At 42.6% G+C, this 55,317-nt stretch carries 59 protein-coding genes and 2 tRNA genes; 60 read left to right on the top strand and 1 reads right to left on the bottom strand.

The features are described from left to right. Positions 1 to 190 precede the first annotated feature (190 nt). The 13 genes from csfB (at position 191) to rsmI (ending at position 9,468) form a co-directional block, all read left to right on the top strand. The gene (gene csfB / locus MOF34_RS06435; protein WP_003218290.1) at positions 191 to 385 is read left to right on the top strand and encodes an anti-sigma-G factor; all 195 of its coding nucleotides are present in this window, start codon (positions 191 to 193) and stop codon (positions 383 to 385) included. A gap of 132 nt (positions 386 to 517) precedes the next feature. Then, a complete protein-coding gene (locus tag MOF34_RS06430) occupies positions 518 to 1,132 on the top strand; it encodes a 5-bromo-4-chloroindolyl phosphate hydrolysis family protein (RefSeq protein WP_268399241.1) in 615 nt (204 codons plus the stop codon). 18 nt (positions 1,133 to 1,150) lie between these two features. Continuing rightward, positions 1,151 to 2,308 carry a toxic anion resistance protein gene (locus MOF34_RS06425; RefSeq protein WP_268399240.1) on the top strand — a complete coding sequence of 386 codons (1,158 nt, stop codon included), beginning with the start codon at positions 1,151 to 1,153 and terminating at the stop codon, positions 2,306 to 2,308. Positions 2,309 to 2,389: 81 nt separating this feature from the next. Then, positions 2,390 to 3,829 (top strand): aminotransferase class I/II-fold pyridoxal phosphate-dependent enzyme, encoded by a 1,440-nt coding sequence (locus MOF34_RS06420; protein ID WP_268399238.1) that lies wholly within the window; start codon positions 2,390 to 2,392, stop codon positions 3,827 to 3,829. Then, positions 3,826 to 4,464, top strand: a complete 639-nt coding sequence (gene tmk, locus MOF34_RS06415; protein ID WP_268399236.1) for a dTMP kinase — start codon at positions 3,826 to 3,828, stop codon at positions 4,462 to 4,464. The genes MOF34_RS06420 and tmk overlap by 4 nt, the downstream gene beginning before the upstream one ends. Positions 4,465 to 4,538: 74 nt before the next feature. Next, positions 4,539 to 4,868: a cyclic di-AMP receptor DarA gene (darA, locus tag MOF34_RS06410; RefSeq protein WP_019712995.1), complete on the top strand. Its 330-nt coding sequence runs from the start codon at positions 4,539 to 4,541 to the stop codon at positions 4,866 to 4,868. Between the two features lie 12 nt (positions 4,869 to 4,880). Further along, complete coding sequence (locus tag MOF34_RS06405; RefSeq protein WP_268399234.1) at positions 4,881 to 5,321, top strand: YaaR family protein; 441 nt, start codon at positions 4,881 to 4,883, stop codon at positions 5,319 to 5,321. A gap of 11 nt (positions 5,322 to 5,332) precedes the next feature. After that, the gene (holB, locus tag MOF34_RS06400; RefSeq protein WP_019712997.1) at positions 5,333 to 6,322 is read left to right on the top strand and encodes a DNA polymerase III subunit delta'; all 990 of its coding nucleotides are present in this window, start codon (positions 5,333 to 5,335) and stop codon (positions 6,320 to 6,322) included. A gap of 2 nt (positions 6,323 to 6,324) precedes the next feature. After that, positions 6,325 to 7,152: a competence/sporulation regulator complex protein RicT gene (gene ricT, locus MOF34_RS06395; protein ID WP_019712998.1), complete on the top strand. Its 828-nt coding sequence runs from the start codon at positions 6,325 to 6,327 to the stop codon at positions 7,150 to 7,152. 14 nt (positions 7,153 to 7,166) lie between these two features. Then, positions 7,167 to 7,526, top strand: coding sequence for a replication initiation-control protein YabA (yabA, locus tag MOF34_RS06390; RefSeq protein WP_003218308.1), 360 nt, complete (start codon positions 7,167 to 7,169; stop codon positions 7,524 to 7,526). A gap of 59 nt (positions 7,527 to 7,585) precedes the next feature. After that, on the top strand, positions 7,586 to 8,329 hold the full coding sequence (locus tag MOF34_RS06385; RefSeq protein WP_268399232.1) for a tRNA1(Val) (adenine(37)-N6)-methyltransferase: 744 nt from the start codon (positions 7,586 to 7,588) through the stop codon (positions 8,327 to 8,329). Next, positions 8,316 to 8,615, top strand: coding sequence for a GIY-YIG nuclease family protein (locus tag MOF34_RS06380; RefSeq protein ID WP_268399231.1), 300 nt, complete (start codon positions 8,316 to 8,318; stop codon positions 8,613 to 8,615). Before MOF34_RS06385 ends, MOF34_RS06380 begins: the two co-directional genes overlap by 14 nt. Next, complete coding sequence (gene rsmI / locus MOF34_RS06375) at positions 8,590 to 9,468, top strand: 16S rRNA (cytidine(1402)-2'-O)-methyltransferase (protein ID WP_268399228.1); 879 nt, start codon at positions 8,590 to 8,592, stop codon at positions 9,466 to 9,468. The genes MOF34_RS06380 and rsmI overlap by 26 nt, the downstream gene beginning before the upstream one ends. A gap of 48 nt (positions 9,469 to 9,516) precedes the next feature. Here rsmI and abrB read toward each other — a convergent pair whose 3' ends face one another. Then, positions 9,517 to 9,801, bottom strand: a complete 285-nt coding sequence (gene abrB, locus MOF34_RS06370; RefSeq protein ID WP_268399224.1) for a transition state genes transcriptional regulator AbrB — start codon at positions 9,799 to 9,801, stop codon at positions 9,517 to 9,519. Positions 9,802 to 10,301: 500 nt separating this feature from the next. Here abrB and metG point away from each other — a divergent pair, with 500 nt between their 5' ends. From metG to lysS, 47 genes are all read left to right on the top strand, one after another. Then, complete coding sequence (metG, locus tag MOF34_RS06365; RefSeq protein WP_019713002.1) at positions 10,302 to 12,296, top strand: methionine--tRNA ligase; 1,995 nt, start codon at positions 10,302 to 10,304, stop codon at positions 12,294 to 12,296. A 78-nt stretch (positions 12,297 to 12,374) separates the two neighbouring features. Beyond that, entirely contained in the window at positions 12,375 to 13,142 is a 768-nt protein-coding gene (locus MOF34_RS06360) for a TatD family hydrolase (protein ID WP_268399221.1), read from the top strand. A 245-nt stretch (positions 13,143 to 13,387) separates the two neighbouring features. Then, entirely contained in the window at positions 13,388 to 14,611 is a 1,224-nt protein-coding gene (locus MOF34_RS06355) for a G5 and 3D domain-containing protein (RefSeq protein ID WP_268399220.1), read from the top strand. A gap of 144 nt (positions 14,612 to 14,755) precedes the next feature. Beyond that, positions 14,756 to 15,316: a ribonuclease M5 gene (gene rnmV / locus MOF34_RS06350; RefSeq protein ID WP_019713005.1), complete on the top strand. Its 561-nt coding sequence runs from the start codon at positions 14,756 to 14,758 to the stop codon at positions 15,314 to 15,316. Continuing rightward, positions 15,309 to 16,187, top strand: a complete 879-nt coding sequence (rsmA, locus tag MOF34_RS06345) for a 16S rRNA (adenine(1518)-N(6)/adenine(1519)-N(6))-dimethyltransferase RsmA (RefSeq protein ID WP_019713006.1) — start codon at positions 15,309 to 15,311, stop codon at positions 16,185 to 16,187. The genes rnmV and rsmA overlap by 8 nt, the downstream gene beginning before the upstream one ends. A gap of 160 nt (positions 16,188 to 16,347) precedes the next feature. Then, positions 16,348 to 17,220: a sporulation-specific protease PrtG gene (gene prtG / locus MOF34_RS06340; protein ID WP_019713007.1), complete on the top strand. Its 873-nt coding sequence runs from the start codon at positions 16,348 to 16,350 to the stop codon at positions 17,218 to 17,220. 210 nt (positions 17,221 to 17,430) lie between these two features. Further along, on the top strand, positions 17,431 to 17,691 hold the full coding sequence (veg, locus tag MOF34_RS06335; protein ID WP_003218330.1) for a biofilm formation stimulator Veg: 261 nt from the start codon (positions 17,431 to 17,433) through the stop codon (positions 17,689 to 17,691). 160 nt (positions 17,692 to 17,851) lie between these two features. Then, complete coding sequence (locus MOF34_RS06330; protein ID WP_003218333.1) at positions 17,852 to 18,037, top strand: small, acid-soluble spore protein, alpha/beta type; 186 nt, start codon at positions 17,852 to 17,854, stop codon at positions 18,035 to 18,037. Between the two features lie 146 nt (positions 18,038 to 18,183). Continuing rightward, positions 18,184 to 19,053 carry a 4-(cytidine 5'-diphospho)-2-C-methyl-D-erythritol kinase gene (ispE, locus tag MOF34_RS06325; protein ID WP_268399245.1) on the top strand — a complete coding sequence of 290 codons (870 nt, stop codon included), beginning with the start codon at positions 18,184 to 18,186 and terminating at the stop codon, positions 19,051 to 19,053. 55 nt (positions 19,054 to 19,108) lie between these two features. Further along, entirely contained in the window at positions 19,109 to 19,966 is an 858-nt protein-coding gene (gene purR, locus MOF34_RS06320) for a pur operon repressor (RefSeq protein WP_268399218.1), read from the top strand. Continuing rightward, positions 19,963 to 20,340, top strand: a complete 378-nt coding sequence (gene ridA / locus MOF34_RS06315) for a 2-iminobutanoate/2-iminopropanoate deaminase (protein WP_019713010.1) — start codon at positions 19,963 to 19,965, stop codon at positions 20,338 to 20,340. The genes purR and ridA overlap by 4 nt, the downstream gene beginning before the upstream one ends. A gap of 196 nt (positions 20,341 to 20,536) precedes the next feature. Next, complete coding sequence (gene spoVG, locus MOF34_RS06310) at positions 20,537 to 20,830, top strand: septation regulator SpoVG (RefSeq protein WP_003218346.1); 294 nt, start codon at positions 20,537 to 20,539, stop codon at positions 20,828 to 20,830. 192 nt (positions 20,831 to 21,022) lie between these two features. Then, a complete protein-coding gene (gene glmU / locus MOF34_RS06305) occupies positions 21,023 to 22,393 on the top strand; it encodes a bifunctional UDP-N-acetylglucosamine diphosphorylase/glucosamine-1-phosphate N-acetyltransferase GlmU (protein ID WP_268399216.1) in 1,371 nt (456 codons plus the stop codon). 23 nt (positions 22,394 to 22,416) lie between these two features. After that, positions 22,417 to 23,370 carry a ribose-phosphate diphosphokinase gene (locus tag MOF34_RS06300; RefSeq protein ID WP_003218353.1) on the top strand — a complete coding sequence of 318 codons (954 nt, stop codon included), beginning with the start codon at positions 22,417 to 22,419 and terminating at the stop codon, positions 23,368 to 23,370. 84 nt (positions 23,371 to 23,454) lie between these two features. Then, on the top strand, positions 23,455 to 24,072 hold the full coding sequence (locus MOF34_RS06295; protein WP_268399215.1) for a 50S ribosomal protein L25/general stress protein Ctc: 618 nt from the start codon (positions 23,455 to 23,457) through the stop codon (positions 24,070 to 24,072). Positions 24,073 to 24,179: 107 nt separating this feature from the next. Next, positions 24,180 to 24,746, top strand: coding sequence for an aminoacyl-tRNA hydrolase (gene pth, locus MOF34_RS06290; RefSeq protein WP_268399213.1), 567 nt, complete (start codon positions 24,180 to 24,182; stop codon positions 24,744 to 24,746). 59 nt (positions 24,747 to 24,805) lie between these two features. Further along, positions 24,806 to 25,036: an anti-sigma-F factor Fin gene (fin, locus tag MOF34_RS06285; protein WP_268399212.1), complete on the top strand. Its 231-nt coding sequence runs from the start codon at positions 24,806 to 24,808 to the stop codon at positions 25,034 to 25,036. A 69-nt stretch (positions 25,037 to 25,105) separates the two neighbouring features. Beyond that, positions 25,106 to 28,639: a transcription-repair coupling factor gene (mfd, locus tag MOF34_RS06280; RefSeq protein ID WP_268399209.1), complete on the top strand. Its 3,534-nt coding sequence runs from the start codon at positions 25,106 to 25,108 to the stop codon at positions 28,637 to 28,639. A 135-nt stretch (positions 28,640 to 28,774) separates the two neighbouring features. Then, complete coding sequence (gene spoVT, locus MOF34_RS06275) at positions 28,775 to 29,311, top strand: stage V sporulation protein T (protein WP_268399207.1); 537 nt, start codon at positions 28,775 to 28,777, stop codon at positions 29,309 to 29,311. Positions 29,312 to 29,491: 180 nt separating this feature from the next. Further along, entirely contained in the window at positions 29,492 to 31,090 is a 1,599-nt protein-coding gene (locus tag MOF34_RS06270; protein ID WP_268399206.1) for a polysaccharide biosynthesis protein, read from the top strand. Further along, on the top strand, positions 31,080 to 32,549 hold the full coding sequence (mazG, locus tag MOF34_RS06265) for a nucleoside triphosphate pyrophosphohydrolase (protein WP_268399205.1): 1,470 nt from the start codon (positions 31,080 to 31,082) through the stop codon (positions 32,547 to 32,549). Before MOF34_RS06270 ends, mazG begins: the two co-directional genes overlap by 11 nt. A 2-nt stretch (positions 32,550 to 32,551) precedes the next feature. Next, positions 32,552 to 32,812 carry an RNA-binding S4 domain-containing protein gene (locus MOF34_RS06260; RefSeq protein ID WP_003218370.1) on the top strand — a complete coding sequence of 87 codons (261 nt, stop codon included), beginning with the start codon at positions 32,552 to 32,554 and terminating at the stop codon, positions 32,810 to 32,812. Positions 32,813 to 32,890: 78 nt separating this feature from the next. Further along, positions 32,891 to 33,193: a sporulation protein YabP gene (gene yabP / locus MOF34_RS06255; protein ID WP_268399203.1), complete on the top strand. Its 303-nt coding sequence runs from the start codon at positions 32,891 to 32,893 to the stop codon at positions 33,191 to 33,193. After that, positions 33,190 to 33,825: a spore cortex biosynthesis protein YabQ gene (yabQ, locus tag MOF34_RS06250; protein ID WP_268399202.1), complete on the top strand. Its 636-nt coding sequence runs from the start codon at positions 33,190 to 33,192 to the stop codon at positions 33,823 to 33,825. Before yabP ends, yabQ begins: the two co-directional genes overlap by 4 nt. A gap of 17 nt (positions 33,826 to 33,842) precedes the next feature. Further along, entirely contained in the window at positions 33,843 to 34,220 is a 378-nt protein-coding gene (gene divIC / locus MOF34_RS06245) for a cell division protein DivIC (protein ID WP_268399201.1), read from the top strand. 80 nt (positions 34,221 to 34,300) lie between these two features. Beyond that, positions 34,301 to 34,687, top strand: coding sequence for a S1 domain-containing RNA-binding protein (locus MOF34_RS06240; protein ID WP_003218379.1), 387 nt, complete (start codon positions 34,301 to 34,303; stop codon positions 34,685 to 34,687). Between the two features lie 170 nt (positions 34,688 to 34,857). Beyond that, a tRNA-Met gene (locus tag MOF34_RS06235) sits at positions 34,858 to 34,934 on the top strand. A gap of 9 nt (positions 34,935 to 34,943) precedes the next feature. Beyond that, positions 34,944 to 35,015, top strand: a tRNA-Glu gene (locus MOF34_RS06230). Positions 35,016 to 35,214: 199 nt separating this feature from the next. Then, positions 35,215 to 37,698 (top strand): stage II sporulation protein E, encoded by a 2,484-nt coding sequence (gene spoIIE, locus MOF34_RS06225; protein ID WP_268399199.1) that lies wholly within the window; start codon positions 35,215 to 35,217, stop codon positions 37,696 to 37,698. An 84-nt stretch (positions 37,699 to 37,782) separates the two neighbouring features. Next, a complete protein-coding gene (locus tag MOF34_RS06220; protein ID WP_268399197.1) occupies positions 37,783 to 38,520 on the top strand; it encodes a vWA domain-containing protein in 738 nt (245 codons plus the stop codon). Continuing rightward, positions 38,486 to 39,502 (top strand): serine/threonine protein kinase PrkT, encoded by a 1,017-nt coding sequence (prkT, locus tag MOF34_RS06215; RefSeq protein ID WP_019713023.1) that lies wholly within the window; start codon positions 38,486 to 38,488, stop codon positions 39,500 to 39,502. Before MOF34_RS06220 ends, prkT begins: the two co-directional genes overlap by 35 nt. 103 nt (positions 39,503 to 39,605) lie before the next feature. Beyond that, entirely contained in the window at positions 39,606 to 41,024 is a 1,419-nt protein-coding gene (tilS, locus tag MOF34_RS06210; RefSeq protein WP_019713024.1) for a tRNA lysidine(34) synthetase TilS, read from the top strand. After that, complete coding sequence (hpt, locus tag MOF34_RS06205; RefSeq protein ID WP_019713025.1) at positions 41,021 to 41,563, top strand: hypoxanthine phosphoribosyltransferase; 543 nt, start codon at positions 41,021 to 41,023, stop codon at positions 41,561 to 41,563. The genes tilS and hpt overlap by 4 nt, the downstream gene beginning before the upstream one ends. A gap of 97 nt (positions 41,564 to 41,660) precedes the next feature. Further along, on the top strand, positions 41,661 to 43,574 hold the full coding sequence (gene ftsH, locus MOF34_RS06200) for an ATP-dependent zinc metalloprotease FtsH (RefSeq protein WP_019713026.1): 1,914 nt from the start codon (positions 41,661 to 41,663) through the stop codon (positions 43,572 to 43,574). Between the two features lie 192 nt (positions 43,575 to 43,766). Next, a complete protein-coding gene (locus MOF34_RS06195; RefSeq protein ID WP_019713027.1) occupies positions 43,767 to 44,543 on the top strand; it encodes a type III pantothenate kinase in 777 nt (258 codons plus the stop codon). Positions 44,544 to 44,554: 11 nt separating this feature from the next. Next, entirely contained in the window at positions 44,555 to 45,430 is an 876-nt protein-coding gene (gene hslO, locus MOF34_RS06190; RefSeq protein ID WP_268399195.1) for a redox-regulated molecular chaperone HslO, read from the top strand. A 48-nt stretch (positions 45,431 to 45,478) separates the two neighbouring features. Then, positions 45,479 to 46,372 carry a peptidyl-prolyl cis-trans isomerase gene (locus MOF34_RS06185; RefSeq protein WP_268399194.1) on the top strand — a complete coding sequence of 298 codons (894 nt, stop codon included), beginning with the start codon at positions 45,479 to 45,481 and terminating at the stop codon, positions 46,370 to 46,372. 75 nt (positions 46,373 to 46,447) lie between these two features. Then, on the top strand, positions 46,448 to 47,374 hold the full coding sequence (gene cysK / locus MOF34_RS06180; RefSeq protein WP_019713030.1) for a cysteine synthase A: 927 nt from the start codon (positions 46,448 to 46,450) through the stop codon (positions 47,372 to 47,374). 160 nt (positions 47,375 to 47,534) lie between these two features. Next, positions 47,535 to 48,944 carry an anthranilate synthase component I family protein gene (locus tag MOF34_RS06175; protein ID WP_019713031.1) on the top strand — a complete coding sequence of 470 codons (1,410 nt, stop codon included), beginning with the start codon at positions 47,535 to 47,537 and terminating at the stop codon, positions 48,942 to 48,944. Positions 48,945 to 48,957: 13 nt separating this feature from the next. Beyond that, positions 48,958 to 49,542, top strand: a complete 585-nt coding sequence (gene pabA / locus MOF34_RS06170; protein WP_268399192.1) for an aminodeoxychorismate/anthranilate synthase component II — start codon at positions 48,958 to 48,960, stop codon at positions 49,540 to 49,542. After that, positions 49,542 to 50,432 carry an aminodeoxychorismate lyase gene (gene pabC / locus MOF34_RS06165; protein WP_268399243.1) on the top strand — a complete coding sequence of 297 codons (891 nt, stop codon included), beginning with the start codon at positions 49,542 to 49,544 and terminating at the stop codon, positions 50,430 to 50,432. Before pabA ends, pabC begins: the two co-directional genes overlap by 1 nt. Next, positions 50,414 to 51,271, top strand: a complete 858-nt coding sequence (gene folP, locus MOF34_RS06160) for a dihydropteroate synthase (RefSeq protein ID WP_019713034.1) — start codon at positions 50,414 to 50,416, stop codon at positions 51,269 to 51,271. Before pabC ends, folP begins: the two co-directional genes overlap by 19 nt. Continuing rightward, complete coding sequence (gene folB / locus MOF34_RS06155; protein WP_166854513.1) at positions 51,264 to 51,626, top strand: dihydroneopterin aldolase; 363 nt, start codon at positions 51,264 to 51,266, stop codon at positions 51,624 to 51,626. Before folP ends, folB begins: the two co-directional genes overlap by 8 nt. Next, positions 51,623 to 52,126 carry a 2-amino-4-hydroxy-6-hydroxymethyldihydropteridine diphosphokinase gene (gene folK / locus MOF34_RS06150; RefSeq protein WP_268399189.1) on the top strand — a complete coding sequence of 168 codons (504 nt, stop codon included), beginning with the start codon at positions 51,623 to 51,625 and terminating at the stop codon, positions 52,124 to 52,126. The genes folB and folK overlap by 4 nt, the downstream gene beginning before the upstream one ends. Further along, positions 52,078 to 52,296, top strand: a complete 219-nt coding sequence (locus MOF34_RS06145; RefSeq protein ID WP_003218406.1) for a helix-turn-helix domain-containing protein — start codon at positions 52,078 to 52,080, stop codon at positions 52,294 to 52,296. The genes folK and MOF34_RS06145 overlap by 49 nt, the downstream gene beginning before the upstream one ends. Before the next feature lie 13 nt (positions 52,297 to 52,309). Continuing rightward, positions 52,310 to 53,311 (top strand): tRNA dihydrouridine synthase DusB, encoded by a 1,002-nt coding sequence (dusB, locus tag MOF34_RS06140; RefSeq protein WP_268399187.1) that lies wholly within the window; start codon positions 52,310 to 52,312, stop codon positions 53,309 to 53,311. 91 nt (positions 53,312 to 53,402) lie between these two features. Beyond that, the gene (lysS, locus tag MOF34_RS06135) at positions 53,403 to 54,902 is read left to right on the top strand and encodes a lysine--tRNA ligase (protein ID WP_019713039.1); all 1,500 of its coding nucleotides are present in this window, start codon (positions 53,403 to 53,405) and stop codon (positions 54,900 to 54,902) included. Positions 54,903 to 55,317: the final 415 nt, after the last annotated feature.

Raw genomic sequence — 55,317 nt, 5'->3', positions numbered from 1 at the left:
ACGCCGCCAAGCAAGGTTAAACTCAGCTCATTGAGCTGGGTTTTTTGTTTATTTAAGGTCAATAAAATCAAACAAATACAAACACCGACAGCTTATATAGGCCATATACTGATTTCAAGTTTCAAAAAGATCTAAATAGTGTATACAATATCCGGTTTAAGGGAAGGCTAATTGTACGGAGGTGGGGACGATGGATGAAACTGTTAAACCTAATCATACATGTGTGATTTGTGATCAAGAGAAGAATAGAGGTATTCATCTTTATTCGAAATTCATATGCTTAGATTGTGAGAGAAAAGTAATTTCTACATCAACTTCCGATCCTGACTATGCCTTTTACGTAAAAAAATTAAAGAGCATTCATACACCGCCATTATATTCTTAGACCTGAAAAGGTCTTTTTTTATACTCTTTTATAAAGAATGGGTTCATATAAAGAAGATGAAACTTGTTTAGGTATAGAACGTAGTAGATAATAATATTAAAACTGAGTATAAACACAGGAGTCGATGATCTCATGCAGAGATTTCTTCACTTTTTAATATGGAGTTTAACAGGCAGTGCGACTTTTGTTTTCATAGGGGTATTATGCTTTTTCGGTTTAAATCAGTCGCTTTTCCTATCTTTTGTTTATGGGATCGCTTCGGGAGCATTCGTATATACAGCTGGCATTTGGAATGCGAGACGCCTATTTCTGAAAAAACACGCACTGACAGGAAGAGAATATGCCTACATTAAGAAAAACCTCCAGGAAGCAAGGCAGAAGATCATACGTCTTCGGAAAGCCTTGTTTCAAGCAAAAAGCATTCAAATATTTAAACAAAATGCAGAAATCCTGAGACTTGTCAGAAGAATTTACATTATCACTAAAAAAGAGCCAAAGCGGTTTTATCAGGCTGAGCGCTTTTTTTACCAAACTCTCGATTCGGTTGTTGAATTGACAGAGAAACATGCTTTTCTGTCATCTCATCCGAAAAAAAGCAAAGAACTGTCGATGTCGTTAAGTGAGACTCGTATCACTCTTGCTGAATTGACCAACCGTTTAGAAGAAGATTTAACTCAAGTAATGGGTGATGAAATTGATGAACTGCATTTTGAATTGGATGCAGCAAAGCATTCATTAAAGAAATAATGGAAGAGGGTAAGGGCAATGAACCGAGATCAAAGCGACCTTCATATAGATGAATTATTGGCAGATCCTTTTGGTGATATAGAGATACCTAAGGCGGAGACTGTAGAAGCAGAGAAAAAGCAAGTACGCCTTGTTGATGTTCTTCCCGAGGAAAATAAGAAAAAAGCAATTCAGCTCGCTGGGCAAATCGATCATAAAAATATGCAAAGTATTGTCTTATACGGTTCACAAGCTCAGTCTAAACTGTTGAATTTTTCTCATACCATGATTGATCATGTTCAAAAAAAGGACGTCGGAGAGATCGGTGAAATTCTTGGAGAGCTGATGAAAAAGCTGGATCAAGTAAATCCAGATGATCTTCAGTCTAAGAAAAAGGGTTTTTTAGCACGCATAGTAGGAAGAGTATCGAATTCTCTTCAGGAGGTGCTGTCTAAATATCAAAAGACCAGCGTACAGATAGACAGAATCAGCTTGAAACTGGCGCACTCTAAAAATGCTTTAATCAGTGACAATAAGCTGTTAGAGCAGTTATATGAAAAAAACAAAGAGTATTTCACAGCGCTGAATGTTTATATTGCTGCGGGGGAACTGAAGCTGGAAGAATTAAAAACAAAAACCATTCCTGCACTGAAGCAACAGGCCGAATCAAGTGAACATAACCAAATGGCTGTTCAGGAAGTGAACGATTTGATTCAATTTGCTGACCGGTTAGATAAAAGGGTGCACGATCTGCTGCTGAGCAGGCAAATCACAATTCAAAGTGCTCCGCAAATCAGGCTGATTCAGAACACAAACCAAGCATTAGCTGAAAAAATCCAGTCATCCATTGTGACAGCAATTCCACTTTGGAAAAATCAAGTAGCAATTGCGCTGACGCTTTTACGGCAGCGTAATGCAGTGGACACGCAACAGAAAGTATCTGACACAACCAACGAGCTTTTGCTGAAAAACGCGGAGCTTTTGAAAACCAATATAATTGAAACCGTTCGGGCAAATGAACGAGGTCTTGTTGATATTGATACTTTAAAGAAGGTGCAGGAAAGCTTAATCAGCACGCTTGAAGAAACGCTGACCATACAAGAAGAAGGACGAATCAAACGCCGTCAGGCAGAAGAAGAGCTTATGATGATGGAAGGCGATCTGAAGCAAAAACTGCTTTCAATAAAGGAAAGGTAGTTACCAGTAAGTCTAGCTTTAAGTTCTGTCAGAGGCACGATATAATAAAGTGTAAGAAGACATAATCAAAGGATTGTTTTAATGAACACACCTTTATATAAAGCATTGATTCAACATGCGAGAAGAAATTCTCATTCATTTCATGTTCCGGGACATCACAATGGAGATGTCTTTTTTGATGACGCTAAGTCGATATTCGATCCGCTTCTCACCATTGATGTAACAGAGCTGGCAGGACTGGACGATCTCCATCATCCTTCTGGGGTGATTAAAGAGGCTCAAGAGCTTGTCAGTCAATTATATGGATCGGCGGAAAGTTTTTTCCTGGTGAATGGTACGACTGTTGGGAATTTAGCGATGATTTTATCTGTTTGTGAACCGGGTGAAACAATTCTGGTTCAAAGAAACTGTCATAAGTCTGTATTTCATGCTGTTGATTTGGCTGGTGCTGAGCCGGTTTATCTCGCACCTGACATTGATGAAGCGATGCATGTCCCTACGCATGTTCCGCTTGATACAATTAAAAAAGCCTTGGCAGCATATCCAGATGCAAAAGGTTTGGTGATGACCAATCCGACATATTACGGGCATAGTGCTGATTTGACCGAAGTCATTTCAGAGGCGCATCATTATGGGATTCCTGTTTTGGTGGATGAAGCGCATGGTGCACATTTTGTTTTGGGGGAGCCTTTTCCAATCTCAGCTTTGAAAATGGGAGCAGATATCGTTGTTCAATCGGCTCATAAAACGCTGCCTGCCATGACGATGGGTTCTTATTTGCACCTCAACAGCAGCAGAATCGATCGGAATCGGGTTGCAGAGTATCTAGTCCGTTTACAAAGCAGCAGCCCGTCTTATCCGATCATGGCTTCATTAGACATTGCCCGCGCTTATGTGCAGCATATTATAGAAGAACGAAAGCTTTCTGACATTCTGCATCAAATACAATCACTTAAACAAACGTTTGATTTACTTACTAATGCAGAATCTGTAGAACCGGCTGATTCGCGGATGATAACAGATCCACTAAAGCTCACCATTCGTTCAAAACGGGGCCATTCGGGGTATACGCTGCAAAACATATTAGAGCGTGCCAACATATTCACTGAGCTTGCTGATGAAAATCAAGTACTGCTCGTTCTTCCATTGGGAGGAAAGCGCAGAATAAACGCTGAAACGATTAAAAGCATTGATGAAGAGATTGAAAAAACGCCTCTGGATCAGATGTTTGTTTCTGCAGAATGGGTAGCTCAGCCAGTTACTGTCTTGCCTTATCAAAAAAAGGTCTTACGAACGTTCAAGAAAGAATATGTGGACTTTGATGAAGCAGCAGGCCGGCTGAATGCAGAGGATATCATCCCTTATCCTCCGGGTATCCCGATGATCATGGCGGGAGAAAGAATTACAAAAGAAAGCGTGGAAAAGCTCAGCCGCTTGATCAGCATGAAAACGCATGTTCAAGGGAATATGAAAATCAAAGAGAAACAACTACTTGTTTATATAGAAGAGGGGAAATCATGAGCGGTTTATTTATTACATTCGAAGGTCCTGAAGGTGCGGGGAAAACGACTGTTCTGCGCGAAATCAAAAATATACTGATAGCAGAGGGCCTTCAGGTCACAGCAACTCGAGAGCCAGGCGGCATAGATATTGCAGAACAAATTCGAGAGGTTATTCTGAATGAAAACAACACATTAATGGATCCAAGAACAGAAGCTCTCTTATATGCGGCTGCAAGACGCCAGCATTTAGTTGAAAAAGTAAGACCTGCTTTAGAACAGGGGCATGTTGTTCTTTGTGACAGATTCATAGACAGTTCGCTCGCGTACCAGGGATATGCAAGAGGGCTTGGGATTGATGAGGTTCTGTCAATTAATGAGTTTGCCATCGGAGATATGATGCCCAATGTAACGGTGTATTTTTCAATTGATCCGGAAGAAGGCCTGAAACGTATTCACGCAAACGGCTCGCGGGAGAAAAACAGGCTCGATTTAGAAAAATTAAGCTTCCATACAAAGGTACGGGAAGGTTACCAAGAGCTGATGAAGCGATTCCCGAAAAGGTTTCACTCAGTTGATGCCAGCCAATCCAAAGACCTAGTCGTTCAGGACGCCCTAAAAGTGGTTAATGAAGCGTTGAAAAAAATTCAATTGTGACCTGTTTCCCAATAGTTGATATAATAATGTAAACGAGATCATTGTTGTTTCCAATCTAAAGGAGGCCTTCACATATGAAATTGATAGTGGCAGTTGTACAAGATCAGGACAGCAACCGACTTTTGAAAACCTTAACGGATCACAACTTTAGAGTTACAAAGCTTGCGACGACAGGAGGATTTCTTAAATCAGGCAACACAACGTTTATGATTGGTGTCGAGGATATACGAGTCGATAAAGCATTGAATCTCATTAAAGAAAACGGACAGAAACGTGACCAGATGATTGCTCCTGTATCTCCAATGGGCGGAAATGCTGATTCATATGTCCCTTATCCAGTAGAAGTTGAAGTTGGCGGAGCGACAGTATTTGTCCTTCCAGTCGATGAATTTCATCAATTTTAAGGATTTGAAACTGTGAAAATTAATAAAGATATACGTACATTTTTAGATAATAAACAGCTTCCTTCTGTGAAAACATCTGAGATCACAGCGTCGTTTAAAACATCGATGGAAAACCAAAGCAGCAAATTGAAATTCGATCAGCTTACCAGGCTGCTATCGGATATAGAAGCGTTTGGAAAAAGACTGACGAAATCCCGAAATTTTAAAGACTTAGCGAGATTTAAAGGACTTGTGAAGCGTTTTGTCAAAGAAGCTGTAGACAGCGGCCTTTCACATGAAACGTCGAAAAGCTTTGACCTGTATGGAAACAGCAAAACGCTGGGGCTTGTGAAGGAAATAGATGACAAATTGGTACAGCTTACAGAAGAGATGATGGATCAGGAAAAACCGGCAATTGATTTACTGGATTGTATTGGCGAAATAAAAGGTTTATTGATTAACCTTTACACATAGAGAGTGATACAATGGCAATATCTTGGAAGGAAATGAACGAGCTTCAGCCCAGAGTGATGAAGCTTTTATATAATAGTATTGAGAAAGACAGACTATCACACGCTTATTTGTTTGAGGGGAAAAAAGGAACAGGCAAGCTTGATGCCGCGTTGCTTCTTGCGAAAAGCTTTTTTTGCCTCGAGGACGGCGCGGAGCCTTGCGAGAACTGCCGAAACTGTAAACGGATAGAGTCAGGGAACCATCCTGATCTTCATCTTGTTCAGCCAGATGGTTTATCGATCAAAAAGGCGCAAATTCAAGCGTTGCAAGAAGAGTTTTCTAAGACAGGGCTTGAATCTCATAAAAAGCTGTATATTATTTCGCACGCAGATCAAATGACAGCAAATGCGGCAAACAGCCTGTTGAAATTTTTAGAAGAACCGAATAAAGATACAATGGCCATCCTCATCACTGAGCAGCCCCAAAGGTTATTGGACACTATCATTTCAAGATGCCAAACCCTTCCTTTTCAGCCTTTGCAGCCGAAAGCAATTGAAGAAAGACTGATGGAACAGGACGTTTTGCCTCATATGGCAAGACTTCTGGCCAACATGACCAACAATGTAGCAGAAGCAGTCGAATTAAGTCGAAATGATGAGTTTGCAGAGTCTAGAGCGAAAGTGATAAAATTGTATGAAGTCCTACACCAGCGAAAAGGACATGCTTTTTTCTTTATTCAAGATCAATGGATGCCCTTTTTCAAAGAAAAAACCCATCAAGAAATGGGTCTTGATATGCTCTTATTGATATATCGGGATGTGTTGTCCATCCAAATAGGAAATGAAGATAAATTGATTTATCAAGACTTATTCCAATCAATAAAACAGCATGCGCTACAATCAACACAACAAAGCGTTACGAATCAGATACTTGCTGTTTTAGAAGCAAAGAAACGGCTTCATTCCAATGTGAATGTACAAGGATTAATGGAGCACTTGGTGTTAATGTTGCAGGAGGGATAAGCTTGTACAATGTAATTGGTGTCCGCTTTAAGAAAGCGGGTAAAATATATTATTTTGATCCGAATGGATTTCATATAGAAAAGGACAGCTGCGTAATTGTAGAAACTGTCAGAGGCGTTGAATATGGCCAGGTCGTGATTGCAAATAAACAGGTGGATGAGCATGATGTCGTGCTGCCCCTTCGAAAAGTGATACGAGTGGCTGATGAACGCGACCTTCTTATCGTAGAAGAAAATAAACAGGAAGCTTTATCAGCTTTTGACATCTGCCAAAAGAAAGTGACTGAACATGGCTTAGATATGAAGCTGGTCGATGTTGAATTCACGTTTGATCGCAATAAAGTTATTTTTTACTTCACTGCTGACGGCCGAGTAGACTTTAGAGAGCTTGTAAAAGATTTGGCTTCTATCTTTAAAACAAGAATTGAACTTCGCCAAATCGGAGTAAGGGATGAGGCGAAAATGCTCGGAGGAATCGGTCCTTGCGGAAGAATGCTTTGCTGTTCTACGTTCCTTGGTGATTTTGAACCCGTTTCCATTAAAATGGCCAAGGATCAGAACTTGTCTTTAAATCCTACGAAGATTTCAGGTCTTTGCGGCCGCTTGATGTGCTGTCTAAAATATGAGAATGATGAGTATGAGACGGCAAAAGAACAGCTTCCGGATATAGGAGAAATGATTACGACAGCAAACGGCCCCGCAAAGGTCGTTGGACTTAATATTCTGGAACGGGTGCTTCAGGTGGAACTGATAAACCGTGAAAAAGTGATAGAATATACTTGGGAAGAGCTCTTGGAAGAGGGCGTCGTATCCGCACAAACCACAGATTAACGAGGTGTGGAACCTTGGATAAAAAAGAGTTATTTGATACAGTCATTAACTTAGAAGAACAAATTGGCTCACTGTACCGGCAGCTGGGGGATTTGAAGCAGCATATCGGTGAGATGATTGAGGAAAATCATCATTTACAGCTTGAAAATAAGCATTTGCGCAAAAGGCTGGACGATACGACGCAGCAGATTGAGAAGTTCAAAGCTGATAAAAAAGAATCAAAAACACAGAAAACAGAGCAAACTGATATAGGGGAAGGATATGATAATCTGGCACGGCTGTATCAAGAAGGATTTCATATCTGCAATGTTCACTATGGAAGTGTTCGAAAAGAAGATTGTCTTTTCTGTCTGTCATTCTTAAATAAAAAATAAGGACAAGGCTTCCGCATAAGACGGGAGCCTTTTTCAAAGGTACTTGAAAGGATAAGAAGATGGTTTCATTACGTGATGATGAAAGATTAGATTATTTGCTGGCAGAGGACATGAAAATCATACAAAGTCCAACGGTGTTTGCATTTTCATTGGATGCTGTGCTTCTGTCCAAATTTGCCTACGTTCCGATTCAAAAAGGAAAAATCGTTGATCTATGCACCGGCAATGGCATTGTGCCGCTGCTGCTCAGTACAAGATCAAAAGCAGACATACTTGGAGTTGAAATTCAAGAAAGACTCCATGATATGGCTGTTCGCAGTGTTGAGTATAATAAGCTGCAGGAGCAGATTGAGATCATACATGATGATCTGAAAAATATGCCGGAGCAGTTGGGACATAATCGATATGATGTTGTCACCTGCAATCCCCCGTATTTTAAAACGCCGAAACAAACTGAACAAAACATGAATGAGCATCTTAGAATCGCAAGACATGAAATTCACTGTACACTGGAAGATGTCATTTCAGTCAGCAGCAAGCTGCTCAAGCAAGGAGGAAAGGCAGCCCTTGTTCACAGGCCGGGACGGCTTCTGGAGATTTTTGAACTGATGAAAGCTTACCAAATTGAGCCGAAGCGTGTGCAATTTGTTTATCCGAAGCAAGGGAAAGAAGCCAATACCATTTTGGTTGAAGGCATTAAAGGCGGGCGTCCGGATTTGAAAGTTCTTCCCCCTTTATTCGTTTATGACGAACAAAATGAATATACGAAAGAAATCAGAACCATTTTATATGGAGACAAATAACCATTTCTTCTACGTCGTGCAGTGCAGGGACAATAGCTGGTATGCCGGGTATACCAACGATCTGCAGAAACGGGTAAAAACACACAATGACGGAAAGGGCGCAAAATATACAAAAGCAAGGCGTCCGGTTGAATTGATTTTTGCCGAAGTTTTCACAACAAAGCGGGAAGCCATGCAGGCGGAATATTATTTCAAAAAACTAACTCGAAAGAAAAAAGAGCTATATATAGAAGAAAAGCGGAACAGCAAGGAGGCTGTATATGTTAAGGCGCCAAATGAGCTTTAATGGAAAGTCGGACATGGGGATTCTTTATTTGGTCCCAACCCCAATTGGAAATTTAGAAGATATGACATTTCGGGCGATCGACACACTGAAATCAGTGGATGCGATTGCTGCGGAAGATACAAGACAAACGAAGAAACTTTGTCATGTATATGAAATTGAAACACCGCTCGTTAGTTATCACGAACATAATAAAGAGAGCAGCGGCCATAAAATTATAGAATGGCTGAAGTCGGGAAAAAACATTGCTCTTGTCAGTGATGCCGGGCTGCCGACGATTTCTGATCCGGGGGCGGAAATCGTGAAGGATTTTACAGAGATAGGCGGTTATGTTGTTCCGCTGCCGGGAGCCAATGCTGCATTAACGGCTCTAATCGCTTCAGGTATTGTACCGCAGCCTTTCTTCTTTTACGGTTTTCTCAACAGACAGAAAAAAGAAAAGAAGAAGGAGCTGGATGGTCTTAAAAAACGGAAGGAAACGATTATCTTTTATGAAGCACCCCATAGATTGAAGGAAACTTTGTCAGTGATGGCAGAGATATTAGGTGATCGGGAAATTGCTGTTACGCGCGAACTCACAAAGAAATATGAAGAGTTTATCAGAGGCACGATAACCGAGGTCATTGAATGGGCAAACGAGGATCAGATACGCGGTGAGTTTTGTCTCGTCGTAGAAGGCAGTAAAAATGAAGAATCAGATGAGGAAACACAATGGTGGGAAGACCTCACGACGAAAGAACATGTCGAACATTACATCTCGAAAGGCGCTACTTCTAAAGAAGCTATTAAAAAAGCAGCAGTCGATCGCAATGTTCCAAAGCGTGAAGTGTATGATGCTTATCATATTCAGCAATAAAAAAACGTTCTTGTGTCATAACAAGAACGTTTTTTGTATGAGAAATGTTTATTTAAGGTTTTGAAGATGGTTTTGGATTTCGCTGATGATTTGCTCAGCGCCTTCTTTACTAAGGACCAATTTACCGCCTGCAAGTTTAAGGTTATCATCAGAAACTTCACCAGTTACTTGGCAAGTCATGTTTGGTTTATATTTTTTAAGGATGATTTTTTCGTCATCAACATAAATTTCAAGAGCATCTTTTTCTGCAATTCCAAGAGTACGACGCAATTCGATAGGAATAACTACACGTCCTAGCTCATCAACTTTACGTACAATACCAGTAGATTTCATAAACTTTCTCCTCCCAAGAGATGATTATTTGTTTAAATTATATTTTTCTTCGTCATTATTCGACAAAATCCTTACCTTCATAGCATAACAAGGTTTCCAATAATCGTCAATCATTTTGTTTGCTATTGATTGTAAGATTTAGTTCTTATAGTCAGTAATGTATCAGAAACTACTGAAATAACAGCTTTTTATAAACTTCTAATAAAGCTATTATCCTACTAAAAATCCTTTTAAATCAAGACTTTCGAACCAAGGTTTATTATTTCATTTGATTATATACGACAAAATTCGACATGGACAGACTTTTTTTACTTTCATTAAAGATTTTTAATTTTAATTATTCTTTTTCAGGGCATACGTATATATTCTTGATCTTAAAGGCTAAGATGGTATCATAGATAAAGGATAAATATAAATAATATTCATATATGATTTGCACTTATCGCCGCTCTCGTCCTTTGGGCGGGAGCTTTTTGACATTCTGATTGGGAGGTTTCAAGATGCCGCAAGAAAACAATACATTTTACATTACAACACCGATTTATTATCCGAGCGGGAAATTACATATCGGCCATGCATATACGACAGTCGCGGGAGATGCGATGGCACGCTACAAAAGATTAAAAGGATTCGATGTTCGCTATTTAACAGGAACGGACGAGCATGGACAAAAAATTCAGCAAAAAGCTGAACAGGAAAACATTACACCTCAGGAGTATGTGGATCGTGCAGCGGCAGATATTCAGAAACTGTGGAAGCAGCTTGAAATCTCAAATGACGACTTTATCCGTACGACAGAAAAACGGCATAAAGTTGTGATTGAAAAGGTGTTTCAAAAGCTTCTTGATAACGGAGACATCTATCTTGATGAATATGAAGGCTGGTACAGTATCCCGGATGAAACATTCTACACGGAAACGCAGCTGGTTGATATTGAGCGAAATGAAAAGGGAGAGGTCATCGGTGGTAAAAGCCCTGACAGCGGACACCCAGTTGAATTAATCAAAGAGGAATCTTATTTCTTCCGTATGGGTAAATATGCGGATCGTCTTTTGAAATTCTATGAAGAAAACCCGACATTCATTCAGCCGGAATCACGCAAAAACGAAATGATTAACAACTTTATCAAGCCTGGACTTGAGGATTTGGCTGTATCACGTACCACTTTTGACTGGGGTGTAAAGGTGCCGGAAAATCCAAAACACGTTGTATATGTCTGGATTGACGCGCTATTTAACTATTTAACAGCACTCGGTTATGATACAGAAAATGATGAGCTTTATCAAAAATATTGGCCTGCCGATGTTCATTTAGTCGGTAAGGAAATTGTTCGATTCCATACCATTTACTGGCCAATTATGCTGATGGCCCTGGATCTGCCGCTGCCGAAGCAAGTATTTGCGCATGGCTGGCTTTTGATGAAAGACGGAAAAATGTCGAAATCAAAAGGGAACGTTGTAGATCCAGTTACATTAATTGAACGCTACGGTTTGGATGAGCTTCGTTATTATCTGCTTCGCGAAGTGCCATTCGGATCAGATGGTGTATTCACGCCGGAGGGTTTTGTTGAGCGGATTAACTATGATTTAGCGAATGATTTAGGAAACCTTTTAAATCGTACGGTTGCGATGATCAATAAGTATTTTGACGGACAAATCGGTTCTTACAAGGGTGCCGTGACGGAATTTGACCAAACGCTCACTTCTGTCGCTGAAGAAACAGTGAAGACTTACGAGAAAGCAATGGAAAACATGGAATTCTCGGTAGCTCTTTCGACATTATGGCAGCTAATCAGCCGCACAAATAAATACATTGATGAGACAGCTCCATGGGTGCTTGCCAAAGATCCGGCAAAAAAAGAAGAACTGCACTCAGTTATGTATCACCTTGCTGAATCATTGCGTATTTCAGCAGTGCTGCTTCAGCCGTTCTTAACGAAGACACCAGAAAAAATGTTCGAGCAGCTTGGCATTACTGATGAAGCTTTAAAAGCTTGGGATAGCATTACAGCTTTCGGCCAGCTGAAAGATACAAATGTACAAAAAGGCGAGCCGTTGTTCCCGCGTTTAGAGGCAGAAGAAGAAATTGCTTACATCAAAGGGAAAATGCAGGGCTCGGCGCCAGCTAAGGAAGAAGCAAAAGAAGAAGAGCCGCAAGAGGTTGATTGTTTACCTGAAATTACGATTGATCAATTTATGGATGTAGAACTTCGCGTGGCTGAGGTCATTCAGGCAGAGCCGGTGAAAAAAGCGGACCGTTTATTGAAGCTGCAGCTGGATCTTGGCTTTGAAAAACGCCAAGTTGTTTCCGGCATTGCAAAGCACTATAAGCCTGAAGAGCTTATTGGGAAAAAACTTGTTTGTGTAACAAATTTAAAACCGGTTAAACTGAGAGGAGAGCTCTCTCAAGGTATGATCCTTGCAGGCGAAGCAGACGGCGTATTAAAAGTCGTGTCTATCGATCAGTCGTTACCAAAAGGCACAAGAATTAAATAATGATAAACAAAAGGTGTTTCACGTGTAACAATTCGTCGAACACCTTTTGTGTTTCGACAAGAAAGGAGTTTTTGACTTATGTTATTTGACACACACGCGCATTTAAATGCAGAACAATATGATACTGATTTGGAAGAGGTGATTGAACGGGCAAAAGCTGAAAAAGTGGAACGAATTGTTGTAGTTGGTTTTGACCGTCCGACTATTAGCCGTGCGATGGAAATGATTGAGCAATATGATTTTATGTATGCAGCCATCGGCTGGCATCCGGTTGACGCAATTGATATGACAGAGGAAGATTTAGAGTGGATAAGAGAGCTTTCTGCTCATGAGAAAGTGGTAGCAATAGGTGAAATGGGACTGGATTATCATTGGGATAAATCTCCTAAAGATGTTCAAAAAGAGGTGTTCAGAAAACAAATCGCCTTAGCAAAAGAGGTCAACCTTCCTATTATCATTCACAACCGTGATGCAACGGAGGATGTCGTGACAATTTTGAAAGAGGAAGGCGCAGAAGCTGTGGGCGGGATTATGCACTGCTTTACAGGAAGTGCGGAAGTGGCGAGAGAATGCATGAAAATGAATTTTTATTTATCATTTGGAGGACCGGTGACATTCAAAAATGCGAAGAAGCCGAAGGAAGTTGTGAAGGAAATCCCGAATGACCGGTTGCTGATTGAAACTGACTGCCCGTTTCTCACACCTCATCCTTTTCGCGGAAAAAGAAATGAGCCAAGCTATGTGAAATATGTGGCAGAGCAAATCGCTGAATTAAAAGGAATGACCTTTGAAGAAATTGCATCAGTTACGACGGAAAATGCAAAAAGACTTTTTCGTATAAACTGACAAAAAACGCTAGCGGGTTTTGTAAGAGCTTGTCCCTTACAGCGTTTTTCTATAAAAGTTCTACATGCTTTCTTCTCCTCATAGGATAGGTTTGTCGACAAGTCTTTCTTCCGTTTCTCAGTGTAATTCAGGATAATGAAGAAGACACTGAGCTTTTTGGAGAAAGAGAGGGGAGGGTTGACAGCCTTTTATATACTCTATATAATCTCTCCGAGGAGAAGGAGGCGTTTTTCATCACACAAAAAATGAAAAAGCTGTTTTCCGTAAAGCTTAGCAAAAGCAAAGTCATTCTGGTTGCTGCTTGTTTCCTTTTGGCAGGAAGCGGGACTGCGTATGCGGCTCATGAGCTGACAAAACAATCAGTCTCAGTTTCTATCAATGGCAAAAAGAAACTTATACGCACACATGCAAAAACAGTCGGTGATCTTTTAGAGACGCTTGATATAGAGACCAGAGACGAAGACAAGATCACACCTGCTAAACAGACAAAGATAACAGCAGATATGGACGTTGTGTATGAGGCTGCAAAACCTGTGAAGCTTACAATAAACGGGGAAGAAAAGACATTATGGTCAACAGCAAAAACGGTCGGTGCATTACTGGACGAACAAGATGTTGAAGTGAAAGAACAAGATCAAATTGATCCCGCAATAGATACAGATGTTTCGAAAGACATGAAGATTAACATAGAACCCGCGTTCCAGGTTACTGTGAATGATGCAGGTAAACAAAAGAAGATCTGGACGATTTCGACTACGGTCGCTGACTTTTTAAAACAGCAAAAGATGAACATAAAAGACGAAGATAAAATCAAGCCTGCGTTAGATGCAAAACTGACGAAAGGAAAGGCTGATATTATAATTACTCGTATCGAAAAGGTCACCGATGTAGTTGAAGAGAAAATCGCGTTTGATGTGAAAAAGCAAGAAGACGCTTCTCTTGAAAAAGGGGAAGAAAAGGTCGTCCAAAAAGGAAAAGAAGGCAAGCTTAAAAAACATTTCGAAGTCGTTAAAGAAAACGGCAAAGAAGTGTCCAGAGAGCTTGTAAAAGAAGAAACAGCTGAACAAAGCAAAGATAAGGTAATTGCTGTCGGAACAAAGCAAAGCAGTCCAAAGATTGAAAAGGTCAGTACTTCCGGCGATTCAAAAACAGTTGTGTCCCGCAGCAATGAATCAACAGGCAAAGTTATGACTGTATCATCTACGGCTTATACGGCTAGCTGCAGCGGTTGTTCAGGACATACAGCTACAGGCGTCAATTTGAAAAAAAATCCAAATGCCAAAGTGATCGCTGTAGATCCAAATGTCATTCCGTTAGGCTCGAAAGTTCATGTTGAGGGCTATGGATATGCCATTGCTGCAGATACTGGTTCAGCGATTAAAGGGAACAAAATAGACGTCTTTTTCCCAGAGAAATCATCGGCGTACCGATGGGGAAATAAAACAGTCAAAATTAAAATCTTAAATTAATATATACTTATCTATTCAGAGGGTTTTGCGCCCTCTGTTTTTTTCGTTATAATAGACAAAGTGTATTTTCTGCTTATTAGACGCTCGACATAAGAAAAAGTTTCATAAATATACAAAAGTTTTTATTTTGTTTTGGAGGAAATAATGAAAATTAAAGAGATCATTGTGGTCGAGGGGCGTGACGATACGGCCCGCATCAAATTGGCTGTTGATGCAGACACAATTGAAACAAATGGTTCAGCCATTGATGATAAAGTGATTGACCGAATTCGTTTAGCCCAGAAGACGAGAGGCGTCATTATTTTAACGGATCCGGACTTCCCGGGAGAGAAGATTCGCAAAACCATTTCAGAGGCTGTACCCGGCTGTAAGCATGCATTTTTACCCAAGCATCTTGCTAAACCTAAAAACAAGCGAGGAATTGGTGTGGAGCACGCATCGATTGAAAGCATTAGGGCATGTTTAGAAAACGTGCACGAAGAGATGGAAGCGCAGCCGAGTGATATTTCAGCTGAGGATTTGATTCATGCTGGACTGATTGGCGGATCTGCGGCCAAACGCCGACGCGAACGACTGGGTGATCTGTTGAAAATCGGTTATACAAATGGCAAACAACTTCAAAAACGGCTGCAAATGTTTCAAATTAAAAGAAGTGATTTTATGAGTGCGCTCGATACCGTTAAGCGGGAGGAACAGAATGAATAAAGATATTGCGACACCAATTAGAACGAAAGAGATACTGAAAAAATACGGTTTTTCTTTTAAAAAGAGCTTAGGACAAAATTTCTTAATTGATACGAACATTTTAGACAGAATTGTCGATCACGCGGAAGTGACGGAGAAAACTGGTGTCATAGAAATCGGCCCGGGAATCGGGGCTTTGACCGAACAGATTGCCAAGCGGGCGAAAAAGGTCGTGGCATTCGAGATTGACCAGCGATTATTGCCTATCCTGAAGGATACACTGTCTCCTTATGACAATGTCACTGTCATTCATCAGGACGTATTAAAGGCGGATGTCAAATCGGTGATTGAAGAACAATTTCAAGACTGTGATGAGATTATGGTTGTAGCCAACCTTCCTTATTACGTGACAACGCCGATTATCATGAAACTGCTGGAAGAACATCTTCCGCTGAAAGGGATTGTGGTCATGCTGCAAAAAGAAGTGGCAGAGCGCATGGCGGCAGACCCTTCATCTAAGGAGTACGGCTCGCTTTCAATTGCGGTGCAATTTTATACAGAAGCCAAAACGGTGATGACAGTTCCGAAAACTGTGTTTGTTCCTCAGCCAAACGTTGATTCCGCAGTCATTCGGCTGATTCTCCGCGACGGCCCGGCAGTGGACGTGGAGAACGAAGCCTTTTTCTTTCAATTAATCAAGGCAAGCTTTGCTCAGCGCCGTAAAACGCTGCTTAATAACTTAGTCAACAATTTGCCTGAAGGAAAAGCACAAAAATCAACGATTGAGCAAGTGCTGGAAGAAACAAATATTGATGGCAAGCGCCGAGGCGAATCTCTGTCTATTGAGGAGTTCGCCGCGCTGTCTAACGGATTGTATAAAGCCCTTTTCTAAAAGGGCTTTTTGTTTTGCGCACCACATGGACTGCCGCTACATAGGCTAGAGAAGGACCTTTCATTCAATGATAAGAAAAACTTGGACTCAGCGAAAAAAGGCGCTTTCTCAAGGCTCTTTCTTTCATGATGAGGCTTAGTCTATGTGTGGAGTGAGGAACGTGCAATTTCAAATAGGGGATATGGTAGCCAGAAAATCCTATCAAATGGATGTTTTGTTTCGCATTATAGGGATAGAGCAAACAAGCAAAGGAAATTCCATTGCTATTTTGCATGGTGATGAAGTCAGGCTGATTGCTGATTCGGATTTTTCTGATCTGGTAGCAGTGAAAAAAGATGAGCAGATGATGCGGAAAAAGAAAGATGAGAGCAGAATGAATGAATCGCTCGAATTGCTCCGCCAGGATTATAAGCTGCTCAGAGAAAAGCAGGAGTACTACGCGACAAGCCAATATCAGCATGAGGAGCATTATTTTCATATGCCGGGCAAGGTGCTTCATCTGGATGGTGATGAAGCATATCTCAAAAAATGCTTGAATGTCTATAAAAAAATTGGAGTGCCGGTCTACGGCATCCACTGCCATGAAAAGAAAATGTCTGCTTCTATTGGAGAATTGCTCGACAAATATCGACCTGACATCCTGGTGATAACAGGGCATGATGCATACTCGAAGCAAAAGGGCAGCATTGATGATTTGAACGCGTACAGACATTCAAAGCACTTTGTTGAGACGGTTCAGAATGCCCGAAAAAAGACCCCTCACTTAGATCAGCTTGTTATATTTGCGGGGGCCTGCCAATCCCATTTTGAATCACTCATAAAAGCGGGGGCAAATTTCGCGAGTTCACCATCAAGAGTCAACATTCATGCGCTTGATCCGGTATATATCGTCGCGAAAATCAGCTTTACGCCGTTTATGGAACGTATCAATGTATGGGAAGTACTCCGAAATACGCTGACAAGAGAGAAAGGGCTCGGAGGTATTGAAACAAGAGGAGTGCTGAGAATTGGAATGCCTTATAAGTCTAATTAACAGCTGAAAACCTGTATAGGAGATCTATGCGGGTTTTTTATTTTGCCTAATGATACATAATTTACCGAAGCTTGCGGAAAATAATTGAGGAATCATAGAATTTTGTCAAAATAATTTTATTGACAACGTCTCATTAACGTTGATATAATTTAAATTTTATTTGACAAAAATGGGCTCGTGTTGTACAATAAATGTAGTGAGGTGGATGCAATGGCGAAGACGTTGTCCGATATTAAAAGATCGCTTGATGGGAATTTAGGTAAGAGGCTGACGTTAAAAGCAAACGGTGGCCGCCGAAAAACGATTGAGCGCTCGGGCATTTTAGCTGAGACGTACCCTTCTGTTTTTGTGATACAACTAGATCAAGACGAGAACTCGTTTGAAAGAGTTTCATACAGTTATGCTGATATTTTGACTGAGACTGTTGAGCTGACATTTAATGATGACGCCGCAAGCTCAGTGGCATTTTAACGGGCAGTGAACCTTTTGTTTACTGCTTTTTGTTTTGCCCTTTTTTGGTTTCCAGTAATTTTAATGAGAGTTCCATCTGATTTAACAAAAGATAAAACAGTCACATATTATCGTGACGTGCACGAATGGCTATCACTTCTAAAAAAAGGGGTTGTTTCGTTTGGGCAGACGTCGTGGAGTTATGTCAGATGAGTTTAAATATGAGCTGGCTAAAGACCTTGGTTTTTATGACACAGTCAAAAATGGCGGCTGGGGCGAAATTCGGGCCCGCGATGCCGGTAACATGGTAAAGCGCGCTATTGAAATCGCCGAACAGCAAATGGCTCAGAACCAGAATAACCGATAAGGATGTGACCCGGGGGACGTACTGTTCCCCGGTTTTTGTGTTGGATATAAATACATAATTGGCTGCAATATGGATATGTTCATCCTGCACTTCAAATGTGATACAATGTTCATACTTATGTTTAGATGGAGAAGTAGGTGAAAGCTATGCGTATTTTAGAAAAAGCGCCAGCCAAGATCAATCTGTCACTTGACGTCACCCGAAAACGCCCGGATGGCTATCATGAAGTCGAAATGATTATGACGACAATTGATTTAGCAGATCGAATTGAATTGACGGAGCTGGCAGAGGACGAAGTGAGGGTTTCCTCCCACAACCGTTTTGTGCCCGATGACCAAAGAAACTTAGCTTATCAGGCTGCCAAGCTGATCAAGGACAGATATAACGTGAAAAAGGGAGTTTCCATCATGATTACGAAGGTGATTCCGGTGGCAGCCGGTCTTGCCGGCGGAAGCAGTGATGCAGCGGCGACCCTTAGAGGGTTGAACAGACTGTGGAATTTAAATCTTTCCGCAGAAACGCTTGCTGAGCTTGGTGCGGAGATTGGCTCCGACGTTTCATTTTGTGTCTATGGCGGAACTGCACTAGCAACAGGACGCGGCGAGAAAATTAAACACATCAGCACGCCTCCGCACTGCTGGGTCATTTTAGCGAAGCCGACAATCGGTGTTTCAACTGCTGAAGTGTACAGACAGCTAAAGGTGGATGATATAGAGCATCCTGATGTACATGGCATGATTGAGGCTATAGAGGAAAAGAGTTTTCAAAAGATGTGCAGACGTTTAGGAAATGTGCTTGAATCTGTTACGCTTGATATGCATCCAGAAGTTGCGATGATAAAAAACCAGATGAAACGTTTCGGTGCAGATGCCGTTTTAATGAGCGGGAGCGGCCCGACAGTGTTTGGGCTGGTTCAGTATGAGTCGAAGGTGCAGAGAATTTATAACGGATTAAGAGGCTTCTGCGATCAGGTTTATGCGGTGCGAATGATCGGCGAACAGAACGCTCTTGATTAAATCCGTATATTAAGTTATATTGATCTTAAAATATTCGGATTTTGGGGGTAAGTTCATGAAGTTTCGTCGCAGCGGCAGATTGGTGGACTTAACAAATTATTTGTTAACCCATCCGCACGAGTTAATACCGCTAACCTTTTTTTCTGAGCGGTATGAATCTGCAAAATCATCGATCAGTGAAGATTTAACAATTATTAAGCAAACCTTTGAGCAGCAGGGGATCGGTACTTTGCTTACTGTTCCCGGAGCTGCCGGAGGCGTCAAATATATTCCGAAAATGAAGCAGGCTGAAGCTGAAGAGTTTGTGCAGACACTTGGACAGTCGCTGGCAAATCCTGAACGTATCCTTCCGGGCGGCTATGTATATTTAACGGATATCTTAGGAAAGCCATCGGTACTCTCCAAGGTAGGGAAGCTGTTTGCATCAGTGTTTGCAGAACGCGAAATTGATGTTGTCATGACCGTTGCCACGAAAGGCATCCCTCTGGCGTACGCAGCTGCGAGCTATCTGAATGTGCCTGTCGTCATCGTTCGCAAAGACAACAAGGTAACAGAGGGCTCCACAGTCAGCATTAATTACGTCTCAGGCTCCTCAAACCGCATTCAAACGATGTCACTTGCGAAAAGAAGCATGAAAACCGGTTCAAACGTACTCATTATAGATGACTTTATGAAAGCAGGCGGTACTATTAATGGTATGATTAACCTGTTGGATGAGTTTAACGCAAATGTATCGGGGATCGGCGTCTTGGTTGAAGCCGAAGGAGTAAATGAACGTCTTGTTGATGAATATATGTCACTGCTTACTCTTTCAACCATCAACATGAAAGAGAAGTCCATTGAAATTCAGAATGGTAATTTTCTGCGTTTTTTTAAAGACAATCTTTTAAAGAATGGAGAGACGGAATCATGACAAAAGCAGTCCACACAAAACATGCCCCAGCGGCAATCGGGCCTTACTCACAAGGGATTATCGTAAACAATATGTTTTACAGCTCAGGCCAAATTCCTTTGACTCCTTCAGGCGAAATGGTGAACGGTGATATTAAGGAGCAGACTCATCAAGTGTTCAGCAACTTAAAAGCGGTGCTGGAAGAAGCGGGTGCTTCTTTAGAAACAGTTGTAAAAGCAACTGTATTTATCGCGGATATGGAACAGTTTGCGGACGTGAACGAAGTGTACGGACAATATTTTGACACTCACAAACCGGCGAGATCTTGTGTTGAAGTTGCGAGACTTCCGAAGGACGCACTGGTCGAGATCGAAGTTATTGCATTGGTAAAATAATAAGAAGAAAAGTGATTCTGGGTGAGCCGGAATCACTTTTTTATTTACCTTATGCCCGAAAAGAAAGCTTCATGACCTAATTGTGTAACTATATCCTATTTTTTCAAAAAATATTTTAAAAACATGCAGGATTTCAGAAAAAATCGTGGAATTGATACACTAATGCTTTTATATAGGGAAAAGGTGGTGAACTACTGTGGAAGTTACTGACGTAAGATTACGCCGCGTGAATACCGATGGTCGCATGAGAGCGATTGCATCCATCACGCTGGATCACGAATTTGTTGTTCATGATATTCGTGTGATCGATGGAAACAATGGTCTTTTCGTTGCGATGCCGAGTAAACGCACCCCTGATGGAGAGTTCCGCGATATTGCTCATCCTATTAATTCAAGCACGCGAGGTAAGATTCAAGATGCCGTGTTAAATGAGTATCATCGTCTGGGTGACACTGAAGCATTAGAATTCGAAGAAGCTGGAGCTTCTTAAAAAATAACCAAAAAGCAAGGACTGCTGAAAGGGCTGACAAAAGCCTTTTGCCGGCGGTCCTTTTTTATTTCTGATTTTTCAAACTTAATTGTACTCAATAGAAAATTCTTGCACTTCATCAAGTCTCCTTGAAATCAGAAGATATTTAGGATATATTTTTCTATGGATAAAAGGGATATTGGAGGCCAATAAATGGATAAGCGGTTTGCAGTTGTTTTAGCTGCTGGACAAGGAACGAGAATGAAATCAAAGCTTTATAAAGTCCTTCATCCAGTTTGCGGTAAGCCTATGGTTGAGCACGTCGTGGACGAAGCCTTAAAGTTATCTTTATCAAAGCTTGTCACGATTGTCGGACATGGTGCGGAAGAAGTGAAAAAGCAGCTTGGTGATAAAAGCGAGTACGCGCTTCAAGCAGAACAGCTTGGCACTGCTCATGCTGTAAAACAGGCACAGCCATTTCTTGCTGACGAAAAAGGCGTCACGATTGTCATTTGCGGAGATACGCCGCTTTTAACAGCAGATACAATGGAACAGATGCTGAAAGAACATACACAAAGAGAAGCGAAAGCGACGATTTTAACTGCGGTTGCAGAAGATCCAACCGGATACGGCCGTATTATTCGCGGCGAAAACGGAGCAGTTCAAAAAATCGTTGAGCACAAGGACGCCTCTGAGGAAGAACGTCTTGTGACCGAGATCAATACTGGTACGTATTGCTTTGACAATGAAGCGTTATTCCGGGCCATTGATCAGGTGTCTAATGACAATGCTCAAGGTGAGTATTATTTGCCGGATGTCATAGAGATTCTTAAAAACGAAGGCGAAACTGTTGCCGCTTACCAGACTGATAATTTCCAAGAGACGCTCGGAGTTAATGATAGAGTTGCTCTTTCTCAGGCAGAACAATTTATGAAAGAGCGTATTAATAAACGGCATATGCAAAATGGCGTAACGCTGATTGACCCAATGAATACTTATATTTCACCTGACGCTGTCATCGGAAGCGATACTGTAATTTACCCCGGAACTATGATTAAAGGTGAGGTGCAAATTGGAGAAGATACGATTATCGGACCTCATACGGAGATTATGGATAGTTCCATTGGCAGCCGTACGGTTATTAAACAATCGGTAGTCAATCACAGTAAAGTGGGGAATGATGTAAACATAGGACCTTTTGCTCACATCAGACCTGATTCTACCATTGGGAATGAAGTGAAGATCGGAAACTTTGTTGAAATCAAAAAGACTCAATTCGGAGACCGAAGCAAGGCTTCTCATTTAAGCTATGTCGGTGATGCTGAGGTAGGCATAGACGTAAACTTGGGCTGTGGTTCAATAACTGTCAATTATGATGGAAAGAATAAATATTTGACGAAAATTGAAGATGGCGCCTTTATCGGCTGTAATTCCAACTTGGTTGCCCCTGTCACAGTCGGAGAGGGCGCTTATGTTGCAGCAGGTTCAACTGTTACTGAAGATGTACCTGGAAAAGCGCTTGCCATTGCTAGAGCGAGACAAGTAAATAAAGACGATTATGTGAAAAATATTCATAAAAAATAATCCTAAAATTCGGAGGTTTATCCATGTCTAATCAATACGGAGATAAGAATTTAAAGATTTTTTCTTTGAATTCGAATCCAGAGCTTGCAAAAGAAATCGCAGATATAGTTGGAGTTCAATTAGGGAAATGTTCTGTCACAAGATTTAGTGACGGGGAAGTCCAAATTAATATCGAAGAAAGTATTCGCGGATGTGATTGTTATATCATCCAGTCTACAAGTGACCCCGTTAACGAGCATATTATGGAACTCTTGATTATGGTAGATGCGTTAAAACGCGCTTCTGCAAAAACAATTAACATTGTAATTCCTTATTACGGTTATGCACGTCAAGACAGAAAAGCAAGATCCCGTGAGCCAATCACAGCAAAACTTTTTGCTAATCTGCTTGAAACAGCCGGTGCGACTCGTGTGATTGCACTTGACCTGCATGCGCCGCAAATTCAAGGATTCTTTGATATACCGATTGACCACTTAATGGGTGTTCCGATTTTAGGAGAATATTTTGAAGGCAAAAACCTTGAAGATATCGTCATTGTTTCCCCAGATCACGGCGGTGTGACACGCGCCCGCAAACTGGCTGACCGACTAAAAGCACCGATTGCGATTATCGATAAACGCCGTCCGCGTCCAAACGTGGCGGAAGTCATGAATATTGTAGGGAATATCGAAGGGAAGACCGCTATCCTTATTGATGACATCATTGATACTGCAGGTACCATTACACTTGCTGCTAATGCGCTCGTTGAAAACGGAGCGAAAGAAGTATATGCATGCTGTACACACCCTGTACTATCAGGCCCAGCTGTTGAACGGATTAATAATTCAACAATTAAAGAGCTTGTTGTGACAAACAGCATCAAGCTTCCTGAAGAAAAGAAAATTGAACGGTTTAAGCAGCTTTCAGTCGGACCGCTTTTGGCTGAAGCGATTATTCGCGTTCATGAGCAGCAATCAGTTAGCTATCTGTTCAGCTAAACCGATTTTTTGAGGTTTAATTCCTTATCGTTATGGGTATTGTTTGTAATAGGACAATAAAACGATAATAGGATGGTGCTGAATATGGCAACGTTAACGGCAAAAGAAAGAACGGACTTTACTCGTTCGTCTCTTCGGAATATCCGTACTTCAGGACATGTTCCAGGTATCATATATGGGAAAGACACGGGGAACAAACCTGTATCATTAGACAGTGTGGAGCTGATCAAAACGTTGAGGGACGAAGGTAAAAATGCAGTCATCACGCTTGACGTCAGCGGAGAAAAACATTCTGTCATGGTAACAGATCTGCAAACGGACCCGCTGAAAAATGAAATCACTCATGCTGACTTTCAAGTGGTCAATATGAGAGAAGACATTGAGGTAGAAGTTCCGATTCACCTGACTGGAGAAGCCATTGGAGTGAAAAACGGAGGAGTGTTGCAGCAGCCGTTATATACACTCACTGTAAAGGCTAAGCCAAAAGCCATTCCGCAAACGATTGAGGCTGATATTTCAAACCTCGATGTAAATGAAGTGCTGACTATTGCGGAATTGCCTGCTGGCGCTGACTACTCCTTTAATCATGAATCAGATGAGGTCGTGGCTTCTATTCTTCCTCCGCAGCAGCAGGAAACAGCTGAGATAGATGAAGAGGAATCTGCCGATGCTCAGCCTGAAGGTGAAAACAAAGAACAATAATAGCTTAAGGCGTAACCCTCCCGCGGTTACGTCTTTTGTGCTAGAATGAGAAGAATTATAGCCCGCTTATGCAGACGGGAGTTTATGTGACTAAGGGAGGATACGCCATGCTTGTGATAGCCGGTCTCGGAAACCCGGGGAAGAATTATGAAAATACACGGCATAATGTCGGGTTTATGGTGATAGATCAGCTTGCAAAGGAATGGAATATTGAGCTGAATCAAAATAAATTTAACGGATTATATGGAACCGGATTTGTTTCCGGCAAAAAGGTTCTACTTGTTAAACCGCTTACATATATGAATTTATCAGGAGAATGTTTGCGGCCTTTAATGGACTATTATGATGTCGATAACGAAGATTTGACAGTCATATACGATGACCTGGATCTTCCGACTGGCAAGATCCGTTTAAGAACAAAAGGAAGCGCCGGTGGGCACAATGGCATCAAATCACTGATTCAGCATCTTGGAACATCCGAGTTTGACCGCATCCGCATCGGAATCGGCCGGCCTGTAAACGGCATGAAGGTCGTTGATTATGTGTTAGGCTCCTTCACCAAGGAGGAGGCACCCGACATTGATGGAGCGATCGGTAAGTCCGTGAAGGCTTGTGAAGCTTCTCTGAGCAAACCGTTTTTAGAAGTCATGAATGAATTTAACGCAAAGGTATAAAATGAATGAACAAAGCCCATACTACACCAAAATGAGTTTTTCATCAGGAGGTCCCTTGTATGGCTTTGCATTATTATTGTCGTCATTGCGGAGTGAAAGTAGGCTGTCTCGAATCTTCCTTGGTATCGACTGACTCACTTGGATTTCAGCACTTAACAAACGAGGAAAGAAACGATATGATTTCTTATAAAGAAAATGGAGATGTCCATGTTTCGACGATCTGTGAAGATTGCCAAGAGGCGCTTGACCGAAATCCGCATTACCACGAACATCACACATTTATTCAATAAAAAGCTTTGGTGTAGACACTAGACCAAAGCGTTTTTCTGTTCTCACAGGAAATAGAGAGGAGGGGCCATATGGACAACATTCAAACCTTTATTAAAGAAAGCGATGACTTTAAATCCATCATCAACGGTTTACAAGAGGGGCTGAAGGAACAGCTGCTCGCGGGTCTGTCGGGTTCCGCGCGTTCTGTTTTTACTGCTGCCCTGGCTAATGAAACGAATAAGCCTATCTTTCTAATCACTCATAACTTGTATCAAGCTCAGAAAGTAACGGATGATCTGACTTCACTTCTAGAGAATCGGTCTGTCCTTTTGTACCCTGTCAATGAACTCATTTCATCAGAAATCGCAATCGCAAGCCCTGAATTGCGGGCACAGCGATTAGATGTCATTAATAGATTAACGAATGGTGATGCGCCAATTGTCGTTGCTCCTGTAGCTGCACTTAGAAGAATGTTGCCGCCTGTAGAGGTCTGGAAAAACAGCCAAATGCTCATTCAAGTGGGCCATGACATCGAACCTGATCAGCTTGCATCACGGCTGGTAGAGGTAGGATATGAGCGCTCTGATATGGTATCGGCACCCGGAGAATTCAGTATTCGCGGAGGGATTATTGACATTTACCCGCTGACTTCAGAGCATCCGGTAAGAATTGAACTTTTTGACACCGAAGTGGATTCAATCCGCAGCTTTAATTCAGATGATCAGCGGTCAATTGAGACCCTTACCTCAATCAATATTGGTCCTGCCAAGGAATTGATTATCAGACCTGAAGAGAAAGTGCGGGCATTGGAGAAAATCGATAAAGGTCTTGCCGCAAGCCTGAAAAAATTAAAGGTCGACAAGCAAAAAGAAATTCTTCATGCGAATATTTCTCACGATAAAGAACGCCTGTCTGAAGGCCAGACAGATCAGGAGCTGGTGAAGTATCTCTCATATTTCTATGAAAAGCCTGCTAGTTTGCTAGATTATACACCTGATAACACACTTCTGATTTTGGATGAAGTCAGCAGGATTCATGAGATGGAAGAGCAGCTTCAAAAAGAAGAAGCGGAGTTCATTACAAACCTTCTTGAGGAAGGGAAAATTCTGCATGATATCAGTTTGTCATTCAACTTCCATAAAATAGTAGCTGGGCAAAAACGGCCTCTGCTTTACTATTCCTTATTTTTGCGGCACGTACAGCATACGAGTCCGCAGAATATCGTCAATGTATCAAGCAGGCAAATGCAGAGTTTCCATGGCCAAATGAACGTACTCGCGGGTGAAATGGAGCGTTTTAAAAAATCCAACTTCACCGTTGTATTCTTAGGAGCTAACAAGGAACGTACACAGAAATTATCATCTGTTCTGGCTGATTATGATATCGAAGCCGCTATGACAGACAGCAAAAAAGCACTTGTTCAGGGACAGGTCTATATCATGGAAGGTGAGCTACAATCGGGGTTTGAGCTGCCATTAATGAAGCTTGCTGTTATTACGGAAGAAGAACTGTTCAAAAACCGTGTGAAAAAGAAGCCTCGAAAACAGAAGCTTACCAATGCTGAGCGCATTAAGAGCTATTCCGAGCTTCAAATCGGTGATTATGTCGTTCATATTAATCACGGAATCGGAAAGTACTTAGGGATCGAAACCCTTGAAATCAATGGAATCCATAAAGACTATTTGAATATACATTACCAGGGAAGCGACAAGCTTTACGTCCCTGTTGAACAAATTGACCAGGTGCAAAAATATGTCGGCTCTGAAGGAAAAGAGCCCAAGCTGTATAAATTAGGCGGAAGCGAATGGAAACGGGTCAAGAAAAAAGTAGAAACATCCGTTCAGGATATTGCTGATGATTTAATTAAGCTGTATGCCGAAAGGGAAGCGAGCAAGGGCTATGCGTTTTCTCCTGACCATGAGATGCAGCGTGAATTCGAATCAGCGTTCCCTTATCAAGAGACTGAGGATCAGCTCCGTTCCATTCATGAAATCAAAAAGGACATGGAAAGAGAACGTCCGATGGACCGTTTGCTGTGCGGAGATGTAGGTTACGGAAAAACAGAAGTTGCCATACGTGCTGCGTTTAAGGCCATCGGGGACGGAAAACAGGTAGCTCTGCTCGTTCCAACAACGATTTTGGCACAGCAGCACTATGAAACCATTACTGAACGCTTCCAGGATTATCCGATTAATATTGGCCTTCTCAGCAGATTCAGAACGAGAAAAGAAGCAAACGAAACAATCAAAGGATTGAAAAATGGCACTGTAGATATCGTTATCGGGACGCACCGGCTGCTATCAAAAGATGTCGTGTATAAAGACTTAGGGCTCCTCATCATTGATGAAGAGCAGCGTTTCGGTGTAACGCATAAAGAAAAGATCAAACAGATCAAAGCCAATGTTGATGTATTAACATTAACAGCAACGCCGATTCCGCGTACGCTGCATATGTCTATGCTTGGCGTAAGGGATCTTTCAGTCATCGAGACACCGCCGGAAAACCGCTTCCCTGTACAGACATATGTTGTGGAATACAACGGTGCCCTTGTCAGAGAGGCGATCGAACGTGAGCTTGCACGCGGAGGACAGGTCTATTTCTTGTACAACCGGGTAGAGGATATTGAGCGGAAAGCGGATGAGATCTCAATGCTTGTCCCTGATGCGAAGGTGGCGTATGCGCACGGGAAAATGACAGAAAACGAACTAGAAACCGTTATGCTGAATTTCCTTGAGGGAGAATCAGACGTTCTCGTCAGCACAACCATAATTGAAACCGGCGTAGACATCCCGAACGTTAATACGCTGATCGTATATGACGCAGACAAGATGGGTCTTTCTCAGCTTTATCAGCTGCGGGGACGCGTCGGCCGTTCTAACCGTGTGGCGTATGCGTACTTCACGTACCGCCGGGATAAAGTGCTGACAGAAGTGGCTGAAAAAAGGCTGCAGGCTATTAAAGAGTTCACAGAGCTTGGTTCCGGTTTTAAAATTGCAATGCGTGACTTGACAATTCGCGGAGCCGGGAATCTTCTTGGCGCCCAGCAGCACGGCTTCATCGATTCGGTCGGATTTGACCTCTATTCACAAATGCTGAAGGAGGCCATTGAAGAGCGTAAAGGAGATGCAGCGAAGACGGTGCAGTTTGAAACAGAAATTGATGTCGAACTTGATGCGTATATTCCTGAAAGTTACATTCAAGACGGGAAGCAGAAAATTGATATGTATAAACGCTTCAGGTCTGTGGCTACAATCGAAGAGAAGAATGAACTTCAAGACGAAATGATTGACCGGTTCGGAAACTATCCAAAAGAGGTCGAATACTTGTTTACTGTTGCGGAAATGAAGGTTTATGCGAAACACGAACGTGTTGAGTTGATTAAGCAGGATAAAGATGCGGTCAGATTGACGATTTCTGAAGAAGCAAGTGCAGAAATTGACGGACAGAAGCTGTTTGAGCTCGGCAATAAATATGGCAGACAAATCGGACTGGGAATGGAAGGCAAAAAACTCAAAATCTCCATACAGACTAAAGGCCGCAGTGCCGATGAATGGCTCGAAACCGTGCTGGGTATGCTGAAGGGCTTAAAAGGTGTGAAAAAGCAAACCATTTCATCCACGTAAATTTTGTTACTCTCTGGTGTATATTACATTTGATGTGACGGATACTAATCTCAAGCGAGGCGGAAGGTGCATAAAGTAACTGCTTTAGGTCTTTCCCACATGTATATACCATCAAATGAAAGAGAGGCACCAGAGATGAAAGCAACCGGTATCGTACGTCGTATTGATGACTTAGGTCGGGTCGTCATTCCTAAAGAAATTCGCAGAACTCTGAGAATCAGGGAAGGCGATCCGCTTGAGATTTTTGTAGATCGTGACGGAGAAGTGATTTTGAAAAAGTACTCTCCGATTAGTGAGCTTGGAGACTTTGCAAAGGAGTATGCAGACGCGCTTTATGACAGTCTCGGCCATTCAGTGCTGATTTGTGACCGTGATGTATATATTGCCGTGTCGGGCAGCTCGAAAAAAGATTACTTAAACAAGTCGATCAGCGAAGTGCTGGAAAGCACAATGGATCAGCGGAGTTCCATGCTTGAGAGTGATGCAAAATCAGTACAGCTTGTTAATGGTATAGATGAGGATATGAATTCATATACTGTCGGCCCGATTGTGGCGAATGGCGATCCGATAGGCGCCGTGGTGATTTTTTCAAAGGACCAGACAATGGGCGAAGTAGAGCATAAAGCCGTTGAGACAGCAGCTGGATTTTTGGCTCGTCAAATGGAACAGTAGGTCTTATTCCTTTTATCGAAAATAGGTTTGAAAAGAACAGCTCTCCTTGGGAAGCTGTTCTTTTTCATGCATGCCCAAAAAGGATTCCAAGGGTTGGATATGGTATAATAACCTCGTTTTTATTTGTGCCGCGGTAATACGTGAACCGTATTGCCCCTGACGTTGGGAAGGAGCTTTTGGATGGACGATTCAATAGGCGTTAAACGGCATTGGATTTGGCAGGGGACTTTTGTTTTAATTCTTGCAGGCGTCATCTCAAAAATACTAAGCGCCGTTTACAGAGTCCCGTTTCAAAACATTGTCGGCGATGTTGGATTTTATATATATCAGCAGGTATATCCCTTTCTTGGTATTGCGGTCATGCTGTCCACATCAGGATTTCCGGTCATTATTTCAAAACTGATGAATGATTTTAGTGAAAAAAGCCATCACACCATATTGAAAATATCAGCGTTGTTTTTGTCTGTTATCGGTGTTTTATTATTTCTTTGCTTATATATGGGTGCTGTTCCAATCGCACTTTTTATGGGAGACTCACATCTTGCCGTGTTAATTCAAGTGACTGCGTTTGCATTTCTGCTGTTCCCTCCTGTCGCGTTGCTTAGAGGCGGTTTTCAAGGGCGGCAAGATATGCTCCCGTCAGCCTTATCGCAGATGACAGAGCAGTTCCTGCGGATTGTGGTACTCTTGGGCTTATCATTTTGGCTCGTAAAAAAGGGGGCTTCACTCTATACCGCAGGGGCGTCAGCCGCTTCCGGGTCTCTTGCCGGAAGTTTCGTTGCGTTGATCATACTCGGATTTTTTTGGTTCAAAATGAAAAGAGACAACCAAACGGAAAGGCAAAAAGAAAATGTCATAACTACAAAAGAATTGACGAAAAAACTGCTTTTATATTCGGTTACAATTTGTGTGAGCAGTTTGCTTCTTTTGTTTATCCAGCTTGTTGATGCTTTGAATTTATATGCTCTGCTCTCGGATGGTGAGGCAAGCGAAGAAGCGAAACGCTTAAAGGGGATATATGACCGGGGACAGCCCTTGCTGCAGCTCGGTTCAGTTTTCGCGGTAAGTATTGCGACGTCACTCGTTCCTTATATTTCTAAGGCCGTAAAGAACAAAGAGTTGAAGATCATGAAAGAAAAAGTAACATCTTCTTTAAAACTATGTCTTGTCCTGGGCACAGGGGCCTCGGCTGGATTGATCTGCATTCTTGAGCCGGTCAATATCATGCTGTTTCAAAATGGAGAAGGGACAGCTGCGTTACAGGTATTCAGCTGCTCTATATTGTTTGCATCCTTGGCAGTTACAGCAGCTGCCGTTTTGCAGGGTGCGGGATACACAGTTTTTCCTGCGATAGCGGTAGGCACAGGCGTTGCAGTGAAATGGGTGTTAAACACTCTTTTGGTTCCGCACTATGGGATTGAAGGTGCATCACTTGCAACAGCGGTTTCCTTTGCGGCTGTCGCCGGCCTTAACTTGTATCAGCTTCGGCAAAAAGAATGGCTCGATAAGCTCAGTGGCATTTTAATTCCGCTCATTGGATCTGCCCTTTTGATGTCGGCTGTCTTGCTTGCGTATATGCGTCTCTGGACTTTCTTGATTCCTGCAGCAGGCAGAGGAGCGGCTGTGATTGAGAGTCTTTCTGCTGTTGCCATTGGTGGCATGGTGTTTATTTATTGTATGATGAAATTGGGAATATTTACAGATGAAGAGCTGAACAGTGTGCCTTTTGGCAGCAAGTTAAGCAAAATCATAAGAAGGAGAGAACAAAATGCCGGGTAATATTACAGTCGTCGGGCTTGGTGCCGGAGACATGGACCAATTGACAATTGGTATACATAGACTGCTGACGAAGGCAGATACGCTGTATGTCAGAACCAAGGATCACCCTTTAATTAAGGAGCTTGAAAAAGAAACGAAGAACATCCGTTTTTTTGACGATATATATGAGAAACATGACCAGTTCGATGCGGTATATGAGGAAATTGCAGACATCCTCTTTGAGGAGGCGCAGCGTGAGGACGTGGTTTATGCTGTACCGGGACACCCTTTTGTCGCAGAAAAAACAGTGCAGCTGCTGACAGAGCGGCAGGAAGAGGAAAATGTTCAAGTGAAAGTCGCGGGTGGACAAAGCTTTCTTGATGCCACATTCAATGCCTTGCAAATCGATCCAATTGAAGGTTTTCAATTTGTGGATGCCGGCACGTTGTCTGCAGATGAGCTTGAGCTCAAGCATCACCTGATTATTTGTCAGGTTTACGACCAAATGACCGCTTCTGAAGTCAAGCTGACATTGATGGAGAAGCTGCCTGATGATTATGAGGTTGTGATCGTGACTGCGGCTGGGAGCCGTGACGAGAGGATCCAGACAGTGCCTTTATTTGAGCTGGACCGTAATGTCGCCTTGAATAACTTAACAAGTGTTTATATTCCGCCGATTAAAGAAGAGAAGCTGCTTTATCACGAATTCTCCGCGTTCCGAGGCATTATCAGAGAGCTTCGGGGGCCTAATGGATGTCCGTGGGATAAAAAGCAGACGCATCAGTCATTAAAACAATACATGATTGAAGAGTGTTATGAACTTCTCGAAGCAATTGACGAAGAAGACACAGACCATATGATCGAAGAGCTTGGCGACGTTTTGCTTCAAGTCTTACTTCACGCGCAAATTGGTGAAGATGAAGGTTATTTCACAATTGATGATGTCATAAAAGGGATCAGTGAAAAAATGGTCCGAAGACATCCCCATGTGTTTAAAGATGTTAAGGTTCAGGATGAAAATGATGTTTTGGCAAATTGGGAAGACATAAAAAAAGCCGAAAAAAACACATCCGAAGCATCGTTATTAGACAGCGTGCCGAAAACCCTACCAGCTCTTTCGAAAGCTGCTAAACTGCAGAAAAGAGCAGCAAAGGTTGGTTTTGATTGGGAAGACGTCAGTGATATTTGGGAAAAGGTAAATGAGGAAATGAAGGAATTTTCTTCTGAGGTTTCTGAAGATCCTCATGAACAGAATCTCAAGGCTGAGTTTGGTGACATTTTGTTTGCACTTGTGAATGTAGCCCGCTTTTACAAAATAGAACCGGAGGAAGCGCTGGCCATGACCAATGACAAATTCCGGAGACGGTTCTCGTATATTGAGGAAACAGCGAAGGGAAAGGGTATCGAGCTGTCTGATATGTCTCTTGAGGACATGGACAAACTGTGGAATAAAGCAAAAGAAACTGAGAGGAGATCGTAAATATGAGATTAGATAAATTTCTAAAAGTATCACGGCTGATTAAGCGACGTACGCTAGCAAAGGAAGTAGCTGACCAGGGACGGATCGCTATTAATGGAAACCAGGCCAAAGCAAGCTCTGACGTAAAACCGGGAGATGAGTTAACGGTCCGCTTTGGTCAAAAGCTTGTAACGGTTCAAGTAAATGAGTTAAAAGACACGACGAAAAAAGAAGAAGCTGCAAACATGTATACAATCCTAAAGGAAGAAAAACTCGGCGAATAGGCTTGTTCTAAAAAAATCCCCCGCCTCATACAATGCAGTAATAATGCTAAAAGTATCGAGGATATGGGGGCTGAATAGATGAATTCATATTATGATCAAAAAGATTCTTCGTCTGTTCCGGAACAACATGATGTGACAATGAAAGGCCGGAAGCATTTGGATATTTCTGGAGTGAAGCATGTGGAGAGCTTTGATAATGAAGAATTCCTGCTGGAAACGGTGATGGGAATGCTCTCAGTTAGAGGCGAAAACCTCCAGATGAAAAATTTAGATGTTGAAAAAGGGATTGTTTCTATTAAAGGCAGGGTATTTGATTTAGTGTACTTAGACGAACAACAAGGGGATAAAGCTAAAGGGTTTTTTAGCAAGTTGTTTAAATGACGCTAACGACACAATTCTATACAATGCTGGCGATGTCCGGTATGGGCCTCTGGCTTGGGGCATCGCTTGATACATACCGGCTCTTTGTCATTCGTGCCAAAACAGCCAGATGGCTATTATTTATTCATGATATACTTTTCTGGATTGTGCAAGGGCTGCTTTTCTTTTATGTCTTGCTACATGTAAATGAGGGAGAATTCAGGCAATACATCTTTTTAGCGGTTCTGCTGGGGTTTGCGACGTATCAGAGCCTTTGCAAACGAATCTATATAAAAATACTGAAATTCGTCATTTACCTTGTTGTTTCTGTTTATCAATTCTTCAAAAAACTCATTCAGCACGTGTTATTTCGTCCTGTGGTGTGGACATGCGGAGCGATTATCTGGCTAGCGGCATCTTTTTTAAAGAAAATATACCGCTTAATCTTTTTTCTCTTGTCGTGTCTATACAAAACAGTCATGGTTCTGTGTTTTCCGATCCGTTTTATCGCAAAACAATGTTTGAAACTTCTTCCTGTAAAGATGCGTCTAACTTTTAGACGTTATTTTGAAAAAGGTGCAGGATTTCTCAAAAAGAAGAAGAAACTATTGGTAACCATAAGAACGACCATTACACGTTTTTTGAAGAGATGAAAGGAGGACCGTCTGATTTGAATTTTTCCAGAGAACGAACGATAACTGAAATACAAAACGACTATAAAGAACAAGTAGAGCGGCAGAACCAGCTGAAGAAAAGAAGACGCAAAGGGCTGTACAGACGGTTGACTGTATTCGGCGCCCTAGTGTTCCTGACGGCAATTGTGCTGGCAAGCTCTTTGTGGTCCCAAACATCTTCCCTTAGCGCAAAAGAAGAAAAGAAAGAACAGCTTGAAAAAGAACTAAAAAGTTTAAAGACAAAACAAGTAAATTTAAAAGAAGAAATATCCAAATTGAAGGATGAGGATTACGTCACAGAGCTTGCCAGAAGAGACTTATTCATGTCTGGAGACGGAGAAATTATCTTCAATGTGGAGAAGAAGAGCAAGTAGCCTTGTTGACACTTAAATTTTTATTTAGGTATAATTAAGCAAACGATCTTTTTATAAGCCTAAGGAGGAGCACTTTTTTTATGTCGATTGAAGTTGGCAGCAAGTTGCAAGGGAAAATTACAGGTATTACAAATTTTGGAGCATTTGTTGAATTGCCTGGAGGCTCAACCGGTCTCGTTCACATCAGTGAGGTAGCTGATAACTATGTCAAAGACATTAACGATCACTTAAAAGTCGGCGACCAAGTTGAAGTGAAAGTCATCAACGTTGAAAAAGACGGGAAAATTGGTTTATCTATTAAAAAAGCTAAAGACCGTCCGCAAGCCAGACCTAGAAATGATTTCCGTCCGAAAGAATCTTTTGAACAGAAAATGAATAAGTTTTTAAAAGACAGCGAAGATCGCTTGTCATCTTTAAAACGCAATACGGAATCAAAACGTGGAGGGCGCGGAGCAAGAAGAGGATAACTTGCTGCTTTCTATTAAATAAAATGAAGCATCCGTTCATCCCGGCGGATGCTTTTTTTATGATCCTCACCCGCTATAAGAGTCAGAAAATTATAACATTAAAGTTTCTGTTGACGAAAAGGACAAACCTTTGTATTATATAACTTGTGCTTAGAAGCACCAAACATTATGGCGGTGTAGCTCAGCTGGCTAGAGCGTACGGTTCATACCCGTGAGGTCGGGGGTTCGATCCCCTCCGCCGCTACCATATTTGTTTGGCCCGTTGGTCAAGCGGTTAAGACACCGCCCTTTCACGGCGGTAACACGGGTTCGAATCCCGTACGGGTCATCCTAAAAAATCGGTTTCTCTTGCAGAAGCCGATTTTTTTCATTTTTAGACAACATTCCAGAAATTCTTTTGATAAACGAATATCAAGGCAGAAACCGTCGAAGATTTCTTTGGTATTGTTACCTTCTTTTGACAAAATCCTATCTGTGCTTTCGCTATAATGACAGGCAACGAATATAACAGGTGGGAGATGAGAGGAATGGAAAAAGCAGAAAGAAGAGTGAACGGGCCAATGATGGGACAAGCCTTGGAGAAACTCCAATCTTTTTTTAACAGGGGCACGAAGCTGGTGACCCATCATTTGCATTCACTGTTTTTCTATAAAGGATTCATTTATGTCGTCATCGGATTTTTGCTTGGACGGGCTTTCATATTATCCGAGGTGCTTCCTTTCGCACTTCCTTTCTTTGGAGCGATGCTTCTTATCAGAAGAGACAAGGCGCTTTATGCGGTGCTGGCTGTGCTTGCAGGTGCGCTGACCATTTCTCCGAAGCACTCATTGCTCATACTAGCAGCATTGCTGGCATTCTTCGTATTTTCTAAAGTAGCCTCCTTCATCACCGACGATCGCGTGAAAGCACTCCCGATCGTCGTGTTTTTCTCCATGACTGCAGCAAGAGCCGGTTTCGTTTACGCTCAAAATGGCGCATTTACAACCTATGATTATGTGATGGCTGTCGTTGAAGCTGGACTATCCTTTATATTGACGCTGATCTTCCTTCAGAGCCTCCCGGTTTTCACCGTAAAAAAAGTGAAACAATCATTGAAGATAGAAGAAATTATTTGTTTCATGATCCTTATTGCTTCTGTTTTGACAGGGCTTGCCGGCTTGTCCTATCAAGGGATGCAGGCAGAACATATACTGGCTCGTTATGTTGTATTGAGTTTTTCCTTTATTGGCGGAGCAAGCATTGGCTGCACTGTTGGTGTCGTGACCGGTCTGATTCTTGGATTGGCGAATATTGGAAACCTCTATCAAATGAGTCTGCTTGCTTTCTCCGGTTTATTAGGCGGATTGCTGAAGGAAGGGAAAAAAGCGGGCGCAGCAATCGGGCTGATTGTTGGATCACTTCTTATTTCATTATATGGTGAAGGCTCTGCCGGCCTGATGACAACGCTCTACGAGTCATTAATTGCAGTTGGCCTGTTTTTGCTTACACCTCAATCGATTACAAAGAAAGTGGCGAGATATATTCCGGGAACGGTGGAGCATCTTCAAGAGCAACAGCAATATGCCAGGAAAATCAGAGATGTCACTGCTCAAAAGGTGGACCAATTCTCTAATGTATTCCACGCGCTGTCCGAAAGCTTTGCGACCTTTTACCAAGCATCTGACGAACAGACAGATGACAGCGAAGTTGATTTGTTTTTAAGCAAGATCACGGAGCATTCCTGTCAAACGTGCTACAAGAAAAACAGGTGCTGGGTACAGAACTTTGATAAAACATATGACTTAATGAAACAAGTTATGCTTGAAACAGAAGAAAAAGAATATGCGGCAAACCGAAGGCTGAAAAAAGAGTTTCATCAGTATTGCTCTAAATCAAAGCAGGTTGAAGAGCTGATTGAGGATGAACTCGCTTATCATCATGCCCATTTGACGCTTAAGAAAAAAGTGCAGGACAGCAGGCGCCTTGTAGCTGAACAGCTTTTAGGTGTTTCTGAGGTCATGGCAGACTTTTCTCGGGAAATAAAAAGAGAGCGGGAACAGCACTTTCTGCAGGAAGAGCAAATCATAGAGGCGCTTCAGCATTTTGGAATCGAAATTCAGCATGTGGAGATATATAGTCTTGAACAAGGGAATATCGATATCGAAATGACCATTCCTTTCAGCGGACATGGAGAAAGTGAAAAAATCATTGCTCCTATGCTTTCTGACATTCTGGAAGAACAAATACTTGTGAAAGCCGAACAGCACTCTCCGCATCCGAATGGATACAGTCATGTCGCCTTTGGATCAACAAAGTCATTCAGGGTGTCTACAGGAGCGGCTCACGCTGCGAAGGGCGGCGGTCTTGTCTCCGGCGACAGCTACAGCATGATGGAGCTAGGAGCCAGAAAATATGCGGCGGCAATCAGTGACGGAATGGGCAATGGCGCAAGGGCGCACTTCGAAAGCAATGAAACGATTAAGCTACTTGAGAAAATCCTTGAATCCGGCATTGATGAAAAAATAGCAATTAAAACGATCAACAGCATCCTGTCCTTGAGGACCACTGACGAGATATATTCCACGCTTGACCTTTCTATTATCGATCTTCAAGATGCCAGCTGTAAATTTTTGAAGGTCGGATCGACGCCTAGCTTTATCAAACGGGGCGACCAGGTAATGAAAGTGCAAGCGAGCAATCTGCCAATCGGTATTATTAATGAATTCGATGTGGAGGTTGTGAGTGAGCAGTTGAAAGCGGGTGATCTCTTGATTATGATGAGTGACGGCATTTTTGAGGGCCCTAAGCATGTAGAAAATCACGATTTATGGATGAAACGCAAAATGAAGGGGCTAAAAACAAATGATCCGCAGGAGATTGCCGATTTACTCATGGAGGAAGTCATCCGCACGAGATCCGGCCAAATTGAGGATGATATGACAGTTGTTGTCGTCCGGATTGACCACAATACACCGAAGTGGGCATCCATTCCTGTTCCGGCCATCTTTCAAAGCAAACAAGAAATTTCATAACGCTTCCGTATAAATCAAATTTCTTCTGGCGAAGATGGGAATATATGAATCTGAGAATCCTCGTATTCTCCAGGAGGAATGAATGTGAATAACGGACATTTAAATCAAATTTTGCTGATAACGGATGGCTGCTCGAACCATGGGGAAGACCCGCTTGCAATGGCTGCTTTTGCTAAAGAGCAGGGGATCACGGTAAATGTCATAGGTATAATGGAAGAAAACCAAATTGACCCTGAGGCTATGAAGGAAGTCGAAGGGATTGCGCTTGCCGGAGGCGGCGTACATCAGGTCGTTTATGCATCTCAGCTTTCACAAACCGTTCAAATGGTAACAAAAAAAGCAATGACGCAAACCTTACAAGGTGTAGTCAATCAAGAGCTGAAACAAATTCTCGGAAAGAATGTGGAAATGGAGGAGCTTTCTCCCGAAAAACGCGGCGAAGTCATGGAAGTGGTAGACGAGCTTGGAGAAACGGTGCATCTTCAGGTTTTGGTTCTTGTTGATACAAGCGCAAGTATGACGCCTAAGCTTCCTACAGTAAAAGAGGCGCTGATTGATTTGTCTGTCAGCCTCAATTCCCGAATCGGGAATAACGAATTTGCGATGTGTATATTTCCCGGGAAAAAACAAGAGGCCGAGCTTGTGCTGAACTGGACACCAAAGCTGCAATCTCTCTCCACACTCTTTGCAAAGCTTTCGACAGGCGGCAATACGCCGACAGGTCCGGCGATACGGGAAGCGACGCAGCAATTTGAAAAAATCCGCTCAAGAAGGAGCATGCTGGCAGATGATGAACGACGCTTTGACGAGTTTGGCATGTAATCTTAAGCCGGGTACAACAATCAAAGGCAAGTGGAACGGAAACACTTATACATTGCGTAAACAGCTTGGAAAAGGGGCCAATGGAATTGTGTATTTGGCAGAAGCATCAGATGGACATGTTGCCTTAAAGGTGAGCGATGACAGCTTGTCTATTACTTCTGAAGTGAATGTCTTAAAATCTTTCTCAAAGGCCCAGTCCGTTACGATGGGGCCTTCTTTTTTTGATACGGATGATACCTATATCCCCAGTGCCAATATGAAAGTTTCGTTTTATGCAATGGAATACATAAAAGGCCCGCTGCTATTGAATTATGTCAGTGATAAAGGAGCGGAATGGATACCGGTATTAATGATTCAATTGTTATCCAGCTTATCGGTGCTTCACCAGCAAGGATGGATATTCGGCGATCTTAAACCTGATAATCTGATCGTAACCGGTCCGCCCGCAAGAATCCGCTGCATTGATGTAGGCGGCACAACAAAGGAAGGCCGGGCGATAAAAGAGTATACCGAGTTTTACGACAGAGGGTATTGGGGGTATGGAACAAGAAAAGCAGAACCATCCTACGATTTGTTTGCAGTTGCCATGATTATGATCAACAGTGTGCATAAAAAAGAATTCAAGAAAACAAACCAGCCCAAGGAACAGCTTAGGTCTCTAATCGAAGGGCACCCTCTGCTGAAAAAGTATAAAAAAGTGCTTTTTTCAGCATTAAACGGTGATTATCAAACCGCAGATGAAATGAAGAAGGATATGCTCGATGCGGGGCAAAAAGCAGTACAGAGAAAACAAGCTGTAAAAGCGTCGCCGCAGCCTGCCCCAAGTCAAGGACAGCAAAAACCGCGCCAAGGAAGAGTAACGAAGACGCGATATACTCCTAAACAGAAGCCGGTTAAGTCGGGGGGATTATTTGAAACAACGCTTATCGTGATCAGCGTTTTGGCGCTTTACTTCGCCTATATTATCTTTTTCTTAATCTGAATGGCACAAACTGCAAAGCCTATGCTTCTTCTTTGCTTGGAAGGATTGAAAGTGATAGGATATGAATATCTTTAAAAAACCTGCTCATTGTGAGGAGGACAGTGTGAAAAGTGTCAAAGATTTTTTAAACAAACACAATCTTACGTTAAAAGGGGCGACAATCATTGTAGGCGTTTCCGGCGGTCCGGACTCAATGGCTCTTCTTCACGTACTGCATACGTTATGCGGCCGTTCAGCAAAAATTATAGCAGCTCATGTCGACCATCGGTTCAGGGGCGCAGAATCTGAGGAAGACATGCGTTTTGTTCAAGCTTATTGTAAAGCTGAACAGCTCGCGTGCGAAACGGCTCAAATCAATGTAACCGCATATGCGCGGGAAAAAGGGCTTAATAAGCAGGCTGCGGCGCGTGATTGCCGCTATCAGTTTTTTGAGGACATCATGTTGAAGCATCAAGCGGACTATCTGGCACTTGCGCATCATGGTGATGACCAAATTGAAACGATGCTTATGAAACTGGCCCAGGGCACGCTTGGCGCTGGACTTGCGGGAATGCAACCGGCCAGACGTTTTGGGACGGGGCGGATCATCAGGCCGTTCTTAACCATTACAAAGGAAGAGATCCTTCATTACTGCCGTGAAAACAGCTTGAGCTACCGGACGGATGCAAGCAACGCCACAGATGACTACACAAGAAACAGATTCAGAAAAACAGTGCTCCCGTTCTTGAAACAGGAGTCGCCGGATGTGCATAAAAGGTTTCAGAAAGTGAGTGAGGCACTGACGGAAGATGAGCAATTCTTACAGTCATTAACGAAAGATGAAATGAATAAAGTAATCACAAGCCAGTCTAATACATCAGTTGAAATCAATTCCTCTCAATTGCTTGCCCTCCCGATGCCTTTACAAAGAAGAGGAGTTCAACTAATATTAAACTATCTTTATGAAAACGTTCCATCATCCTTTTCAGCTCATCACATTCAGCAGTTTCTTGATTGGGTGGAAAAGAGCGGTCCTTCAGGAGTATTAGACTTTCCGAAAGGGCTGAAGGTGGTCAAATCATATCAGACATGTTTGTTTACATTTGAACAATGGCAGTGCAAAAATGTTCCCTTTGAATACCAGATAAGCGGAGCTGCTGATGAAACGGCAGTGCTTCCAAATGGATTTCTGATAGAGGCAAAGCATTGTGCGGATTCGCCTGAAGAACATGGGAATGCTGTTTTTATTACAAGTGAAAAAAAAGTGCGATTTCCCTTAACGATTCGGACGAGAAAAGCTGGAGACCGGATCAAACTAAAAGGGATGAATGGCTCGAAAAAGGTAAAGGATATATTTATTGATAAGAAACTGCCTCTCCGAGAAAGAGACAACTGGCCGATTGTAACGGACGCAAGCGGTGAAATTATCTGGATACCGGGCTTGAAAAAATCAATTTTTGAAGATCTTGTGATTCCAAACAGCGACCGCATTGTATTACAATATAGACAGCATGAAAAGTGTAGGGGGCAAGCAAAGTCATGATGAAACATGATATCGAGAAAGTACTGATCTCAGAGGAAGAGATACAAGAGAAAGTAAAAGAGTTAGGCGCAGAATTAACGAGCGAGTATCAAGATACGTTTCCGTTGGCAATCGGTGTGTTAAAAGGGGCACTTCCTTTTATGGCGGATCTTATCAAGCATATTGATACATATTTGGAAATGGATTTCATGGATGTATCAAGCTACGGAAATTCTACGGTTTCTTCTGGAGAAGTAAAAATCATTAAAGATTTGGATACATCTGTAGAGGGCCGGGACATCTTAATTATTGAAGATATTATCGACAGTGGGTTAACCTTAAGTTATCTAGTAGAGCTCTTCCGATACCGTAAAGCAAAATCAATAAAGATTGTTACCCTTTTGGATAAACCAAGCGGAAGAAAAGCGGACATCAAAGCAGACTTTGTAGGCTTCGAAGTTCCTGACGCGTTTGTAGTGGGTTACGGACTTGATTATGCTGAGCGCTATCGCAATCTGCCTTACATCGGAGTGTTAAAACCGGCAGTTTATGAAAGCTGATCGGCAGCCTGCTTCCGAGGTGGTTATTGTTTGTATTGGAATGATTTTCTATGGTACTATTGAACATAGTTGTGCTTACTGTGGGAGGAGGTAAGGAATGAATCGGGTCTTCCGTAATACCATTTTTTATTTACTTATTTTATTAGTAGTCATCGGGGTTGTGAGCTACTTCCAGACCTCAAATCCGAAAACAGAAAATATGTCGTACAGTACGTTTATCAAAAACCTGGATGACGGGAAAGTTGATAGCGTATCGGTTCAGCCTGTCAGAGGTGTTTATGAGGTAAAAGGGCAGCTGAAAAACTACGACAAAGATCAATACTTTTTGTCTCATGTTCCTGAAGGAAAGGGAGCAGACCAGATATTTAATGCTTTGAAAAAGACAGATGTGAAGGTTGAGCCCGCTCAAGAAACAAGCGGATGGGTGACATTCCTGACGACCATCATCCCGTTTGTCATTATCTTTATTCTGTTTTTCTTCCTGCTCAATCAGGCTCAAGGCGGCGGCAGCCGTGTCATGAACTTTGGTAAGAGCAAGGCGAAGTTGTATACAGAGGAAAAGAAACGCGTCAAATTTAAAGACGTTGCAGGGGCTGACGAAGAAAAGCAAGAACTCGTTGAAGTTGTTGAATTTCTGAAGGATCCCCGCAAGTTTGCCGAGCTTGGTGCGAGAATACCAAAAGGCGTGCTTTTAGTCGGGCCTCCGGGAACCGGTAAAACATTGCTGGCAAAAGCTTGTGCGGGTGAAGCCGGCGTACCTTTCTTTAGCATCAGCGGATCTGATTTCGTTGAAATGTTTGTAGGTGTCGGTGCTTCCCGTGTGCGTGACTTGTTTGAAAATGCGAAAAAGAATGCGCCTTGTTTGATCTTCATCGATGAAATTGACGCAGTCGGACGCCAGCGTGGAGCTGGTCTCGGCGGAGGACACGATGAACGTGAACAGACGCTTAACCAATTGCTTGTTGAAATGGACGGATTCAGCGCCAATGAAGGAATCATCATCATTGCTGCGACGAACCGTGCGGACATCTTGGACCCAGCCTTACTTCGTCCGGGACGTTTTGACCGTCAAATCACAGTGGACCGCCCAGATGTCATTGGCCGTGAAGCTGTATTGAAAGTCCATGCGAGAAACAAACCGCTGGATGAAACGGTTAACCTGAAATCAATTGCTATGAGAACGCCAGGTTTCTCAGGCGCCGACTTAGAAAATCTATTGAATGAAGCTGCACTTGTGGCGGCTCGTCAAAACAAGAAAAAAATCGATGCGCGTGATATTGACGAAGCGACGGACCGTGTAATTGCCGGACCTGCTAAGAAGAGCCGTGTCATCTCCAAGAAAGAACGCAATATCGTGGCTTATCACGAAGGCGGACACACCGTTATCGGACTCGTATTAGATGAGGCTGATATGGTCCATAAAGTAACGATTGTTCCCCGGGGCCAGGCTGGCGGTTATGCAGTTATGCTTCCAAGAGAAGACCGTTACTTCCAGACAAAGCCGGAGCTGCTTGATAAAATTGTCGGCCTCTTGGGCGGACGTGTAGCTGAAGAAATTATTTTCGGCGAAGTCAGCACAGGAGCTCACAATGACTTCCAGCGTGCGACGAATATCGCAAGACGCATGGTTACAGAATTCGGTATGTCAGAAAAACTGGGACCGTTACAATTTGGACAGTCTCAGGGCGGTCAAGTATTCTTAGGACGTGACTTCAACAACGAACAGAACTACAGTGATCAAATCGCTTACGAAATTGATCAGGAAATTCAGCGCATCATCAAGGAATGTTATGAGCGCGCGAAACAAATTCTGACTGAAAATCGTGACAAGCTTGAATTGATTGCTCAGACGCTTCTGAAAGTAGAAACGCTTGACGCTGAACAAATCAAACATCTCGTCGATCATGGAACATTGCCTGAGCGCAATTTCTCTGATGATGAAAAGAACGATGATGTGAAAGTAAACATTCTGACAAAAACAGAAGAAAAGCAAGACGATACAAAAGAGTAGTTCGCTTTCTCTCTAAAAACTGCCGGCTGATGCTGGCAGTTTTTTTATGTAAATCAGGGGCCCGGCTGCGGCTTTTACGATCATCCAATTCTGGTATCGATTTGTTTACAAATGCGCCGCTGATCGTGTATGGTATTGTAGAATGTTTGTAAAAAGTAAAGTAGAGAAACTATTCAAGAGTGGTGATAGAGGTTGTTACTGGTTATCGATGTGGGGAACACCAATACTGTACTTGGTGTATATCATGATGGAAAATTAGAATATCACTGGCGTATAGAAACAAGCAGGCATAAAACAGAAGATGAGTTTGGGATGGTTTTACGCTCCTTATTTGAGCATTCCGGGCTTATGTTTGAACAGATAGATGGCATTATTATTTCTTCAGTAGTGCCGCCAATCATGTTTGCGTTAGAAAGAATGTGCACAAAATACTTTCATATCGAACCGCAAATTGTCGGTCCGGGTATGAAAACGGGTTTAAATATAAAATATGACAATCCGAAAGAAGTAGGAGCAGACAGGATCGTAAATGCTGTTGCTGCGATACACTTATACGGCAATCCATTAATAGTTGTTGATTTCGGAACTGCCACAACGTACTGCTATATTGATGAAAACAAACAATACATGGGCGGGGCAATTGCTCCTGGCATCACGATTTCGACAGAGGCGCTTTATTCGCGTGCGGCAAAACTTCCGCGTATCGAAATCACCCGGCCTGACAATATTATCGGAAAAAACACTGTAAGCGCGATGCAATCTGGAATTTTATTTGGCTATGTCGGTCAAGTGGAAGGAATTGTCAAGCGAATGAAATGGCAGGCAAAACAGGAACCAAAGGTCATTGCGACAGGAGGCCTTGCGCCGCTCATTGCAAATGAATCAGATTGTATAGATATCGTTGATCCATTCCTAACCCTAAAAGGGCTGGAATTGATTTATGAACGAAACCGCGTAGGAAGTGTATAGGAGGTTTTGTAATGGATTATTTAGTAAAAGCACTTGCGTATGATGGAAAAGTTCGCGCTTATGCAGCCAGAACAACTGATATGGTAAATGAAGGGCAAAGACGCCATGGTACGTGGCCGACAGCATCCGCTGCACTGGGCCGTACAATGACAGCTTCACTTATGCTCGGCGCTATGCTGAAGGGCGATGATAAGCTGACAGTGAAAGTAGAGGGTGGAGGTCCGATCGGAGCAATTGTAGCTGATGCCAATGCAAAAGGGGAAGTCAGAGCATACGTCTCTAACCCGCAAGTTCATTTTGATTTAAATGAACAAGGCAAGCTTGATGTCAGACGTGCAGTTGGAACTAGCGGAACGTTAAGTGTTGTAAAAGATTTAGGTTTGCGCGAGTTCTTCACAGGACAAGTAGAAATTGTTTCAGGAGAATTAGGTGATGATTTCACTTACTATCTTGTGTCATCTGAACAGGTTCCTTCATCAGTGGGCGTTGGTGTGCTCGTGAATCCTGACAATACCATTCTTGCGGCAGGAGGTTTTATTATTCAGCTGATGCCGGGAACAGATGATGAAACCATCACAAAAATTGAACAGCGTCTATCTCAAGTAGAGCCAATTTCTAAGCTCATTCAAAAAGGTTTGACACCAGAAGAAATATTAGAAGAAGTCCTAGGCGAGAAGCCTGAGATTTTGGAAACGATGCCTGTTAAATTCCATTGTCCTTGTTCAAAAGAACGTTTTGAAACAGCCATTTTAGGTCTAGGCAAAAAAGAAATTCAAGATATGATAGAAGAAGATGGACAAGCCGAAGCAGTATGCCATTTTTGTAATGAAAAGTACTTATTTACAAAAGAAGAGCTGGAAGGGCTTCGTGACCAAAAAACCCGCTAAGCTCTTTAGCGGGTTTTTTGAATTTGAAAAAAGGGGCTGAAAACAGATTTGAAATCAAGAACAATCTGGACCATTATTTTAGGAGCGCTGTTGGTTTGCTGTATTTCTGTTGCGTATACGTTGACGAAATCCCAAGCAGGCGCATCGCCGTCCGGTGAGTCTATTGCGACCATCGGTGGCAAAAGCGTGACAAGAGAAGAATGGCTGAAAGAAATGGAAGACCGATATGGAAAGTCGACACTTGAAGATATGATCAATGTCCGAGTCGTTGAGCAGCTAGCCAAAAAGAACAACCTCAAAGTGTCTAAAAACGAAATTGATCGTGAGTTTTTGTTGATTAAAGCGGTCAACAATTCCTTTTACGAAGACGAACATACAACTGAGAAAGAGTGGAAAGATCAAATTCGTTATAATATCCTTCTTGAAGAATTGTTAACCAGGGATATTGATATCCCAAGCAAAGAACTGAAATCATTCTATGATAAAAATAAAGAACTGTATCAGTTTGATGATTCGTATCGAATTCGGCATATCGTTGTAAAAGATGAAGAAGAAGCGAGAAAAGTTCTGAAAGAACTTGAAGGCGGCTCAAGCTTTGAAGCTGTCGCGGCCGAAAGGTCTACAGACAGATATACATCACCATACGGCGGAGATTTAGGTTTTGTCACAGAAGCATCAGACAACATTCCGTCATCATATATTGAAGAAGCACAAACACTAAAAGAGGATGAATGGTCGGACGAACCAATTAAGGTCAGTAACGGTTTTGCCGTTATCCAGCTGAAAGAAAAACTGAAGGCAAGAACATTCTCATATGATGAAGTAAAGGATCAAATCAGACGTCAAATCGCAATGGATCAGCTGGGTGAAAAAGCCACAGTCAAAACGCTTTGGGAAGAAGCCGATGTATCGTGGTTTTATGGGGAAAAAAGTACTAAGTGATTGACAAAAAATTTTGAAATTGATAGATTATATACATAATACCAATACAAATAGTCGGAAATTGAGGTGTCGTGAATGGTACGTGTAGCAAACTCCATTACTGAATTAATTGGGAATACGCCAATCGTTAAATTAAATCGCCTTGCAGATGAAAACAGTGCGGATGTATATCTAAAGCTTGAATACATGAACCCTGGAAGCAGTGTAAAAGACCGTATCGGTTTAGCCATGATTGAAGCCGCTGAAAAAGAAGGAAAATTAAAAGCCGGTGATACAATCATTGAACCGACAAGCGGAAATACTGGAATCGGGCTTGCGATGGTTGCTGCTGCTAAAGGGTTAAAAGCTATTTTGGTTATGCCTGATACAATGAGCATGGAGCGCCGCAACCTTCTTCGCGCATATGGTGCTGAGCTTGTGCTGACTCCGGGTGCGGAAGGAATGAAAGGCGCCATTAAGAAAGCTGAAGAGCTTGCTGAGAAGCACGGATACTTTGTGCCGCAGCAGTTTAATAACCCTTCAAACCCAGAAATTCACCGCCAAACAACGGGTAAAGAAATCGTTGAGCAATTCGGTGATGATCAGCTTGATGCATTTGTAGCCGGAATCGGTACAGGCGGAACGATTACTGGAGCGGGTGAAGTTCTGAAGGAAGCATACCCTTCCATCAAAATTTACGCTGTTGAACCGTCAGATTCTCCAGTGCTATCAGGAGGAAAACCAGGCCCCCATAAAATTCAGGGAATCGGAGCTGGATTTGTACCGGACATCTTAAATACTGAAGTATATGATGAAATCTTCCCTGTGAAGAATGAAGATGCATTCGAATATGCGCGTAGAGCTGCACGTGAAGAAGGAATTCTCGGAGGCATCTCATCAGGCGCGGCAATTTATGCGGCTCTTCAAGTAGCGAAAAAACTCGGAAAAGGCAAAAAAGTATTGGCCATCATTCCAAGTAACGGCGAACGTTATCTGAGCACGCCGCTGTATCAATTCGATTAAAAACCAAACTCTCGGTCCGCCGGGAGTTTTTTTATGTCTATGCATCATATATGCCATGTCTGCGACGAATGTTATTCTTGGAAGAGAAATTCACTTTTTTCACTAACAAGATTGCTTTACAATAAAAACAAGCAAAAAAGAAAATAGAGGAATGATATAAATGGCACAACGCAGACCGGCAGGCAAAAAAGTACCTTTTCATAAAGTCTCATTCTTACAACAATTTGAGAAACTTGCGCAATCCAGAAAACAGCATGTACTTCTTGAAAGTGCAAGAGGCGGCAGATACAGTATAGCCGGTCTTGATCCAATTGCGACTGTAAAAGGAAAAGACGGAATTACAACAATTAAGCATGGGGATGAGATGCTGTTTAAAGAAGGCGATCCATTACGTGCCTTCCACAGTTGGTTTAAAACGCTGGAAACAGAAACAGATCACGAGCTCCCGGATTTTCAAGGCGGTGCAATCGGGTTTCTCAGCTATGATTACGCACGTTACATTGAAAATTTTAAAATGCTCTCATTAGATGATCTGGAAACACCCGATATTTATTTTCTTGTTTTTGATGATATAGCAGTTTATGACCATCAAGAAGAGTCTCTGTGGCTGATTACTCATGTTCATGACACTGATAACGATTCTGCTGATGTGAAGCTATCCGAGTTGGAGCGCATGTGGCTGACTGAGCTTCCTGCTGTCCCTCGAGAGATGAAGCATGAAACAGACGGTTCCTTCGCGGCGCCATTTACCGAGGATGGATTCTCACAAGCTGTAGAGAAAATCAAACAATACATTGCCAGCGGAGATGTGTTTCAAGTCAATCTATCAATTAGGCAGTCACAGTCGCTGTCAGTTCACCCTTTTCAAATTTACAAGACCCTGAGGGAAGTAAATCCTTCGCCGTATATGGCCTATTTAGAAACACCTGATTTCCAAATCATTTGCGGATCGCCTGAACTGCTTGTTAGCAAAAAGGGCAAGTTATTAGAGACGAGACCGATTGCGGGCACCCGTTCCAGAGGGAAAACGGACGAAGAAGACGAAGCACTCGCAAACGAATTAATCCACAATGAAAAAGAACGCGCTGAACATGTCATGCTGGTTGATCTTGAGCGAAATGATTTAGGAAGAGTATCACGGTACGGGTCTGTGCGTGTGAACGAATTCATGGAGATTGAAAAATACTCGCATGTGATGCATATTGTGTCTAACGTCCAAGGTGAACTGCAGGATGGGTATGATGCCGTAGATATTATCCATGCTGTATTTCCCGGAGGAACCATTACAGGTGCTCCCAAAGTCAGAACGATGGAAATTATAGAAGAACTTGAGCCGACACGCCGCGGGCTTTATACTGGATCTATAGGATGGTTTGGATACAATCAAGATCTGCAGTTTAATATCGTCATTCGTACCATCTATGCAACCGGAGGGCAGGCATTTATGCAGTCCGGCGCAGGAGTTGTGATTGATTCCGTTCCAAAGCACGAGTACAGGGAATCATTCAAAAAAGCTTTTGCGATGCAAAAGGCGTTAGAGCTGAGCAAAGAAGAGACAAAAATTAGATGAGGTGAGCGGAGAAATGATTTTAATGATTGATAACTACGATTCATTCACGTATAACTTGGTTCAGTATTTGGGTGAGCTTGGGGAAGAACTGATTGTGAAACGCAATGATGACATCACGATCGAAGAAATCGAAGAGCTGTCCCCGGATTTTTTGATGATTTCACCTGGACCGTGCAGTCCTGATGAAGCAGGGATCAGCCTTGAAGCAATTAAACATTTCGCAGGAAAAATCCCCATTTTTGGTGTGTGCCTCGGACATCAGTCCATCGCACAAGTGTTTGGCGGCGACGTGATTAGGGCTGAACGGCTTATGCACGGGAAAACTTCGGATATCGAGCATGACGGCAAGACAATCTTCGAAGGCTTGAAAAATCCCCTTGTCGCGACTCGTTACCACTCGCTGATCGTAAAATCTGAGACGCTGCCAAGTTGTTTTACAGTAACAGCACAAACGAAAGAAGGAGAAATCATGGCCATTCGCCACAATGACCTCCCGATTGAGGGCGTGCAATTTCACCCAGAGTCTATTATGACCTCCTTTGGGAAAGAAATGCTCAGAAATTTCATTGAGACATACCGCAAGGAAGTTATTGCGTGATGATATATGTTAACGGTCGGTATATAGAGGAGAAAGATGCAGTTCTTTCTCCTTTTGACCATGGATTTTTATATGGGATCGGTGTTTTTGAAACCTTCAGGCTCTACGAAGGCTATCCATTTTTGCTTGATTGGCATATAGAAAGGCTTAAACGCGCACTTAAGGATCTGCAAATCGAATATACTGTTTCAAAGCATGAGATCCTTGAGATGCTGGACAAGCTGCTTCGGCTGAATAAGATCAAGGATGGCAATGCCCGCGTCAGGCTGGACATATCAGCCGGAATCAGCGATAAAGGATTTGCTGCCCAAGCTTACGATAAGCCAACTGTTTTATGCTATATGAACGAACTGAAACCAGAAAGCCTTCCTTTGCAAAAAGCAGGAAAGGTTTTATCGGTTCGGAGAAACACACCAGAGGGGTCGTTCCGGTTAAAATCTCATCATTATTTAAATAATATGTATGCGAAGCGGGAAATCGGTAATGATCCCCTTGTTGAAGGGATTTTCTTAACGGAGGATGGAGCTGTAGCGGAGGGCATCATATCAAATGTTTTCTGGAGAAAAGACAGCTGCATCTATACTCCATCGCTTGATACCGGTATTCTCGACGGTGTCACGAGACGTTTTGTCTTAGAAAATGCGAAGAAGATGGGACTTGAACTCAAAACGGGCCGATATGAGCTGGAAGCTCTTTTGACAGCTGACGAGGCGTGGATGACGAACTCGGTTCTTGAGATCATCCCGTTTACTAAAATAGAAGAAGTAGACTATGCGGGCCGAAGCGGAGAAGCAGCCTCTGCTCTTCAATCGCTATACAAAAAAGAAATAAAGAACATGATTCATGAAAAACATGAAAAGGGAGGAAGAGAATGGCGCAACAAACGATAGACCAAACACAAGTAATCCACACCAAGCCCAGCGCTTTATCTTATAAAGAGAAGACATTGGTGATGGGGATTTTAAACGTAACGCCTGACTCTTTCTCGGACGGCGGAAAATATGACAGCTTGGACAAGGCGCTCCTGCACGCGAGAGAGATGATCAATGACGGTGCCCATATCATTGACATCGGAGGAGAATCGACAAGGCCTGGCGCTGAATATGTCTCAGAGGATGAGGAAATGTCCAGAGTGATTCCGGTGATTGAGCGGATCACAAAAGAACTGGGCGTGGCGATTTCTATAGATACGTACAAGGCTTCTGTCGCAGATGAAGCTGTTAAAGCCGGCGCATCCATCATCAATGATATTTGGGGAGCGAAACATGATCCGAAGATGGCTTCCGTTGCAGCCGAACACAATGTTCCAATTGTTCTCATGCATAACCGCCCTGAGAGAAATTACAATGACTTATTGCCGGATATGCTGTCGGACTTAATGGAAAGTGTAAAAATCGCTGTTGAGGCCGGAGTAGAGGAGAGGAATATTATCCTTGATCCAGGTATCGGTTTTGCGAAAACCTATCATGATAATTTGGCAGTGATGAACAAACTCGAGATTTTGAGCGGGCTGGGGTATCCGGTTCTTCTGGCTACCTCCCGAAAAAGATTTATCGGGCGAGTTCTGGATCTTCCGCCTGAGGAGCGGGCTGAGGGCACAGGGGCGACCGTGTGTCTCGGCATTCAAAAAGGCTGTGACATTGTCAGGGTCCATGACGTGAAACAAATTGCCAGAATGGCGAAAATGATGGATGCGATGTTGAATAAGGGAGGGGTTCACCATGGATAAAGTCTTTGTAGAAGGAATGGAGTTTTACGGATACCACGGTGTGTTTAAAGAAGAAAACAAGCTGGGGCAGCGCTTTAAAGTTGATTTAACCGCTGAGCTGGATTTAAGCAAAGCCGGACAAACAGATGACCTTGAGCACACGATTAACTATGCTGAGCTCTATCATGTATGTAAAGATATCGTAGAAGGCGAGCCCGTGAAATTGGTGGAAACGCTGGCGGAACGTATTGCCGACACTGTACTCAAGAAATTTCAGCCGGTGCAGCAATGTACTGTGAAAGTGATTAAGCCAGATCCGCCAATTCCCGGACACTATAAATCAGTAGCAATTGAAATCACGAGAAAAAAATCATGAACAACATAGCTTATATCGCACTTGGATCCAACATTGGAGATAGAGAAACATATTTAAGGCAAGCTGTGGCATTGCTGCATCAGTATGATGGGGTGACAGTTACGAAAGTGTCGTCCATTTACGAGACTGACCCGGTCGGGTACGAAGATCAAGATGAATTTTTGAATATGGCTGTGGAAATCAAGACGTCGCTGAACCCTTTTGAACTCCTTGAGCTGACGCAGCATATAGAAAATGAATTAGGAAGAACAAGGGAAGTAAGATGGGGACCGCGGACGGCAGACCTTGACATTTTGCTGTTTAATCGTGAAAATATTGAAACAGAGCAACTAATTGTTCCGCATCCGAGAATGTATGAGCGTTTGTTTGTCCTTGCGCCGCTTGCGGAGATTTGCCCGCAGGTTGAAAAAGGGGCAACAAGCGCGGAAACAGACCAAGAAGGTGTAAGAGTATGGAAGCAGAAATCTGGGGTAGACGAATTCGTGCATTCAGAAAGCTGAAAGGTTATACTCAAGAAGGATTTGCAAAAGCGTTAGGTATATCAGTTTCTATTCTCGGCGAAATTGAACGCGGAAACCGATTGCCGTCAGCTGCCATCATTCAAGGTGCAGCAGATGTTTTAAATATAAGCGCGGACGAATTGGCGCCGCCAGAAAAAGATAACGAATGAAGGGAGGTCAAAAATGTTTAAAATCGGTGATATTCAACTGAAAAACAGGGTTGTGCTTGCTCCTATGGCTGGCGTCTGCAACTCAGCATTCAGATTGACTGTAAAGGAATTCGGAGCTGGATTGGTATGTGCTGAAATGGTCAGTGACAAAGCGATCCTTTACAACAATGCAAGAACCATGGGTATGCTTTACATTGATGAACGTGAAAAACCGCTCAGCCTTCAAATCTTTGGAGGGAAAAAGGAAACCCTTGTGGAAGCGGCGAAGTTTGTAGATCAAAACACAACTGCGGATATTATTGATATAAATATGGGATGTCCTGTACCAAAGATTACAAAGTGTGATGCGGGCGCCAAATGGCTTCTCGACCCTGATAAGATTTACGAAATGGTTTCTGCAGTAGTGGATTCCGTTGGAAAACCAGTCACAGTGAAAATGAGAATGGGCTGGGATGAAGACCACATTTTTGCAGTGGAAAATGCAAAGGCTGTAGAGCGTGCGGGCGGAAAAGCAGTTGCGCTTCACGGCCGTACAAGAGTGCAGATGTACGAAGGAACGGCAAACTGGGACATCATCAAAGAAGTAAAACAATCAGTTTCGATTCCGGTTATCGGAAACGGCGATGTTAAGACGCCACAGGATGCTAAGCGTATGCTCGATGAAACAGGAGTAGACGGTGTGATGATCGGACGCGCTGCATTGGGCAATCCGTGGATGATTTACCGTACTGTTCAGTACCTTGAAACAGGTGAATTAAAAGAAGAGCCGCAAGTACGTGAAAAAATGGCGGTATGCAAACTGCATCTTGACCGCCTGATTAACTTAAAAGGTGAAAACGTAGCGGTAAGAGAAATGAGAAAGCACGCTGCATGGTATCTGAAAGGCGTAAGAGGCAATGCGAATGTTCGTAATGAAATCAATCATTGCGAGACAAGAGAAGAGTTTGTGCAGCTTTTAGATGCATTTACTGTTGAAGTTGAGGCAAAAGAGCTTCAAAACGCAAAAGTAGGATAATACTCACCTCTATTTGCTGCTCACTGCCAGTTTTGCGCTGGCAGTTTTTCTGCTTTTTTCATGAAACAATATCTGTAATGGAGTGATAACAATGAGTCAAGAAGAGCATAACCATGAAGAATTGAACGACCAGCTGCAAGTCAGACGCGATAAAATGAACCAGTTGAGAGATAACGGCATCGATCCGTTCGGCGCACGTTTTGAAAGAACTCATCAGTCTCAGGAAGTTATTTCAGCATATCAAGATCTAACCAAAGAAGAGTTAGAAGAAAAAGCGATTGAAGTCACAATTGCAGGCCGTATGATGACAAAACGCGGCAAAGGAAAAGCCGGATTTGCACATCTTCAGGACTTAGAAGGCCAAATCCAAATCTACGTAAGAAAAGACAGTGTCGGTGACGCCCAATATGAAATCTTCAAGTCTTCTGACCTCGGTGATCTTATCGGTGTAACCGGAAAAGTCTTCAAAACAAATGTAGGCGAATTGTCTGTTAAAGCAACTTCTTTTGAATTGCTGACAAAAGCGCTTCGTCCGCTTCCTGACAAATACCATGGTTTGAAAGATGTTGAGCAGCGCTACCGCCAGCGCTACCTGGATCTTATCGTAAATCCAGACAGCAAACATACGTTCATCGCACGAAGCAAGATCATTCAAGCTATGAGAAGATACCTTGATGATCACGGATACTTAGAAGTAGAAACACCGACAATGCACAGCATTCCTGGAGGAGCTTCTGCACGTCCGTTTATCACTCACCACAATGCGTTAGATATTCCACTTTACATGCGTATTGCAATCGAATTGCACCTAAAACGCCTAATTGTCGGCGGATTAGAAAAAGTATATGAAATCGGCCGTGTGTTCCGTAATGAAGGTGTCTCTACACGCCATAACCCTGAATTCACGATGATTGAGTTATATGAAGCGTATGCGGACTATAAAGATATCATGAGCTTAACTGAAAACCTTGTCGCTCATATCGCTCAAGAAGTGCTTGGAACAACTACGATCCAATACGGCGAAGAACAAATCGACCTTAAACCTGAGTGGAAAAGAATCCATATGGTTGACGCGGTCAAAGAAGCGACTGGCGTTGATTTCTGGGAAGAGGTTACTGTTGAGCAGGCTCGTGAATATGCAAAAGAACATGGCGTAGAAATTAAAGATTCCATGACAGTAGGCCATATCATCAACGAATTCTTCGAACAAAAAATTGAAGAAACTCTTATTCAGCCAACGTTTATTTACGGACATCCTGTAGAAATCTCTCCTCTAGCTAAGAAAAACCCAGAGGACCCGCGCTTTACAGATCGTTTTGAACTGTTTATCGTAGGCCGTGAACATGCAAACGCGTTTACAGAGCTAAATGATCCAATTGATCAAAGAGAACGCTTTGAAGCGCAATTAAAAGAGCGTGAAGCTGGTAACGATGAAGCTCATCTAATGGATGAAGACTTTGTTGAAGCTCTGGAATACGGTATGCCGCCAACAGGAGGTTTAGGCATCGGTATCGACCGTCTGGTTATGCTGCTGACCAATGCTCCTTCTATTCGCGATGTATTGTTATTCCCACAGATGAGACAACGTTAATAAAGAAGAGCGGCACCCTTTCTCTATGAAGGGATGCCGCTCTTTTTAAATTCCTAATTATTTCTTCAAAAAAACTATTGCACTATTATTTGCAAGGTGGTATATTATTATTCGTTGCCGCTAAACAAGGCGATAACGAAAAAAGAACTTTAAAAAAAGTTATTGACTTCACTGAGTCAACGAGTTATAATAATAAAGTCGCTTGAACGAAGTGGACAAAATGATCTTTGAAAACTAAACAAGACAAAACGTACCTGTTAATTCATTTATTATAAAATCGCACAGCAATGTGCGTAGTCAGTCAAACTAAGGCCTGCACGACGCAGGTCACACAGGTGTTACCGCAGGATGCGGTGAACTTAACCTGTGATCCATTTTATCGGAGAGTTTGATCCTGGCTCAGGACGAACGCTGG

It is taken from the genome of Bacillus sp. T17B1 (assembly GCF_026796395.1).
Classification (GTDB): Bacteria; Bacillota; Bacilli; order Bacillales; family Bacillaceae; genus Bacillus; species Bacillus spizizenii_A.
This window is presented reverse-complemented; position numbering and strand designations above follow the sequence as displayed.

What these genes read in the sequence shown, in the direction of transcription:
- csfB (WP_003218290.1), top strand. Translation starts at nt 191, where the DNA reads ATGGATGAAACTGTTAAACCTAATCATACATGTGTGATTTGTGATCAA.
- MOF34_RS06430 (WP_268399241.1), top strand. Translation starts at nt 518, where the DNA reads ATGCAGAGATTTCTTCACTTTTTAATATGGAGTTTAACAGGCAGTGCG.
- MOF34_RS06425 (WP_268399240.1), top strand. Translation starts at nt 1,151, where the DNA reads ATGAACCGAGATCAAAGCGACCTTCATATAGATGAATTATTGGCAGAT.
- MOF34_RS06420 (WP_268399238.1), top strand. Translation starts at nt 2,390, where the DNA reads ATGAACACACCTTTATATAAAGCATTGATTCAACATGCGAGAAGAAAT.
- tmk (WP_268399236.1), top strand. Translation starts at nt 3,826, where the DNA reads ATGAGCGGTTTATTTATTACATTCGAAGGTCCTGAAGGTGCGGGGAAA.
- darA (WP_019712995.1), top strand. Translation starts at nt 4,539, where the DNA reads ATGAAATTGATAGTGGCAGTTGTACAAGATCAGGACAGCAACCGACTT.
- holB (WP_019712997.1), top strand. Translation starts at nt 5,333, where the DNA reads ATGGCAATATCTTGGAAGGAAATGAACGAGCTTCAGCCCAGAGTGATG.
- MOF34_RS06385 (WP_268399232.1), top strand. Translation starts at nt 7,586, where the DNA reads ATGGTTTCATTACGTGATGATGAAAGATTAGATTATTTGCTGGCAGAG.
- MOF34_RS06380 (WP_268399231.1), top strand. Translation starts at nt 8,316, where the DNA reads ATGGAGACAAATAACCATTTCTTCTACGTCGTGCAGTGCAGGGACAAT.
- rsmI (WP_268399228.1), top strand. Translation starts at nt 8,590, where the DNA reads ATGTTAAGGCGCCAAATGAGCTTTAATGGAAAGTCGGACATGGGGATT.
- abrB (WP_268399224.1), bottom strand. Translation starts at nt 9,801, where the DNA reads ATGAAATCTACTGGTATTGTACGTAAAGTTGATGAGCTAGGACGTGTA.
- metG (WP_019713002.1), top strand. Translation starts at nt 10,302, where the DNA reads ATGCCGCAAGAAAACAATACATTTTACATTACAACACCGATTTATTAT.
- MOF34_RS06360 (WP_268399221.1), top strand. Translation starts at nt 12,375, where the DNA reads ATGTTATTTGACACACACGCGCATTTAAATGCAGAACAATATGATACT.
- MOF34_RS06355 (WP_268399220.1), top strand. Translation starts at nt 13,388, where the DNA reads ATGAAAAAGCTGTTTTCCGTAAAGCTTAGCAAAAGCAAAGTCATTCTG.
- rnmV (WP_019713005.1), top strand. Translation starts at nt 14,756, where the DNA reads ATGAAAATTAAAGAGATCATTGTGGTCGAGGGGCGTGACGATACGGCC.
- rsmA (WP_019713006.1), top strand. Translation starts at nt 15,309, where the DNA reads ATGAATAAAGATATTGCGACACCAATTAGAACGAAAGAGATACTGAAA.
- veg (WP_003218330.1), top strand. Translation starts at nt 17,431, where the DNA reads ATGGCGAAGACGTTGTCCGATATTAAAAGATCGCTTGATGGGAATTTA.
- ispE (WP_268399245.1), top strand. Translation starts at nt 18,184, where the DNA reads ATGCGTATTTTAGAAAAAGCGCCAGCCAAGATCAATCTGTCACTTGAC.
- purR (WP_268399218.1), top strand. Translation starts at nt 19,109, where the DNA reads ATGAAGTTTCGTCGCAGCGGCAGATTGGTGGACTTAACAAATTATTTG.
- ridA (WP_019713010.1), top strand. Translation starts at nt 19,963, where the DNA reads ATGACAAAAGCAGTCCACACAAAACATGCCCCAGCGGCAATCGGGCCT.
- glmU (WP_268399216.1), top strand. Translation starts at nt 21,023, where the DNA reads ATGGATAAGCGGTTTGCAGTTGTTTTAGCTGCTGGACAAGGAACGAGA.
- MOF34_RS06300 (WP_003218353.1), top strand. Translation starts at nt 22,417, where the DNA reads ATGTCTAATCAATACGGAGATAAGAATTTAAAGATTTTTTCTTTGAAT.
- MOF34_RS06295 (WP_268399215.1), top strand. Translation starts at nt 23,455, where the DNA reads ATGGCAACGTTAACGGCAAAAGAAAGAACGGACTTTACTCGTTCGTCT.
- pth (WP_268399213.1), top strand. Translation starts at nt 24,180, where the DNA reads ATGCTTGTGATAGCCGGTCTCGGAAACCCGGGGAAGAATTATGAAAAT.
- fin (WP_268399212.1), top strand. Translation starts at nt 24,806, where the DNA reads ATGGCTTTGCATTATTATTGTCGTCATTGCGGAGTGAAAGTAGGCTGT.
- mfd (WP_268399209.1), top strand. Translation starts at nt 25,106, where the DNA reads ATGGACAACATTCAAACCTTTATTAAAGAAAGCGATGACTTTAAATCC.
- spoVT (WP_268399207.1), top strand. Translation starts at nt 28,775, where the DNA reads ATGAAAGCAACCGGTATCGTACGTCGTATTGATGACTTAGGTCGGGTC.
- MOF34_RS06270 (WP_268399206.1), top strand. Translation starts at nt 29,492, where the DNA reads ATGGACGATTCAATAGGCGTTAAACGGCATTGGATTTGGCAGGGGACT.
- mazG (WP_268399205.1), top strand. Translation starts at nt 31,080, where the DNA reads ATGCCGGGTAATATTACAGTCGTCGGGCTTGGTGCCGGAGACATGGAC.
- MOF34_RS06260 (WP_003218370.1), top strand. Translation starts at nt 32,552, where the DNA reads ATGAGATTAGATAAATTTCTAAAAGTATCACGGCTGATTAAGCGACGT.
- yabP (WP_268399203.1), top strand. Translation starts at nt 32,891, where the DNA reads ATGAATTCATATTATGATCAAAAAGATTCTTCGTCTGTTCCGGAACAA.
- yabQ (WP_268399202.1), top strand. Translation starts at nt 33,190, where the DNA reads ATGACGCTAACGACACAATTCTATACAATGCTGGCGATGTCCGGTATG.
- MOF34_RS06240 (WP_003218379.1), top strand. Translation starts at nt 34,301, where the DNA reads ATGTCGATTGAAGTTGGCAGCAAGTTGCAAGGGAAAATTACAGGTATT.
- spoIIE (WP_268399199.1), top strand. Translation starts at nt 35,215, where the DNA reads ATGGAAAAAGCAGAAAGAAGAGTGAACGGGCCAATGATGGGACAAGCC.
- prkT (WP_019713023.1), top strand. Translation starts at nt 38,486, where the DNA reads ATGATGAACGACGCTTTGACGAGTTTGGCATGTAATCTTAAGCCGGGT.
- hpt (WP_019713025.1), top strand. Translation starts at nt 41,021, where the DNA reads ATGATGAAACATGATATCGAGAAAGTACTGATCTCAGAGGAAGAGATA.
- ftsH (WP_019713026.1), top strand. Translation starts at nt 41,661, where the DNA reads ATGAATCGGGTCTTCCGTAATACCATTTTTTATTTACTTATTTTATTA.
- hslO (WP_268399195.1), top strand. Translation starts at nt 44,555, where the DNA reads ATGGATTATTTAGTAAAAGCACTTGCGTATGATGGAAAAGTTCGCGCT.
- cysK (WP_019713030.1), top strand. Translation starts at nt 46,448, where the DNA reads ATGGTACGTGTAGCAAACTCCATTACTGAATTAATTGGGAATACGCCA.
- MOF34_RS06175 (WP_019713031.1), top strand. Translation starts at nt 47,535, where the DNA reads ATGGCACAACGCAGACCGGCAGGCAAAAAAGTACCTTTTCATAAAGTC.
- pabA (WP_268399192.1), top strand. Translation starts at nt 48,958, where the DNA reads ATGATTTTAATGATTGATAACTACGATTCATTCACGTATAACTTGGTT.
- pabC (WP_268399243.1), top strand. Translation starts at nt 49,542, where the DNA reads ATGATATATGTTAACGGTCGGTATATAGAGGAGAAAGATGCAGTTCTT.
- folP (WP_019713034.1), top strand. Translation starts at nt 50,414, where the DNA reads ATGGCGCAACAAACGATAGACCAAACACAAGTAATCCACACCAAGCCC.
- folB (WP_166854513.1), top strand. Translation starts at nt 51,264, where the DNA reads ATGGATAAAGTCTTTGTAGAAGGAATGGAGTTTTACGGATACCACGGT.
- folK (WP_268399189.1), top strand. Translation starts at nt 51,623, where the DNA reads ATGAACAACATAGCTTATATCGCACTTGGATCCAACATTGGAGATAGA.
- MOF34_RS06145 (WP_003218406.1), top strand. Translation starts at nt 52,078, where the DNA reads ATGGAAGCAGAAATCTGGGGTAGACGAATTCGTGCATTCAGAAAGCTG.
- dusB (WP_268399187.1), top strand. Translation starts at nt 52,310, where the DNA reads ATGTTTAAAATCGGTGATATTCAACTGAAAAACAGGGTTGTGCTTGCT.
- lysS (WP_019713039.1), top strand. Translation starts at nt 53,403, where the DNA reads ATGAGTCAAGAAGAGCATAACCATGAAGAATTGAACGACCAGCTGCAA.